We start from the raw sequence: 55,635 nt of genomic DNA, 5'->3' as shown, positions 1-55,635 counted from the left end.
AGGCGGTGGAGCTCGCCCGCGCCCAGGGTCCTCACCATGCCCGAGGAGCGGGCCGGGCCGTTCGCGGAAACCGACCGGCGGGCGGCCTGGCGCTGGAACCCGGCCTGGCCCTTCTACCGAGTCGGCGCGACGCTGAGCGTCCGGGGCACGCCGGACCGGATACCGGGGGGCCGAGCTCGGGTGCATGTCCCTGCCGGAGGCGTGGGGTGGCGGTACACCGTCGAGGCGTGTGCAGCGGCACGCGACTGGTTCGCCGACACATTCCCCCAGCGCGCCGGTGGTGCTCTGCACTCAGACCGCCAACTACCGCTCGATGCGCCTCGCGGCGAAGCTGGGGCTCACCGAGGTGGAGCGGTTCGAGGAGTGCGACGCCGAGCAGTGGTTCGGCGTGTGGCCCTCGGCCACGCCGTCAGGTTGCGCTCGTACTGGGTAGCTTCGTCAATCGCAGTCCGAGACGGGAAAAGGGGCATGATGGCGCTGAACCAGAAGGGGTCCCGGCGTATAACCGTTGACGGGATCGAGTACCGCTGGCGGATCCGCAGGAAGCCCTCCTATATGCAGGGACTCTGCTGGACACCAATGACCTACGCGGTCGAGGCCATCAACGCCGACCAGCCGGGCACCGTCCTGAACGTCACCAACGGGCAGGCCCATTCCAGTAACTGGTTGGGCCTTGAAGCAGAGCCCATTCGCCCGGCTCACGTTGCTGCGAGCATTCGGGAAGCGCGGAGCCAGGGCTGGGATCCAATACTTGCCGGTTCTCCCTTCCAGCTCGACCGATCCGCGGAACGCACAGCCCAGCCATGAGACAAAGCGGAGAAGGTCGGTGCATCTCGGTTGAACTGCCGCAGAGGCTCCACGTGTGGTTCGCCGAGCACGAGGAGCGCCTGCAGTCTTGTGGGATCACGGGTGATGTCCAGCGGTCGCCTGAGGATGGCCGCACCAAGACCAGTGCGTGGCTGACGCTCGAGTGGGATGACCACGTCGGTGTGCTCATCGTCTGGAGCAGCGGTGAAGCTGAACTTGAGTACGGGGACTTGGCGACTGGCCAGGTCCGACGACAGCATCGTGATCTCCGCACCTTCGAGGAGCTTCTCGACGCCATCGAGACCATCCGCGAGTGGATCCAAATGAAGGGCGAAGCAACTACCGGATAGGCAACCTGATTATCCGGGTTGTGGAGCCTCTCCGCTTTCGAACTGCGAGCCGACGTTGTTCCACGTGCAAGCGTCCCGCCAGACTCCCTGCCGACAGCCCAACCGAGCATCGTTGTCAAGACCTTCTTCTGGGAGATCGTCCGCGTGTGGTAGTGCTCGGCGGCAACACCGTCCCGACATTCGAGTTGGTACGTGTTGTCGTCGCTCAGCAGTACCCGGACGTACCAGTTGCCCTCCACGCCACTCGCTACGCGCTCCGGAATCAGAAGCGCGTTGTTGCAACGGAAATTGGCCGGCGTCGTGTCCATCACCGGCTTCAAGGGCTCCTTCACCACGCGCCCAGCCTCAGGCGTTGCGATCAGCATGGCCTCACGAGCCCGCACACGAGACAACTCACCACGCGACCGCCGTACCCCACGCCGCGCCATGAACGCTCACCCCCAGCCCTCAGCCTGCCGCGAGGACGAGCACGGTGAGCAGGAAACATCCGCATCCGGAACCGACCGGCTCAGGCGACCCCACTCAAAGCGCGCCGACGAGTTCGACGTCACCCGTCCCTCTGCCTACCCGAACCCGCCATCGCAGCAAAGGCCTTCAATCTCGTGACCGCCGAGAAACCGAGCTGTCCGCCGAGTCAGTACTGCGGCCAGTGAACATGGTCAGGTCCTGTCTTCTTCGGGAGCCGCCTGTCGCCCCTTCAGCCTGCGTGGCGTCTACGCCTCGCGACCCACACGGCCACGGCCGTGACAACCAGGACGGCGGCCGCCCCGCCCCCAACGAGCACCGGCACGTTCGGTGGCGAATCGTCCGCGGCCGCGGTGTGTGTCGGTGACGGCTTCGGGGTCTTGGGAGGCTTCGGTGATGGCGAGGTGGATCGGTAGCCGACCGGTTCCACGTTCTCCGGCATCTCATTGCGGTCCGCGGGGCCCGGATCGCCGAGGCCCCGGTTGATGTGCGCGCCGGGGCGTATCACCCCGTAGCCCAGGTAGTTGCTGACCGTTCCGGGCTTCCAGTCGTCGCTGCGGCCGGCTGTGTCGAGCATGACGCGCAGGACCTGCGCCGCCGTCCAGTCGGGGTGCTGGGCCCAGATGAGGGCCGCGGAGGCCGAGGCGAGGGCGCTGGCGGCGTGGGCACCGCCGCCGTCGGGACAGTAGCGCCGGAAGGTCGCGTCGCACCAGCGGGGGATGTTCACTCCCGGCGCCGCGAGGGTCACGTCTTCGCCGTGCTGGGAGAAGTCGGCGACCCGCGCGTTCTCGTCGATGGAGGCCACCCCGACGACTTCCGAGAAACGCGCCGGAGCCAGCGGCTTGTTGCCCTCCTTGGCGTTGTCACCGGTGCCTGCGAACACCAGCACCTCCTTGGCGAGGGCGTCCCGCAGGGCGTATCGCTGCCCGGTCATGCCGGAACCGATGACGTACTCGCTGCCGATTGAGATGCTGATGATCTTCGCGTCGCGCTCCAGTGCCATCCTGATGGCCCGGTCGACGTGGTCGTCGATGCTCGGCAGTTCGTCGTGCTCGAGCGGCGGCACGCGGATCGGGATGATCTTGGCTCCGGGGGCGAGGCCCTGGATGCCGCCGCCCGCGCCGGTCCCGGCGATCAGCTCGGCCGTCGTCGTTCCCCGGCCGTCGCGGTCGGCGCTGTCGGGGCCTCCTTCGGGGACGGACGCGTCTCCGCCGGGCAGCACTTGGCCCTTGAGCGAGGGCGTCGAGGGGTTCACTCCGGAGTCGATGACGGCAATCTTGATTCCTTCGCCCGTCGTCTTCTTCCAGATCTGGTCGACGTTCATCCGGTCCAGGTACCACTGCCGATCCCTGGCTCCGGCCGCGTACGCGGAAGATCCCTGGCCGGTCAGTCCCGCGGTGAGCACCAGCACGACGGCCAGGGCGCGCATGCCCGTGTCGTATTGGGCGGCGACGGTCGGCCGTCGCCGCCCCGTCATCCTGCGGAAGGTCCTTGAGAAGAGGGATGTCATGCACCTAATTGGATCATGCCATCGGCACCGCCTCACTTACGGGCCGGTGAGGATGTCGTGGGCGCCAATGCGGCGCCCAGCCCTGGGGGTTGAGGATTTCGTTGTCAGGTGCCTCGGTCCCGGTCTCTGTCTCGAGTGACCAGTCCAATGACCGGATGATCGATTGCACACGGGTATGGCCGTGCGCAGCTCCTGCGACGCCCGGCAGGCACGCTCGCTGCGTTGTCGGCGTCGTCTGAGGACGTCCCGTACGAGGACGATCTCCGCCGTGTGATCGCCGCTCGGCATCCGGAGGAGGAATCAGGGCGCCGAGACGGAGAGAGCGCAGCGAACGTAGTGCACCGGACGCCGCGAACCCCGCCCTGCGGGCGGACCGCGCTACTTTACGGACAGCGCCTAGGGCTCTTCGGTATCGGCGCGCTCCTGGGCGAGGAGGAGAGCCTGTCCTCCGAGACCCTGATCGCGATGGAACGCCGGCTCGCTCTGATGATCGAAGCGTGCCTGGGCGACTGACGCTCCGTGAGCCGCAGGACTGACCAGGAAGGAGTGGGCGTCCCCGCTGGTCTCCGCGCGAGCGGGGTGCTGCTCACGGTGTCAGGGTGGGGTTGACGTTCAAGGGTGGCGTCAACGTGCACAGAGCGCGCTGATCATTGAAGGACCGGAACTGCCCCTGAACAGGCAGGCCCAGGATGAGCGGCCTTGCTCGTACAAGCTGAGCGGCCCGGGGCACCGGCTGCCGCATTCACCCGGCACCGAGGGGCTCGACGGCACCGGATCATCCAGTGCCGTCGAGCCCCGGACAGCGTCGGCCCCGTACGCCGCGGGGGCAAGGGGGCGTGCCGGCGTCCGCTACCCGATCCGAGGCCGGCCTCGCCCGCGGCCACGACGGCCGTCATCCTGCCGCCCAGGAGAAGGCCGCAGTCAGGATCCGGTGACGACGCCCGACAGCTCGTTGGTGCTCTGCGGCAGAGTGACCGAGGTGATCTTCTTGCCGGTCTCCAGGTCGATGGCGTGCAGGGCCCTCCCGCTGGGGTCGGAGACGTAGGCGGTGTCGTCGCGGACGAACAGCGTGGGCCGGGCCTGCTGCCAGGCCAGCGGCTCCTGCCACTTGCCCACGGCGGGGATCTTCCTCTCGACCTCGCCGCTGTTCTGGTCGATGACGTGGATGGCGCCGTCGGTGCCGAGGACGAGGGCCTCACCCTCCGGGCCGCGGGCCAGTGAGCGGAAGGAGTAGCTGGTGCCCAGGTCCACCAGACGCAGCTTCTTCTTCTCGGTGTCGATGAGGGAGATGCGGGTGGGCCGTTCCAGCTCGGCCTCCTTGTCGGTCTTGTAGTCGCCGAGGAGGATGGGGGAGGCGTCGCTGCCGGCCTGGTTGCCGATGCGGCCGTAGTCGTCGGGGGCGTCGACCTTGGTGAACTTCCCGTCCTGGTAGATCAGGACACCGTCCTCGCAGCCGACGGCGATGGCCTCGTTCCGGGCAGCCGCCTCACCATGCACGCCGGGGCACTTCTCGTTACGCGTGATCTCCTTGTTCTTCTCGTCGAGAACCAGCGCGCCGGTCCGCCGTTCCTCGGTGCCCAGGGTGCTGAGGAGCTCGCCGTTGGCCAGCTCGATGGCGACACCGTGATGCGCCTCGGCGGAGGTGTAGGTGCGCCCTTCCGGCTTCTTGCCACCGCTCAGGTCCGCAGGGTCGAAGACGTTGACCGCCCCCGTGCCGTCGGTGAAGAGCACGGTCTTTCCCGCGTGTCGTACGACGTGTCCGGGCTTGGCACCCTTGTACTCGATGTCGGTAAGGGCCTGCCCGGTGGCGTCCAGCACCCGGAAGCCGGTGTCGGTGGAGACGACGACGTGGTCCTCGTCACCGGCGGGGTTGACCCGGTTGAAACCGGACAGCTCGATGGTCCGGGTCAGCTTGAGGCTCTCGCCGTCCAGGATGTACAGGCCGCCGTCGAAGGTGGCGACCAACGGGTCCTTGACCGCGGCGGCGGGCGTGGCGCTCGCGGTGCCCGCGGCCCTGGTGCCGGAGGAGGAGCCCTCCCCTCCGCACGCGGTCAGAACCGTGGACACCGCCAGGGCGAGTGCGGTCCCGGTGAGGGCTCTGCTGCGTATCGATGTGTTCATCGGTGTGTTCCTTTCCGTGCCGCTCGGTGGCGGCGGTGGGTGAATGACGGTGTCGGCACGGTCGGCCGGCGCATGTTGAAGGCTCGGGGAGTCAGCCGCCGGTCAGGCCGTTGGCCATGGCGGTGGTGTTGGCGCGCATCATCCGCAGGTAGGTGTCGGCACCCTCGCCCTCGGCGGTCAGCGACTCCGAATACAGCTCCACGACCTGGACCCGGCCGCCCAGTTCCGTGCGCAGGACCTCGGCGAGCCGTGTCGGCTGTGAGGAGTCGGCGAACACGGTGCGCACGCCGGCCTCCTCCATCGCCTCGGTGAGCGAGCGCAGGTCGGAGGAGCTGGGGGAGGCCAGCGTGGTGCCGCTGGGGATGACCGCGCCGATCACCCGGAAGCCGAAGCGGTCGGCGAGGTAGCCGAAAACGTGGTGGTTGGTCACCAGGGCGCGCTGGTCCTCGGGGATGCCGTCGAAGGACTTCTCCATCCAGGCGGTGAGGTCCGTGAGTTCTTCGCCGTAGCGGTCGGCATGTGCACGTATCGCGCTGACGTCCACACCGTCGACGTGCTCGATCACCTGGTCGGCCAGCAGGCCGGTGGCCTTGCGCACCCGGTCGGGATCGGTCCAGAAGTGTGGGTCGGGTTGTCCTTCCTCTTCCTCGGGGCCGCCGGCGTCGGACGTCCGGAAGGTGAGCGGGTCGACCGCGTCGCCTACCGCGAAAGTGGCGACGCCGGACTCGCGGGCGGCGTCCACGTGCCGCAGGACGTTCTCCTCCAGCCCCAGGCCGTTGTAGACCACCAGGTCGGCGCGCTCCAGCTCGGCGGCCTGCACCGCCGTCAGGCCGAAGGAGTGGGGATCGGCGTTGGGCTTCATCAGGACGGTGACGTCGGCCTCGTCACCGACGATCTCCCTGGTGATGTCGCCGAGGATGTTGGTCGTGACGACGATACGGGGGTGCTCCTCGCCGGTGGTGCAGGCGGAGACGGCTGCCGCCGTGGCGAGCGCGAGCAGGCCCACGATCAGCTGGCGCAGCCGTGCCGCGCTCACCCTCACGCGCTGCTTCGCCGCGGCTCGGTTCATCGGCCGGTCTCCGCCATGAGCACCGGCTCGATGTCCAGGTCGAAGGAGCGTGCGATGCGCAGGTTGTCGTTGTAGTCGATCTCGAACACCTTCTTGCCCTCGGGGTCGTTGACGTAGGCGCGGCTGCGGTCGACCTCGATGACGGGGGCGCCGTCGTCGGTGCCGGCCGGCGCTTCTCCGGTCAGGAGTGTCCTGGTCCGCGCGGTCTGCTTCCCGGTGGCGATGTCGTAGCCGTGCAGCGAGCCGTCGGTCTCCAGAACGAGCAGCGGGGAGCCCTCTCCGGCGGTGTTGGCGGCGATGACGGGACCGGTGTCCACCCGGGTCCAGGACCGCTCGGTGACGTCCAGGACCCATACGGCGTCATCCCCAGCCGGTGCGGTGAGGGTGTCGCCGCCGGGTCGCTGGCGGAAGGAGGTGGCCCGTCCCTCCGCCGGCACGTCCTCGTCGTAGGGGATCTCCTCGGTGGTGAAGGCGCCGTCCTTCTCGCGGACGAGCAGGGCGCCGTCGGCGCAGCCCAGGACCAGGCCGCGACGGGTGACGGCGTCGCCGCGCGGCTCCTCGCACTCCACGTCCGGGGAGGCGACGCGCTCGCCCTTCCGGTCCAGCACGACGAGCTTCGTGGTACCGCCCTCGCCCGCGAAAGCGAGCAGGTGCTCCTCGTACGGCACGACGGCGCCGCTGTAGGTGCCCGCCAGCGTCCCGGACGAAGCGATCGTGCCCTTCTCCAGCTCGCCGCGGTCGTAGAGGACGGTCTTCCCGTCCTCGTCGGTCACGGCGGTCACGGCGGCGTCGCTGCGTACCTGCGCCTGACGGCCCACGGGAAGCTCGCCGACGCCACGTATCGCCGCGCTGTAGTAGTGGACATGGTCCCCGTGGTCCACCATCCAGGCGCCGCTGTCGAGCACGTGCGTGCCGCCGGAGGTGTGGAGGTAGCCGAACCGTCCGTCCGTGACCAGCCGGACGGCGCCTTCCGTCCGGGCCGTCGTGTGCACCGTGCCGCTGATGAGGTCGAGAACCCGGCTGTTTCCGCTGTCGGGGTCATTGAGGAGCAGGCGGGACCGCTGCTCGGCGGCCTCCTGCGCTCCCGCGACGTACCCGTGCGGAGTGACGGACGAGGAACTCGCCAGGGGGCGTGAGTCGTTGTGTTTCTCCCCAGAGCAGCCCGTGGCGAGCAACGCGGTGAGTACCAGTGCGGCCGAAGCCCACGGAGTGACGTTTCTGCGGACGGTCATGACGTTCGCCTCAAGCTTCTTTCAGTTGACTTCAACGGCGGGAACGGGGGTGAGACGCGCATGGCGGTGACGCACACCGGACGCCACGTGGGAGAGGAAGAACAGGCTCACCGCGAGGGCCGAGACGGTCGCACCGGCGGCGGTGCCCAGGTGCCAGGACAGCAACAGGCCGCCGAACGTGGCGGCGACGCCGAGGAGTGCCGCGAGCGCCATGACCCCGCGGACACTCCGCGCCCACGGCAGGGCCGCTGCCGGCGGAGCGATGAGCAGGCCGAGGACAAGCAGCGTTCCGACGATGTGGAACGAGGCGACGATCGCGAGACCGAGCAGGCCGAGCAGCACGGCGTGGGCCAGGCGAGGGCGAAGCCCCAGGGTCTGCGCCTTGCGTGAGTCGAACGCCAGGGCCAGGAAGGCACGGTGCCCGAGGACCGACACCGCCAGTGCCGCGAACAACGCCACCGCGAGCAGGAAGAGGTCCCGCTGCCGGACGGCGAGGACATCACCGAACAGGAAGCCGGTCAGGTCCACCGCGAAGGACTGCGAGCGCGACACGATGATCACGCCGAGCGACAGCATGCCGACGAAGAGCAGCCCGATACCGGTGTCCTGCGACAACCTCGGCGTACGCCCGAGAACGGTGACACCCGCCGTCATGACGGCGGCGCTGGCCACCGCACCCACCAGCAGGTTCCCCCCGGACAGCGCGGCCAGGGCGACCCCCGGAAGCAGGCCGTGGGACATGGCGTCGCCGAGGAAGGCCATCCCTCTCAGGACAACCCAGGTGCCCGCCAGCGCACAGATCGCGGACACGAGCATCCCGCCCCACAGGGCTCGCTGCACGAAGGTCACCTCGAACGGGGCCGTCAACCATTCCATGGCCAGGACACTACAATGAAAATCATGTTCAAAAAACCAGACCCCTCACCCGCCGCTTCCCGGGAACGAACCCCGCACGTCCGTTTCACCGACTTGTGCGCCGGCTATCCAGGACGACCTGTACTGCGGCAACTCAGCGCGGCAGTACCGAAGTTGTCGAAGACTGCACTCGTCGGCCCGAACGGCAGCGGCAAGTCGACCCTGCTCGGCGTTCTCGCCGGTGTGATCCGTCCGACATCCGGCGAACTGCACCACGACGGAGAACGGCCACCCGCGTTCGTACCCCAGCGCGGAGCCGTAGGCGACACCCTGCCGCTCACCGTCCGGCAGACCGTGGAGATGGGGCGCTGGGGCGAACGCGGACCATTGCGTCGGCTGACCCGCCGGGACCACACGACCGTGGACGCCGCACTCGACCGGCTCGGCATCGGCGACCTCGCTTCACGCCAACTGGGAGAGCTGTCGGGCGGACAGCGCCAACGCGCCCTCGTCGCACAAGGGTTGGCACAGGAATCGGACCTGCTGCTTCTCGACGAACCGACCACGGGCCTGGACCCGGACGCGAGGGAGCGGATCGGGGCCCTGCTGACGGCGCTCGTCGCCGACGGCGTGACAGTCGTCCACGCCACACACGACCTGGAGGTCGCACGTGCGGCGGACTGCTGCCTCCTTCTCCAGGACGGCCGCCTCGCCGGACGAGGGCACCCCGACCAGGTGCTCACCACGTCGGCGCTGGCCCGAATCTGGCAACCACTCTGACACTGACACGTTCGGCCGAGAAGTGGTCGCGCATCTCAACGAGGACAATCTCTGCTTCCCGGTGTCCAATCTGGCCGAGTTGCACGCGATCAGCAGCTACTGCGGGCGGGCCCGTATCAAGATCTCCGGAGAGTTCACCACTGCCGAATTCATCAACGGGTGCCGTACCGAGCGCCTGACCCACCTTTGGGTTGCCACGGACATCGGCAAGTGCTGGAGATGGCTGCGCGAATTCCCCCAACCGCGCTTCTTCACCATCGAGACCCCGCTGCCCCCGTGGATGTGACCGCGCTAGGCCGTTTCGTTCGGATCATCTGATCGTTGGTCCGGGTGTGCCGTTGACCGACGTGCAGTGGGCGCGGATTGAGCCGTTGCTGCCGGAGCGGACGCCCCGGCGGGGTGGCCGGTGGCGGGATCATCGGGAGGTGATCGATGCGATCGCGTGGACGTTCCGGACCGGATCGCAGTGGGTGCACCTGCCGGAGAAGTACGGCAACTGGCGGGGGGTCTGCGACCGGTTGAGGATGTGGGCCGTCGACGGCACCTGGGAGCGGCTCTTCACCGCGCTGATGGCCCAGGCCGACGCCGATGAGGACCTGAACCGGGCGGTCTCGGTGGACTCCACGATCGTGCGCGCACATCAGCACGCAGCCGGGGCCCGTAAAAAAAGGGGCCCCGGCCGGCGAGCCGCACGATCATGCCATCGGCCGGTCCCGCGGCGGACTGAGCACGAAGGCCCACCTCGCGGCCGACGACCGATACCAGGCCCCTGGCCTTCGTGCTGACCGCCGGGCAGGCGGGCGACGCGCGCGCCTGCACCCACGTGATGGCCCGCCTGCGCGTTCCCCGACCACGGGGACGGCCCCGCACCCATCTACCTCGCCGGACTCCACCTCGCAGGCATCTTCATCTGGTCCGCCCGATGATCCAAACGACAGGCCCTAGGCCTGGAGCCAGTGGCGGCCGGCGTGTGACCAGCCGACGAGTCGGCGTGCGCCGCCGTGCGTCGGGGCGCCGTTGGAGTCGAGGGCGCCACCCTCGTGGACGAGGCGCACGCCGGCCAGAACGGGCGCGAGACGTGCACGAGCGTGGTCGGGATACCGCGCCGCGTCGTCGTCGAACTGCGCCAGGGCCGCGGTCTGTTCGTCCGGGGTGAGCATCGACAGGTAGAACAGGGCCTGGCGCCAGGCGTAGGCCATGTCCTTGATGGTCGTCAGTGGCCGTGGGTTGCCGTGGATCCGTGCGGCCAGGCGGCAGGTGGTGGCGAACGCGCCGCGGGCCGGCGCTGCCCAGCCGGACGGTGGAGTCACGCCGACCGGTCCAGCGAGCAGGGCGAGGTTGTGCGTGGTGAGGATCTGGGCCTGCTCGATCACCGCGCCCCCCTGGGCGACCGACAGCCACGTCGTCCCGTCGACGCCGGCGCGTTCGTGGCACAGCGCCGCGAACTGCGGGGCGCCGTGGCGTCCGCTGCCCCGCGAGGTGGGCTCGTCGATGCCAGCGACGGTCGCGTAGTCGATGCCGTAGTAGGCCGCGTACAGGGTGCCGTCGAGGAGTTCGGCCGCCGCTCGGGCGGCGCGGGGGAACTTGGGCGTGAAGGTGCCCATGAAGATGTCGGCCGCCAGCTCCTCCGTCCACGGCAGCATCAGCCCCGCGGTTCGGGCGAGCGTGGCGAGCTCGCTCACCAGCGGGTTGGGCAGGACGGTGCCGGGCCAGCCCTGGAGGGCGAGTTCACCGAGGCCGGCGAGGGTGCGTGCTGCCGTCGTGCGCACGGGGTCGGTGGTCTGGCGGTGCTGTTCGACGGCTCGCACCCAGGGCAGTTCCTCGAAGCGGACCTGGTGCTGGAGGTCGACCAGGAGCAGCGAGCGCCGGTTGCGGAATGCCCCGTAGGCGGCGGCCATCAAACGGCGCAGTTGGGGGTCGGGGTAGGCCGCGGCGCTCGCTGTTGCGACGAGCTGAGGTACGAGGGCGGCCAGCACCTCAGCGGACGGCACGACACCGGCCCCGATGAGGGTGGGGACGTCGGCGGCCAGCGCGCGGAGTACCAGGCGGGCGATGGGCTCGGGCACGTCGGCGCCGATGGGCAGCCCTGTGGCCTCGTGCTCGGCGGGGGCGACCGGAACCGTGAAGGCGCGGGCCTGTGGTGTGCCGGTGTCCGGCGGCAGGTCCGCGAGGCGCGCGGTGACCAGTTGGGCCATGGCGTGGTGCGTCGGGCGGGCGGCGTCCGCGGCCTGGCGGGCGCGCAGTGCGGCGTGCTCGGGCGTGCCGGGTGCCCCGCGGCGACGCACCATCGCATCGACAGCGTGCTGCACCATTCCGCGGCGCCGTGCGCCCAGGTCGCGTCCGCGGACCAGTTCCTCCAGCGCGGTCCGGAGGATGAACGCGTTCTCCTTCGGGCGGCGGTGCTTTCCGCAGGAGGTGTGCTCGGCGGCGAGTGTGCGGTAGCGCTCCAGCAGCGCGGCGGCCTGCTCCCTCCACGCCGACTCGGGGGTCCTGGCCAGGACGCGGCCGTGCCGTACGGTCTTCAGCCAGTGGTCCAGCAGTTCGTCGGCGAAGGGGTTCCAGACGGCCAGGGCCTCGTTCATGGCCTCGACATCGGTGCGGGGGCGCCGTTGCCCCAGCCGTCGGCGCACTTCTCCCACTGTCCAGCGGAAGACAATGCCGCTGTCGGACCCGGGCGGCGGGGCCGGAATTCGGCGCGGCAGGAATCGCAGGCGCTCGGCGAACGGTTCCAGGACGTCGAGGAGTTCCAGCGCGGTCGCGGTCTCCCCGTGGTCGGCGAGCCAGGCAACGGTCAGCAGCGCTGCCTCTTCGGGCAGTTCGACAGCGTAGGCGCCCGATGCCAGCAGGTCCGTCAGCTCGGTGAGACCCGTCGTCGTCAGGGCGTGCGCGAACAGGGCGCGGCGCTCGGCCGGCAGTCCGGCGCGGTGTGCGGCGTGGGTTTCGTACGGAAGCAGCGGCCCGCCCGCGGCCGGTGTGCCGGTGGCGAAGCCGCCGCGGACCACCTGCGGGGTGGCCCAAGCAGGCAGTCCGGCCACAGGAGTGCGTGATCCCACAGCCAGCGTGCCGTCGGCCATGCCGGCCAGGACCCTGCGCCAGCGGTCCACACGGTCCTCGGCGCGGGCGCGCACCTGTCGGTCGTGGTGGGTCACAGCCGTGGTGAAGGCCTTGGCCAACTGGCCCATCGGGTAAGCGCGGTGAACTTCCGCGGGTCCCCGACCGGGTGTGATCGCGTCGTGGCCGTCGTTGCGGCCGGAGTCGTTCCTGTCCATAGCCAGCGTGGCGGGCTCTGCCCCCGCGCCCTCCGGGTCCAGAGCCCGGTGCTCTTCTGACTGAGCTACACGCCGATGTGCCCGCTCAGGCTACCGGCCCGGCACCATGCCTGGCCAGCGGTTTATCCGCGACCAACGCCAAGGGACGGCCCAGCCGCCACAACCCGGCCCGACCAGCGCCGCATCACACCGGCCGTTCGTATCCGTGCGCGTCCCAGAATCCACGAACCTGAGCGCTTCGCTACCGGACTTGCCGGCCCTCTCAAGGACGGGATCGGGTGGCGGAGCCGCGGTCGGTCTCGCTCAAACGCCCTGAGAGCTCATCTCGTCTGGGGTAGCCGCTCCTTGTCGGTGGCCACCGACAAGAATGCGCATCCGGGTGCCGTTCACCTCGACGTACGATGCCGGGATGCACACGGACAGCCCCCGGGGCGGTCGGGCCCTCCTGATCAACGGCACCGTCGGTGTGGGAAAAACCACCGTTGCCAACGCAGTCGGTGACCTTCTCGCTGAGGCCGGAATCCCTCATGCCGTGCTCGACCTTGACCGGCTGAGGCAGTCGTGGCCCACTCCTCCCGGTGATCGTTTCAACTTCGGCATGCTGTTGCGGAACCTGCGGAGCATCGCCGGCAACTACCTCGATGCGGGAGCGACGCGCCTCGTACTCGCCGGTGTGATCGAGCAACACGATGAGCGGAAGCGACTGTCCGACGCTGTAGGCGTTGATCTCACGGTGTGCCGGCTGCGGGCTGACCTGTCAGTCATCCACAAACGTCTGGTCCACCGCCACGACGGCGAGCCCGAAACACTGCGATGGCACCTGGACCGGTCCGCTGAACTGGACGCGATCCTCAGCCGGGTCGCAGTCGACGACTTCACCATCGATACCACCACACGCTCCGTCCCTGACGTCGCCGCATCCGTGATCAGCGCAGCCGACTGGCAGTGACCACCGGACTGCTGGACCGTTCCATCAGATGATCCCCTTCCCTGAGCGGGACGCTGCTTCTCGCTTTCTCGCTGCCCTGGTGATGGCGGGGGCAGCTCTGTCCGCGGCGGGCACCGCTCACGCGGATCGCGCTCGGCCGGTGCCGGGCCGGCGGCGATCACCCTGACGCGGCGCAGCAGGAACTCACGCGGCCGGAAGATCTCGTCGGCGGTCCCGGTCGACGCCCGTGGTACGTCGCGCTGTTGACCCCTCCGCCGGGAGGGTGTGCGGGGCTGCCGTCGTGACGGCCCGGGTCAGGGAAGCGGTTGTTCGGTCCAGATGCACTTCCCCGTGGTGGTGTAGCGGCTACCCCAACGCTGGGAGAAGGCCGCGACCAACTGCAGCCCGCGCCCGCCTTCGTCGGTGTCCGAGGCATGGCGGATACGCGGCGTGGTCGCACTGGCGTCGGAGACCTCGCAGATCAGCACCTCACTGCGCAGCAGACGCAGTCCGATGGGGGTCTTGCCGTGCCGGACGGCGTTCCCGACCAGCTCGCTGACCAGCAGCTCTGTGGTCGTCGCGAGTGGGCTGAGACCCCAGAGGAGCAGCTGCTTCTGGACGTGATCGCGCGCCTCGCCCGCAGCGATGGGCCCGTCGGGGAGCGACCAGGCGACCACGTCGCCGGGAGCCGCCGCGCGGGTACGGGCGATGAGCAGCGCGGCGTCGTCGGTGAGCGGCTCTTTTGCCAGCAGTGAGGCCAGTACGTCGTCGCACACGCGCTCCAGTGACGCGCTCTCGCCTTCCGCCGCGCCGCGCCGGGCGGTCGCACCGTGGCCGCGTCCGGGGTTCGAGGCCGCGGTGCGCAACGCGCTCGCCAGGTGAGCCATGCCGCGGTCGAGGTCCTGGGCGGCGGATTCGACCAACCCGTCCGTGTACAGGACCAGTAGGCTGCCCTCAGGGACGGGGACATCGATGGCCTCGAACGGCAAACGCGCGGAGCCGAGCGGCGGGCCGGGAACCAGGTCGATGAACCGCGCGGTGCCTCCCGGGTGCACCAACGCCGGCGGGGGATGCCCAGCGCAAGCGATGGTGCAGATGGAGAGGACCGGGTCGTACACGGCGTACAGGCATGTGGCGTAGAAGTCGTCTCCCATGCCGCTCACCAGGTCATTCAGGCGGGTGAGGAGCTCGGCGGGCGGGTACTCCAGATCGGCGAGCGTGCGCACGGCGGTGCGCAGCTGCCCCATGGTGGCGGCCTCGGGCAAACCATGCCCCATCACATCGCCGATGACCAGCGCCACCCGGGTCCCGGACAAGGGAATGACGTCGTACCAGTCACCACCGACGTTTGTGCCTTCGGCGGCCGGCAGGTAGCGCGCGACGGCGCTGACGGCTCGGGTCGATGGCAGTGCGTGCGGCAGCAGTCCCCGTTGCAGTTCCTGTGCCTGGGTATGTTCGGTGTCGTAAAGGCGGGCGCGCTCGATGGACTGCGCGATAAGCCCGCTGAGCGCGGTGAGGAGAGCGAGTTCCTCGCCCAGCAGGTGGCGTGACTCGGCGAAGGAGATGACGCAGCATCCGATGGCGCGGCCGGAGACAATCAGCGGCAGGAAAGCCCAGGCGCGCTTGTCCCCTGCACCCGGAAGCGCGGCCATCTTGGGGTAGCGCGCGATGTATTCCTCGACCGAGTCGATGACGACCGGCGTCCTGCTGTGAAAAACCTCGTCAACCGGTGAGATGTCTTCGACGGGGGTACCGTCGAGGCGCTTGAGGAAGGCCTGCGGGTATCCAACGGCCCCTGCGACTCGTATGGTCTCCCCCTCGATGAACTGGACGACGAGGCCCGTGGCGTTGAAGGGCGGCAGAATCCGTTCGGCGGCGGCGTTCACGACGTCTCGCACCGTCAGAGCCTCGGCGAGTGCGCTGGTCAGCTCGGTGATCCGGACGCTGCGCTCGGCGGCGGCGTGCTCGGCGGCGGCGCGATCCGCCTCCCGCGCCCGTTTCTCGGTTACGTCGGTGGCATAGACCGTCAGCCCGTCCGGCACCGGGACAAGCCGCATGTGGTACAGGCGCTGGTTGGCGGGCCATTGCACATCGAACTCGACGGGTGTGCCTCTTTCGGCGGCATGCCGGTAGCGCGATTCCAGACCGAGTGCCGCGGCGTCGACACCTATGCCCGTCAATGCCTCCCACAGAGTCCGGCCGAGCACCGCGTTCGAGGTTCCGAACAGCCGTTCCGCCTCCACATTCACAAAGGTGATGTGCCACTCACTGTCGACCGCGAAGAACGCGTCGCTCATATGCCGCAGAGCGCGGCCGACCCAGTCCCGGGTGATGCGGCTTTCGGTGATATCCCACACCGTGCCCACCATGCGTTCGGGTTCTCCGTCCTTGCCGGGCATAACCCGGGCCCGCGCGCTGATCCAGACCACAGTCCCGTCCGGTCGGCAGACCCGGTACTCCAGGCTCAATACCCTGCGGTTACGGATCGCCTGCTCGACCTCGACCAGAACCCACGGCAGATCATCGCGGTGGACCAAACTGGTCCAGGTCTCGAAGCGTGGCTTGCGGGGCGCCGGGTCCATTCCGAGGATCGCGCCGGTTCGCTCGTCCCAGACCTGCTCCCCGGTGGCCAGGTCCCACTCCCAGGAACCCACCCTGACGGCCTCCATCGCCTGCCGTAGCGGCGTGGCGGGCGGACGCTCCCACAGCCCACCGGACTCGACCTGCCCCAACGTCGCCGATTGCGCCCGCAGGCGTACGGCCACCCAGGCGGCGAGCGCTTCCACCGCGGCCACCTGCCGCCGCGAAGGTTCCTCGCCGGCGACAGTCAACACGGAGAGCGCGCCCGCCACTCCGCCCGGCGTGAGAAGCGGAACTGCCAGCAGACCGTAGCCACACTGGAGCGCCCGAACCCTTGCCTGCGGTGCCGCGTCCTCGCCCGACACCCAGATCCGCACCCCGCCGTCCACCGCACGGGCCGGGGCCGTGGGCCCGCTCTCCTCGATTTCTTCCCAATCGCGGAGGGCGGTTCGTGCCAGCCCGTTCACGGCCATGAGGAGCAGTCCCCGACCGCCGGGACCGCGAAGATGCACCATGCCGCCCAGCCCACCGGCCACCGTCACCGCATGGTCGAGCGCGTAGCCCACGAGATCCATACCCCGTAGCTCTTCACCTGCGTCGGCAATCATGCGAAACCGCGCGTCACCGGTCTCGTCCGCCGGATTCCGCTCGGCCATGTGCACCTCCTGGCCGCGAGAGCCGGGCAAGCCAAAGCGCGACGGAAGCCTTATCGGCCCGGATGAATGAATATATCAACTACGAAGATCCCCTCCTTGATCGAGGGCAACGGGTGATAACCCTTTTCTCCCGGATGGCCGCGCTTCAATTCGACCTCGATGAAAGGGAGGGCGTAAACTCGGGCGCCCCATAGAAATCCCGGACGATAGTCCAGATTTCCGCTTTCAGTCGCCCGAGGATGCTCCCGGCCGGGCGCTATCGTGACAGGAGCCCGTTCCGCCCTTGCTCCGCCGCACTTTCTCACTTTGTTACTGTATTCTACTGCGGTATTTATTCGCGGGCCCGCCACCGTAGGCCGAAGCCGCCCTCACCCACCGTGCCCGCACCCTGGAATCCTCGCACCCTGGACCGGGACGATCCCCCGAGCGCCCACGCGACGTGGTCCGCATGGCCCGCTACACCTTCCCGGCTCCGGCCCTCGGTTCACACCGTCAACGGCGACGCCTGGGACCTGTACGGCCACCACGAACCCCAGGCCCGCAGCCGCACGCAGTGGCTACGCAGCACAGGCACGCATCTGTTCGGCCAGCCGTTCGAGTTCGGCCGCCTCCGCGGGCGAGGCGTTGCTGAGGCCGCTATGTGTGGCCGTCGGGCTCTTCAGGAAGCGCCGGAGCAGGGCCACGAGCAGTCCTTCCGGCAGAGTCCTCAGCGCGGCGAATCCGCGAGGGACGGGTGGCGTCGGCATGGCGGCCAGGTTCTTCCGCATGAGGTGGAGCATGCCGCGGACCGCGTCAGGATCGTCGGCCAGCGACACCGGGCCGCCCGCCGCGTACACCGCTTGCCCGAGTGGCACCGCGAACGCGGCGTGCGTCTTGAGCCAGGCATCCATCCGCGGCTCGGGCTTGGCGTTGATCCCGGCGGTGCGGAACGCCTCCACGATCCGTTCCAGTCGCGGGGTGGTACGGCCGTCGGGCTCGCCGATCGGCATCGCGACCCGGCGGGTGATGAGATTGCTCTTGCGGTAGCGGACCACGTCGCCGTCCATCGTGCCGCCGGCCGCGGGGAAGCCGAGCAGTACCCGCTCGTGGCCGATCACCGTGCCCAGCGGCCGCGCACCAGCCGCCCAGCCGTGCAGGAACAGCACGTCGCCCTCGACGCCGGCGAGTGACTCCAGCACCGCGTCCACCTGATGGGTGCGGACGAGGACGGCGATCAGGTCGTACCGGTCGGCCGGGTGCTCGACCACCGGTACCGGCACCCGCCTGACGGCCGGGCTGTCTTCCTCGGCGAGCAGCACGCCGTTCCGGCGCAGGTCGGCCAGGCGCTGGCCCCGGGCGAGGAGCGAGACGTCGTGCCCGGCCTCATGCAGGCGGACGGAGAACTGGCTGCCGATGACCCCGGCGCCGTACACGAGCACTTTCATGGCAACCCTGCCTACTTCATTCATACGTTCGTTTGATTCAAACGAACGTATCGTACGCACATATGGCCCGATCCGACACCCCCACCCAGATCCTCGACGCGGCCGAGCACCTCTTCGCCGAGCGCGGCTACCGCAGCACCTCGGTCCGCGCGATCACAGACCTCGCCGGAGCGAACCCGGCCGGCGTCGGATACCGCGAAGCGTTCGCGGGGCCGTTGTTCGACGAAATGCCGGGCGGCGACGAGGGTGGCGCCCGGACGTCGCGGCTGATCGTGACGATCGTCAGCGACCCCGGCCGAGGAGATGCGCGACTGGACTGGTCCGGCCGAGGACACGGTCCGCGATCGCTACCTGGCGGCCTTCGCGCGCACTGCCCGGCCTTTCCCTGGAGGAACTGTGGTTCCGGATGCGGGGGATCCTGGCCGTGACGGCCGTGGATCGTGCCGAGGTCTGCAACGGATACCCGTCTACAACCGATACCCCCGGCGTGCCTGTCCTCGGTAGCGTGCGCCGAACACGAAAGCCGCTATCCCCACACGAGAATGTGCCCCATGCTGGAGGTGTCATATTCCATTCCGGCAGGAATGGAGGTGGCAACGTTCATTCCCGCAGGAACGGTGGGGTTCATGCCTTGAATGGATAGTATGCGACTACGCCGAATGCCAAAATAATACGCACGGCGACGCAAACGGGATTGTCCCAATTCCCCGCAACGGGGCCCACGAGACCAAGTGGCAAAACCGCCCCGAGAGACACGGTCACCGGAACAATGCGAGCACACGTAAACCGTGAGATTTCTCTTCCCCGTTCAGCGAGTGAGTCCGAGTCGCAGGGCCGCTGGGCCGCCCGGCATCCGCGGGCGGCCCTTCACTCGTGACGTCAGCGTGTCTGTGGGAGTCACATCAAGGGGGTCAGCCAGCCTTCGAGCACGGCCTCCCGGTCCCGGGAATGCAGGACCCCGGCCGGTCTGCTCTCTCCCCACCACTGGGTCAGCAGGGAAGGCGAGGCGCTGCCCCGCACGAAGTGGGAGAGCAGCCCGAGCGAGAGATCGACCTCCCGCTGGGTGTACGCGGTGGCGGCGGCGGAGAAGACTGGTGTCTCGACACGCTCGTCCTGGGCGTGCACCACCGCGGTCATCATCGACGGACCTCCTGGCCCCCAGGCGTTCAGGGCCGCGGCAACAAGGGTCGTCACCCGCGTCGCCCACCGTACGGCCGCCGAACGGACCGGAACATCCAGCACCTGAAGATCCGTCACATCCTTCCAGCACCAAATCTGTTCGCCGATTGCAACTCCGGTTGGGGAAAGGAACACGCCAGGATCCTCCTCGACTGGCGGCGCGCCCAGGCACACCTTGTCCTGCTCTATCCAGAACAGGCCGACCATGCTTCCCGGACGCTCGGGGCCGCCGTCGTGAGGGGAGGGGGTTACCAATTCCAGCTCCGTTCCTCGATCACAGACATGGAAGCCTTCGTCCGCCGGGCGGCGGAACTCCCACTTTCGCCGTACCGCGTCAGGCCGACCGGACACCCGCGGATCGCCGACCGAGGGCCGCCACAACGCTGGTGGCCTCGTTCTTCGCCGACATGCGCCCGATCATGCCAGGACGGATCCCAGCACGGGGAACCTTCCGGCCACGCAGGGATGTGCCGCGCCGCACCGGCCACGTCGGGGGAGTGTCGACCACCCCAACTTCCGGTGCTGAGACGTCTCTGCGCCGTCGGCCCGACCCACACACGCGTCACCATCTGGCCGAAACGGGCCCCCTCGCCGAACTCATTGACAGCGAACTGCCCTCCTGTCACTGTCTCGTCTGACAGCGGCAGTTCCCGGAGAGAGCCCCGAGGACGCCGCCGCTCGATCCTCCCCCCCCACCCGCGTCTCCCTCGCAGCTGAGTCACCGCCGATGTGGGAGCGCTCCCAGAGAGGGTTGCACTCATGAGAAAGATGATGCGCACGCTCGTCACGTCGGCAGTCGCGTGCCTGCTTCTGCCCCTCGGCACCGGGCAGGCCGACGCCGGCGCCCTGGCCGATCCGATCGGCATGACCAGCGGGTTCTACGCGGATCCGAACTCGACTCCGGCCGCATGGGTCGCGTCGAACCCCGGCGACGGACGGGCATCGGCGATCCGGGACAACATCGCCTCGCGCCCCATGGCCCGGTGGTTCGGTTCCTGGAGCGGTGACATCGGGGCCGCGGTGGGCTCCTACGTGGGAGCCGCGGACGCCGCCGACAAGCTTCCCGTCCTGATCGCCTACAACATCCCCGGCCGCGATGCCTGTGGCGGCCACTCCGGCGGCGGGGCGGGTTCTCCGGCGGCGTACCGCACCTGGATCTCCGCCTTCGCCTCGGCCATCGGCGGGCGACCGGCGCTGGTGGTGATCGAGCCCGACTCCCTCGGTGATTACAGCTGTCTGACGCAGCAGCAGATCGATGAGCGCAACGGCATGCTCAAAGACGCCCTGGGGCAGTTCTCCGCGCACGCGCCCAACACGTGGACGTACCTGGATGCCGGAAACCCCGCCTGGATCGACGCGGCCACCATGGCCCGGCATCTCGACGGCGCCGGGGCCCGACAGGCGCACGGCTTCTCGTCGAACGTCTCGAACTACTACGGGACCAGCCGGAACATCGGCTACGGCAACGCCATCAACTCGGCGCTGTCGGCGTCCTACGGCTACACGAAGCCTTTCGTCATCGACACCAGCCGCAACGGCAACGATTCCAACGGCGAGTGGTGCAACCCCGCCGGGCGGAGGATCGGGGCCGTCAGCCAGACGGGCGGCGGAGCCGAGATGCTGCTGTGGCTGAAGACCCCCGGCGAGTCCGACGGCAACTGCGGAGTCGGCGCCGGCTCCGTGGCCGGTCAGTTCCTCCCGGAAGTCGCGTACAAGATGATCTACGGATACTGAGCCCGCCCGATGCGTCACTGTGGGCTGCTTCCTCCCGGTCGCAGCCCACAGCCACAGCCCGCAGTCAGCGGTGAGGGTGACGGTGCCGTTCTGGCGGTGGACGCCTCCCACCGCCAGGGCCTTGTCGGCGGTGACCGGAGTGCTGGTCAGGGTGACCGCGGGAGATCGGCGACCCGCGCCTTCAGTGGCGTGGCCGGCTCGGCGGGCACCTCCGCCCGGCGTCCCCGGGGCCGGGTCACTTCTCTACGCCCGCGGCGCCCCCGGGGTCCGGCTCGCTTCCCTACGCCCTCGCCCTCACCTCCGTACCCAGTTCGCGTCGGGCGCGGGCCGCGGCGCCGACCGCGACGGCGTCGGAGGCCAGGGCGGCCCGGACCAGGCGGACGGGGTGGCCGCTGACCGGCGGGTCGACGGCGAGAGCGGACAGGATGGCGGGCTCCAGCAGGGGCCAGGCGCGGCTGACGCCGCCGCCGACGACCACCGTGGTGATGTCGACGACGCCCGCCGTGATGACGATCGCGTGGGCGATGCCCGCTCCCGCGGCGCGGTACACCGCGAGCGCGTCCTCGTCGCCCTGGGCGGCGGCCTCGGCGACTTCACGGGCGGTGAGACGGCGGCCGGTGCGGTCGGCGTAACGAGCCCCGATGGAGCGGCCGGAGGCCAATGTCTCCAAGTGGCCCCGGCCGCCGCAGGAGCAGGGCAGGTCACCGAAGCCGGGGATGTGCCCGATCTCGCCGGCCGCGCCGTGCGGACCCACGAACAGCGCGCCGTTGGTCCACAGAGCGCCGCCGACGCCGGTCCCCAGGGTCATGCCGAGGACGTCGGCCTCGCCACGCACCGCTCCGGCATAGACCTCCCCGTAGAGGAAGGCGTTGACGTCGTTGTCCAGGAAGGCCGGGACGCCCAGGGCCTCCTCGACGGCGGCGGTGACGGCGAAGCCGGCCCAGCCGTGGAAGGAGTCGCTCGCGACCAGGATGCGGCCGTTCGCGGAGTCCACCACCCCGGCGGCGCCGATCCCCGCGCCCACCAGGCGGCCCGGGGTGCGGGCCAGCAGCGGGGCGAGTGTGTCGAGCGCGGCGCCGACCATGGCCCGGCCGCCCTCGAGCGCCGGGGTGGCGGCCTCCGCGCTGTCGAGGACGGTCAGGTCGTCCGAGCAGACCACCACCTGGGTGGTGGTGCCGCCGATGTCGATGCCGGCGATCAGCGGCCGGAGGGTGGTGGGCATGGCCGGGTCCTGCGGGGTGTGGGGGGAGAGAAGTGGTCCGGTCACGCCTGGGCCTCCGTACGGCCGGCCGCGAGGGTGGCCAGGCGTTCGGCCCTGCGGCCCCGCTGTATCACCGGGTCGGGCACCGGCACCGCGGCCAGCAAACGCCGTGTGTAGTCGGTTTCCGGACGCAGCAGGGTCGTCCCGGTGGAGCCCTGCTCCTCGATACGGCCGGCGCGCATCACGACGACGCGCTGCGCGAAGTGCTGTACGACGGCGAGGTCATGGGAGACGAACAGGCAGGCGAAGCCGAGCTCGTCCTGGAGTTCGGTGATGACCTCCAGGACCGCTTCCTGCACGCTCACGTCGAGCGCGCTGGTGGGTTCGTCGGCGACCAGCAGCCGGGGTTCCAGGATCAGGGCTCGGGCCAGGCTGACCCGTTGGCGTTGTCCGCCGGAGAGTTCGCGGGGCGCGCGCCGGGCGAGTTCGCGTGACAGCCGGACCCGGTCGAGGACGGCGGCGACCTTGGCCTGCCGGTCTCTGGCGGACAGGTCGCGACGGTGCACCCGGAGGGGCTCGGCGACGCACTCGCCGACGGTCATCCGAGCGTCGAGGGAGGCCACCGGGTCCTGGAGGACGACACCGATGCCTGCCCGCAGGGCGCGGCGGGCCCGGGAGCGGGTGCGGCCGAGGTCGGTGCCGAACAGGGAGACGGTGCCGGAGGTGGGCGGGATCAGGCCGAGCGCGACCCGGGCGGCGGTGGACTTGCCGGAACCGGACTCGCCGACCAGGCCCAGGGTCTCCGCGGGCCCGACCCGGAACGACACGCCGTCGAGGGCGCGTACGGCGGCCTTGCCGCGGCCGAACACCACGTCGACGTCACGCAGTTCGACCACCGTTTCGCCCGCGGGGCCGCCGGGCCCGGCAGGCGAGACCGACGGCTCGGCCGCGGACCGGTTCGTCCGGGCCGGCACGGATACGGCCGGCCGGCCGGTGCCGTCCGCGGCCTCGGTGACGGCCAGCCGGGGCACGGCCGCCAGCAGGCGCCGGGTGTAGTCGTGGGCGGGGCGCAGCAGGACGTCCTCGACCGGTCCGGTCTCCACGATCTCGCCGCGGTACATGACGGCGACCCGGTCCGCGAAGTCGGCGACGACGCCCATGTTGTGGGTGACGAGCAGCACGCCGGTGCCGGTGTCGGCGGCCAGTCGGCGCAGCAGGTCGAGGATCTCGGCCTGCACGGTCACGTCGAGGGCGGTGGTCGGCTCGTCGGCGATGAGCAGGCCGGGCTCGTTGGCGATGGCCATGGCGATCACGACCCGCTGGCGCTGTCCGCCGGAGAGCTGGAACGGGTAGGTGTGGGCGCGCTTCTCCGGTTCGGGGATGCCGACCCGGCGCAGCAGTTCGACGGCCTCGGCGGCGGCGTCCTTGGCGGACACCTCGCGGTGGTTGCGGATCACCTCGGTGATCTGCTTCCCGATCCGGGTGAGCGGGTCGAGTGCGGTGGCCGGCTCCTGGAACACCATGGAGACGGTCTTGCCGCGCAGCGTCGCGAGGCCGCTCTCCGAGGCGCCGACGATCTGGGTGCCGGCGATGACGGCGCTGCCGGTGGCGCGGGCGTTCCCGGCGAGCAGGCCCATCGCGGCGAGCGCGATGGTCGACTTGCCGGAGCCGGACTCGCCGACCAGAGCCAGCGTCTCGCCCGGCCGGACCCGGAGGGACACGCCCTTGACCGCGGGTACGTCGCCGGTCTCGGTGGTGAAGACGACGCCGAGGTCGTCGAGTTCGAGTATCGGGCCGGATGCCGCAATGCCGGCGGCGGGGCCCTTGGTGGTGGCGGTCATCCGCGTCCCCTCACATCGAATGCGTCGCGGAGCCCGTCCCCGATCGCGTTGAACGCCCACACCACGAGGATGATGGCCAGGCCGGGCGGCAGGATGAGCCACCAGTAACCGGAGTATGCGGCGGTGAGACCGGCCGAGAGCATGCCGCCCCAGTCGGTCTGCGGCGGCCGGACGCCCATGCCCAGGTAGGAGACGTAGGCGACCAGCAGGATGGCGTCGGCGACCTGGAAGGTCGCGGCGACGATGATGGTGGAGACCGAGTTCGGCAGGATGTGACGCAGGATCGCCCGTGCGTGCGTGCCGCCGGTGGCACGCAGGGTCAGGACGTAGTCCCGGTTCTTCAGGGTCAGCGTCTCGGCGCGGACCAGCCGCGACGGCACCAGCCAGGACACCAGGCCCAGGATGACGACGAGACCGGTCAGGCCCGGCGTGGCGATGGCCGAGACCACCAGCAGGATGAACAGCGCGGGGATGGCGATGCCGGCGTCGACGATCCGCATCATCACGGCGTCGATCCAGCCGCCCGCGTAACCGGCGGCGGCGCCCCACAGCGTGCCGATGACGGTGGCGAGGACGCCCGCGGCGACGCCGACGATCAGGGAGACTTTGCCGCCGTACATCAGCCGGCCCAGCTCGTCGTGCCCGACGGCGTCGGTGCCGAGCCAGTGCGCGCCGCTGGGGGCGAGGTTGACCTGCTGGAGCATGGTGTGGGTCTGGTCGGTGGAGTACACCAGCGGACCGGCGAAGCAGAACAGGAAGAAGAAGACCACGACGGCGAGTCCGACGACGGCCAGCTTGTTGCGCAGGAAGCGGCGGACGGCGAGCCGTGCGCCGGAGGCCTCACGTGGCGGGGCGGTTTTCGCCCGGCCCATGTCCGGCTGGATGACGGCGCTCATGCCCTGCCTGCCTTCACTCGGGGGTCGATGATCCGCTGGACGATGTCGGCGAGCAGGGTGCCGACGACGGTGGCGACGGCGATCACCAGGACGCAGCCCAGCAGGACCGGGTAGTCGGAGGACTGCGCCGCGGTCCAGAACAGCAGCCCCATGCCGGGGTAGTTGAAGAGTTGCTCGACGACCAGGGCACCGCCGAAGAGCACCGGCACGTAGTAGCCGAGCATGGCGACCACGGGTGTCAGCGAGTTGCGGAACACGTGCCGCCACAGGATGGCGCGGGCGCGGGAGCCGCCGGCCCTGGCCGTGCGGACGTAGTCCTCGGAGAGGTTCTCCAGGGTGGCCGCCCGCATGTAGCGGCTGAACACCGCGACCATGGAGGCCGCGCCCGCGACCACCGGCAGTACCAGGGCCTGTGGTTCGGAGATCACCTGGCCCAGCGTCTCGCCCTGCGGAGCCTGCGACGGGAACCACGCCAGCCCCTGGCTGAAGACCAGCACCAGGATCAGCCCGAGGAAGTACACGGGCGTGGAGTACGCGATGAAGCTCAGCGTGGTGATGACGTAGTCCACCGGCTTGTTGCGGCGCACGGCCTGCCACATGCCCATCGGGATGGCGAGGAGGAGGCCGACGAGTGCCGACAGCATGGTGAGGACCAGGGTCTTCGGCAGCCGCTCGGTGATGAGCTGGGAGACCGGCTCGTTGAGGGTGTACGAGGTCCCGAGGTCCCCGTGCAGCAGTTGGCCGAGGTAGTAGAAGTACTGCACGGGCAGGGGTTTGTCGAGGCCCTGTTCGTGGTTGAAGTGGGCGATCTGCTGTGCGGTGGCCTGCGGCCCGAGGATCCCGCGCGCGGGGCCTCCGGGCAGGGCGTGCAGCAGGCCGAAGACGACAATCGTCACGATGACGATCACCGCGACGGCCTGCAGGACGCGTCTGATCAGATACGAGGAAGTACTCATGTGTTTTCCGGTCGCTTCGTCTCTGTGGTGCGCGCGGGCGTCACTGCGACGTGGGGTGTCGGCGTGGCGGGTGCCGGTGTGGCGGGGGCGCGAGGGGTGCGCGCGGGTCCCGGGGAGGCCCGGCCGGGGTGGACGGGCGACTCCGCAGGCCCGCGCGGGCACCGACCGGGCTTACTTGGTCCACTTCCACATGGCGGGGTGGAAGTTGGCGAGGGAGTCCTGGGCGAAGCCGCCGAGGCCGTCCTTGACCACGGAGATCTGGTAATCGGGCTCGGGCAGCCAGATCACGGGGAGATCCTTGGCGAGCGCGGCGCTGTACTTCCGCACCGCCTCGTTCGAGGAGGACGTGGTGGTCTCGGTGATCAGCTTGTCGACCTCGGCGTTGGAGTAGCTGCCGAAGTTGGAGCCGCCGCCGGTGGCGAAGAGGGAGTCACCGCTCGGGTAGGCGGGGAAGTACCAGCTGCCCGCGGTGCCGAAGAAGGAGAGCTGCCATGTGCAGCCCGGCTCGTCGGCGGTGCACTGGCCGGACTGCGACAGGACGGAGTTGACCGGGGCGGTCTTGATGCTGAACGTGATGCCGGTCTTCGCGAACGACGACTGCAGCGCGCTCATCATGTTGTCGGTCACGGTCGAGCCGGACTGGGACAGCACCTGCATCTCGAACTTGGTGCCCTTGTCGACTCCCGCGCCGCACTGGTTGTCGCCGGTGCCGGGGCTGGTGCACACCATGGTGCCGCCCTGTTCGGTCCAACCGTGGTCGGTGAGCAGCTTCTTCGCCTTGGCCGTGTCGAACGGGTACGGGTTGGTCTTCTGCTCCGGGGAGACGAAGGACGATTCCTGGCCCTGCGGGATCGGGCCGTAGGTGGGGACGGCGGTGCCGTTGAAGACCACCTTGGAGAGGGTGGTCTGGTCCACCGACATCTGGATCGCCTGGCGGGCGTACAACTGCTTGAACACCGGGCCCATGGCGGGGTTGTTGAAGTTGTAGGGCATGTAGGTGATCGCCCAGCCGGTCCACGGCTTCACCGAGTAGCCCTTGGCCTTGAAGGACGACTCCTGGCTCAGGTCGGTGGCGTTGATGTAGCCGTAGTCGACGGTGCCGGCGCGCAGCGCGTTCGCCTCGGCGTCGGCCGTGGTGAACGGCAGCAGGTTGACGTTCTTGATGTTGGCCTTGCCACCGCCGTCGTACTTCGCGTTGGCGGTCAGCTCGACCTTCCCCGCGGTGGAGAACGACTTGATGGTGTATGGGCCGCTGACCGTCTTCCACAACGGGTCGGTCGCGTAGCCGGAGATCTTCTTGGCGGCGTTGTTGAGATACGTCCAGACCTTCTTGGCACCGGCGGCGGTGCGGTCCAGGTCGGACACGGCGCCGGAGTCGCTGGTCTTGTCCCAGACGTGCTGCGGCATCGGGCGGATCATGCTCAGCTCGTTGGCGAGCATCCACTCCTGGTTGTACGCCTTGTCGAAGGTGATCGTGAAGTGCGTGTCGTCGATCGTCTTGAAGGAGGTCCAGTTGTCCGGCGCCTTGCCCGGACTGAAGCTTGCCCAGTCCGCCTTGTTGGCCTTGACCAGGGAGAACCAGAACTCCACGTCGCGTGAGGTGAGCTGCTTGCCGTCGCTCCAGTGACGATCGCCGAGGGTGATCGTCACGCTCTTGCTGTCCGCGGCGAACTTCGCGTCGGTGGCCAGCGAGTTGTCCTTGTTCCATCCGACCTTGCCGGTGGAGCCGTCGTACGCGATCAGCGGCTCCCAGACGGCCTGGGATATGGAGGAGTTGTTGGTGTTGAGGTGCGAGGCGGTGCCGACCGGGAGGATCCAGTTCGGCGTGAAGTTCGCCGGGAGGGCGTAGTTGATGGTGTCCGACGACGCCGAGCCGGAGGACGACGAGGTACCGCCTCCGGAACAGCCGGTGAGCAGCGCGCCGGTGGTGACGGCGGCACCCGCGACGAGGGCCCAGCGGCGGCCTGCGGCCGTGTAAGCAAGGGACATTACTCTCCTCAGAGTGAAAGGACCCGCATACGTCCCGGGAGACCGGGTCGGCGCCGCGGGGTCGGCGCTGTGTACGGCGACAGTCAACGACGGACGTGCCGAACAAACAAACAAGAATTAGTAAAAAGTAAGTTTCTGTGATCTCGAAAAGGTCACGTCCCTCCGCTCCGGGCGTCCAGAGAGGTGTCTATGTGTCAATTTGAGCCGATTTGAATCGTGTCGGCGCTCTCCGCTTTCTTCGTAAAGCTGTTCCCCGCCCGCCTGGACGGGGCGTACTGTCTCCGTCACACACACCGTTGCGGAAGTTACTTCGTACATGACTGAAATAAGTGCACGGGACAAGACCACCAAGGGCGCGTCCCAGAAGGGCACGACCACCCTCGCCGTGCGGGTCCTCGAACTCGTCGCCTCGGGCCAGGCGTCGTCCCGCGCCGAACTCGCGGAACTCCTCGGCACGGCCGCCTCCACCATCTCCCTCACCGTGGCCCAGTTGGTCGAGCGCGGGCTCATCGCCGAGGAGGGCACCCAGTCCTCCACCGGCGGCCGCCCCCGCAGGGTCCTCAGGGCGGGCAGCAACGACGAGTACGCCGTCGCCGCCGATGTCGGCGGCCGCCATGCCCGGATCGGTGTGGTGCTCCCGGGCGGCGCTGTACGTGACGTCGCCAACGTCCCGTTCGAGGTCGCCGACGGTCCCGAGGCCGCGCTGCCGAGACTCGTCGAACACCTGGAGTCCCTCGCCGAGCGGCGTGGACGCGACCGGCTCCGGGGCGTCGGGCTCTCCCTTCCCGGTCCGGTGGACGTCGCCTCGGGCGCCGTCGTCATGCCGTCCCGGATGCTCGGCTGGAACCGCTTCCCGGTCGCCGCCTGGCTGGAGGAGCGGTTCGGGGTCCCGGTCGCCGTCGACAACGACGCCAACTGCATGGTGGTCGGTGAGCAGAGTGTCAGGCCCGCCGAGCACCGGCAGTCGATCATGGTGAAGATCGGCTCGGCGATCGGTGCCGGAGTCATAGCCGACGGCCGCCTCTACCGGGGCGCCACCGGAGCCGCCGGCGACATCACCCACATCCGCATCGACGGCGGCGCCGACATCCCCTGCTCCTGTGGCAACACCGGCTGCCTGGAGACCGTGGCGTCCGGTGCCGCGCTCGTCCGCATCCTGCGCGAACGCGGTCTCGACGTCGCCAGCCCCGAGGACGTGGTACGGCTCGCCACCGACGCCGACCCGGAAGCCACCCGCGCCGTCCGCAGGGCCGGTGACCACCTCGGCCAGGTGCTCGCCGCGAACGTCAACTTCTTCAACCCGGACGCCGTCTACCTCGGCGGCATCCTCTCCACCCTCGAACCGTTCGTCGCCGCGGTGCGCAGCAAGCTCTACGAGAGCTGCCACCCGCTGGTGACCGAACACCTCACCATCGAGCGGGCCAGTCTCGGCGCCGACGCCGGCCTGGTCGGCGCCGGACTCTTCGCCCTCCAGCGCGCCCTGACCCGCGCCCTCGGCGACATCGGCCGCGCTGCCCCCGCCGACGACCGGCAGCACACCGCCACGAGCCGCGGAAGGACCTGACGCCGCTGCAAAAAGCCTGGCAGTCCCGGAAATTACTCCGTACCCGCGGCGACGTACCCGTCCGGGAGCCGCGGTCCGTACGCCGGCTCCCGGACGATCCACCGGTTCCGGCCCCCGAACCCTGAGCCCGGGGGCCTTGCCCAGGGGCCACCCCCGAAGTCCCCGCACCCGCCCGGATGGCGAAGTCCGCGGCACGCCCCCGTGGCGGACCGCGGAACCCGCCTCACGCACCACACCCCGTCCGAGGAGCTATGTCGCACACCCGCACCCCCGCCGCCCGCCCGGTCATCGCCGTCGCCGGGCTCGGCATCGAGTCCTCCACCTTCTCCCCGGCCCGCACCGAAGCCCCCGCCTTCCACCCCGCGCGCGGCGCCGGGATCTTCGACCGGTACCCCTTCCTCGCCCCCGGCGAGGAGCTGCGTGAGGCCGCCGAATGGCACGGCGCCCTGGTCGGCAAGTCGCTGCCCGGCGGTACCGTGACCGCCGCCGCCTGGACGGCGCTCACCGACGAGCTCATCGAGCGCCTCGCCGCGCTGCCCCAGTTGGACGGCCTCTGGTACGACATCCACGGCGCCATGACCGTGGAGGGGATCGACGACGCCGAGGCCGTGCTGCTGGAGCGGATCCGCGCCACCGTCGGCCCCGACGTGATCGTCTCCACCTCGATGGACCTGCACGGCAACGTCTCCCGTGAACTCGCCCACCGCAGCGACCTGATCACCTGCTACCGGATGGCCCCGCACGAGGACCACATGGAGACCAAGGAGCGTGCCGTCCGTAACCTGGTCGGCCTGCTGGCGTCCGGCGCCCCCCGGCCGGTCAAGGCGTGGGTGCCGGTCCCGGTGCTGCTGGCCGGCGAGCAGACCTCCACCCGGATCGAACCCGCGAAGAGCGTGTACGCGGCGGTCGACGAGATCGAGGCCGCCGACGGCGTCACGGACGCCGCCATCTGGGTCGGCTACGCCTGGGCCGACGAACCCCGCAACCGCGCCGTCGTGGTCGTCACCGGCGACGACACGGCGGCGGTCTCGGCCGGGGCCGAACGACTCGCCCGGGGTTTCTGGAACGCCCGCCACGACTTCGACTTCGTCGCCCCCACCGGCACCTACGGCGAACTCCTGGACGAGGCCCTCGCCTCCGACCAGCGGCCCTACTTCATCAGCGACACCGGCGACAACCCCACCGCGGGCGGCGCCGGTGACGTCACCTGGGGTCTGACCCGGCTGCTGGAGCGCCCTGAATTCCAGCAGGAGGACGGGCCGACGGTCATCTACGCCTCGGTACCCGGCCCCGCCGCGATCGAGACCGCCGTCGCCGCCGGGGTCGGCGCCACCGTCACCGTCACCGCCGGCGCCGAGGTCGACGACCGGCACGCCGGCCCCGTCACCCTCACCGGCGTGGTCCACGCGATCCGGCACGGCGACCGGGACGCCGGGACCGAGGTCGTCATCCGGACCGGCAGCGTGTACGCGATCCTCACCGGGCTGCGCAAGCCGTACCACCACGAGCACGACTTCACCGACCTCGGCCTCGACCCGCGCTCCGCCGACATCGTGATCGTCAAGATCGGCTACCTGGAGCCCGAGCTGTTCGACATGTCGGTCGGCTGGAAGATGGCCCTCACTCCCGGCGGTGTCGACCAGGACCTGGTGCGCCTCGGCCACCGCCGCATCCGCCGCCCGATGTTCCCCTTCGACCGCGACATGGCCGACCCGGACCTGACAGCCCGTATCATCCCGGCCTCCGACCAGCCGCTCACCGGGGACGACGCATGACCGACCACACCACCGGGCCCGTCGGCCTGCCCCGGGCCGGCGGTTCGGGCCACCCTCCGGCAGCGGTGGCGGCCGACGGGGCCGCCGGACCCGGGCGGCCCGGACCGGCCGGACCGGTCCGCAGGCCCGCACTGGAGATCGCCGTCACCTCGCCGGCCGGTGCCCGTGTCGCCCTCGGCCACGGAGCCGATCGCGTCGAACTCTGCACCGGCCTGGAACTGGGCGGTCTGACCCCGTCGGCCGCCCTCGTCGAGGCGGTCGCCGCCGTGGGCCTGCCGGTGCAGGTCCTGGTCCGCTGCCGGCCGGGTGACTTCGTCCACGACGCCGAGGAGATCGCGCTGATGGCCGCCGAGGTGCGGTCCGTGATCGCCTCCGGTGCCTCCGGCGTGGTCGTCGGCGCGCTCACCGCCGACGGCACCCTCGACACCGACGCCGTCAGCCGCCTCGCCGCGGCGGCTCATGACGCGGGCCGCCCCGTCGAGGTGACCCTGCACCGCGCGATCGACCTGTCCACGGACCCGGTCGCCACCGCCGCGCTGTTGCCCGCCCTGGGCCTCACCCGGGTGCTGACCTCCGGCGGCGCCCCGGCCGCCGGAGAGGGACTCGCCGCGCTCGCCGCCATGGTCGACGCCGCGCCCGGAGTGCAGGTGATGGCGGGCGGCGGGGTGCGCCCCGCCGACATCCCGGCCCTGACCGCCGCCGGTGTCGCCGCCGTTCACCTCTCCGCGAAGCGCCGCGCCGAACCCCGGCGCGGGGGCGCGTGGATCCCCCTCGGCGCCTCCAGCGCCTCCGCCGAGCAGGACACGTACTTCGTCACCGACCCGACGGTGGTCGCCGAGGCCAGGAGAATGCTGGATTCGCGGGCCACCGGCTGACCGTGATCGGGCGGCCGGCCCGCGGGGTCGGTCTCGTCAAGGTCGGGCGGACGGCGCGCCCGCGTCAGTGGGTGAGGCCGTCCAGGAGCAGATCGACGAGCCTGCCGGTGAGGTGGCGATCGTTGGGCCGGCGGGTGAGCAGGGCCCGGAAGTGAAGCGGTGCGATAAGGATTTCGAGGATGAACGCCGGGTCGGTGCCCTCGGGGAGTTCTCCGCGGGCGACGGCCCGGTCGATCATGATCCTGGCCAGGCCGAAGCGCGACGTCCAGAACTCTTCGCGGCTTCCGGCCAGGTCCTCGCCGTCCTCCGCGGCCGACATGGAGCGGGCGAGGGCCTTGCCGAACGGGGTGTCCAGGTAGGCGGCCAGCGAGTCCGCGAAGGCGATGAGGTCCTCACGCAGGTTTCCGGTGTCGGGGATGGGGATCTGTTCCTGGCTGTAGGCCAGGAGCGCGTCGATGACGAGGTGTTCGCGGGTGCCCCACCGCCGGTAGATCGAGGTTTCGTGGACGCCGGACCGGCGGGCGATCTCGGGAACCTTGACCGCGTCCGGGCCGTGCTCGGCCATGGCCTGCTGGGTCGCGTGCAGGACGGCCTGGCGGACCCGCGCGGATCGGCCGCCGGTCCTGCGGCGGACGTGCTCTTCACTCACCCCCGCACTCTATCGCAGGAAACTTGCGTTACTGGCCAGGTGCGGACTACCTTCGACCATCGTTAACGCGGTATCTCTGCGTTAACGATGGTCGAAGGAGGGCGCGATGTCGTACCAGTGGCCGTTGGCGGCGAAGGATCTGTTCGCCGAGCGGTACCCGCAGATGGTCAATGCCGGCCTGCCGGTACCGGACGTGGACGCGGTGCGCGCCGCGATCACCGACATGTGGGCGGACGAACCCGGCGGGTGGGTGCACGAGTGGTCGGCACTCGCGGCGCGGTACGCCTCGGCCGGATCGCATGACCTTTCGGCGCTCGCCTACGGATGGGCGCGGTTCCCGACCCTGGCCGACGGGGCCAAGCGGGCTGCTCTGGCCCGTCAGACCGAGCAGTACCTGCTCGCGGCGTCCGGGTTCGCACTGCCCTTTCACAGGGACGTTCTGGACCTGCCCTACCGGGGCGACCTCACGCAGGTGCCGGTGCACGTCTTCACCCCGCCCGCTGCCGTGGAGAAGGGGCCGGTGCTGCTGGCCAGCGGCGGTGTCGACAGCTGGAAGATGGATGTGCACGGTCTGCTGACGACTCTCTGCGCGCACTCCGGCCTGCCGGTCGTCGCCTTCGACATCCCCGGGACCGGCGACTCGCAGGTGCCGATGAGACCGGACGGCGCGGAGATCGTCCGCGGCCTGATCGGGCACGCCCGGACCCTGGGCAACGGCACCGTCGTGCACGTGGGCATCTCGATGGGCGGCCACTACTCCGCCCGCTCCGGACTGGCCGGTGAGGCGGACGCGGCCGTCGTACTGGGCGGACCGGTCGAGGCGGCGTTCGCCGACGGCCGCCTCGCCCGTTTCGGGATGGACGGCATCGTCGGCAACGCCCTGGGCTTCGACCGGCAGCCGAGCCGCGACGGCCTGTTCGCGGCGCTGGCGGACTTCTCACTGCGACCGCTCCTGGACGCGGAAGGCCAGGCGCCGATGCTCGTCGTCAACGGCGCCGACGACGTCCATGTCCCGCAGGAAGACACCCTGGTATTCGAAGAGCGCCGCGACACCGAGGTCCACCTGCTGCCCGACACCGGGCACTGCGCGGTCACCAAGCTCCCCGAAGTCCTGCGGATCATCTCCGAGTGGCTTCCGCGCACCCTGTCCACCCTCCAGGCGGGCCCCGGCACCGTAGCGCCGGCGAAGTGAGCGGCGCCGAGATCCTCGGCGACGTCGTCGCCACGTACCCGCGGTGGGGCGTAGGCGCCACGGACGGCACGGTGTGCACCGGCTGCCGACGGCCGGGGGTATGCCCGTTGTCAGGACGCCTCCCGGCCGGGCGGTCGATGGGCGTTACGCCTGATAGGCCGCGGAGATCTGGCCGACCAGAACGGCGAACGGCATGTCGAGGGCGGTGTAGAGAGCACCGGATTCGGGGGCGGCGTTGTCCGCCAGCGCCTCGACCATGAGGGTGGCGTAGTCGGAGACGATGACACCTGCCTGCTGCATACGGAGCAGTCCGGCCTCCCGCTTGGCCTGGCTGAAGGTGCCGGAGGCGTCCAGGGTGACGTAGGCGTCGTACCCGGCTCCTGTGGCGGAGATCGCGGGCAGGGCCGCGCAGACCTCGAGCGACACCCCGGCGAAGATCAGTTTCTGTCGGCCGGTGGCCTCGATGGCTTCACGGACCCGGTCGTCGTGCCAGGCGTTGACGCTGTTGCGGTCGATGATCTTCTGTCCGGCCGGCAGTGCCTGGACCAGTTCGGGAGTGGTCGGCCCCCACATGCTGTCGGCCGCGGTGGTGGTGACGACCAGGGGGATGCCCAACACGGTCGCCGCTCGGGCCAGCGCCACCACGTTGTGCTTCAGTTCGGCGACCTGGATGTCCCGGACGCCGGAGAGGAGGCCCACCTGATGGTCGACCAGCACCACGGCGGCGTTCTCCCGGGTGATCGACTCCTGGAACTTGCTGCGCTCACTCATTTTTCGCTCCTTCGAGGAGGGGACCTTGGGTGTCACGGATCAATTGGTCACTAATCTTGATAGTCAGTAATGGTGACTACTTTGAGGTTACGCCCCTGCCACCCGGAGGGCAAGCAGCGGCGGGAGGAGGCATCGCGCATCAGGGCGATGCCCGGCCCCTCGGACGGGCTAAAATCGCAGGCCGGGGCAGAGTGGCGGGCATGCGTAGAGAGCAGAGAGTGGAGGGGCGTTGACCGGACGCCAGGCCAAGGAACCGGACCTCGGCGTACTCGCCGCCCGGGTCCTCTTCTCCGTGCAGCGTGAGCTGTTCACCATGCTCGCCGAGCAGGGCTTCGACGACATCCAGCCCCGCGCCGGCGCCGTCCTCGCCCATCTGCGATCCGACGGCATCCGTGCGAGCGAACTCGCCCGCACCTCGGGACAGCACAAGCAGGTCATCGGCACTCTGATCGACGACCTCGAACGTCTGGGCTACGTCGAACGCAGACCCGACCCCGCGGACCGCCGGGCCAAACTCATCCATCCCACCGAACGCGGCCTGCTCCAGATGGAGGCCGCCACCTCCATCATGCGAACGATCGAGGAGCGCCATGCGAGGGCGCTGGGCACGCAGGAGTACAGCGCCTTCAAGGCCACGCTCCGTCGCGTGGCCGCACTCCAGCCCGAGACCGAGCGCGGCGGCCGAGGCGCCGGGACATAGTCGGCCCGGCCCGGCCGGTGAGGCCGGTTGAGCAGGGCGGCGTACGCGGGTACCGGGCCGGAGGTGGGACGGACGGCTAGTCGGACGGGCTTCCCTGGTTGTCCGTGCCGCGGCGCCGGGCTGTGAGTTCTTCCTCGATGCGCCGGAGAGTGGCGTTGGCGGCGTCGATTGTGGCGGGGTCGTCGACGATGCCCTGGAGGGTCCTGTCCCAGTGGTCGCGTAGATACTGCAGATTCTGGCGGGCTTTCTCCGTGGGGTACAGGCATACGCTCCGGGCACTGCGGTCGTCCACGACGCGGTCCACGAGGCCCCTTTTCTCCAGTCCGCGCAGAACGCGGCTGAAGTTGCTCGTGGGCAGGAAAGTCGCCTCCGACGCGGCTCGCGCGGAGGTCCCGGGGTTGTGGTTGATGAACCGCATGACGCTGATCTCGATCGGCGTGCACGGTTCGAACGAGGGGTCGCTCGGGGGCCGCAGATGTCGCCCCACGGCGACGATCAGGTCGGCCAACTCGTGGAGGCTGGAGGCTTTGACATCGCTCATACCGCGAGAATACATTCCTGTCACACGATAGCTATCGTTTGATAGCATTAGCTGGCGCGTGGGCGGTCGGCCCAGCCACTCGGGCCGTGCCGCTGCCGGTGCGGAGCCAACCCTGATTCGAAGCCAACCCTGATTCACAGATGAGGAAACCTGCTATGGACATCGACGGAGCCACAGTGCTCGTGACCGGAGCGTCGTCGGGCATCGGAGCGGCCACTGCGCGAGCTGCCTCCCGAGCCGGCGCGCGAGTGGTGCTCCTCGCTCGCCGCGAGGAACGCATCCGGCGGCTCGCCGAGGAGCTAGGTGAGGGGGCCCTGGCTGTGCCCTGCGACGTGACGGACCGGATTCAGGTCGAGAAGGCCGTACGTGGCGCGGTCGAGAAGTTCGGACGGATCGACGTCCTGGTGAACAACGCGGGCCAGGGACTACAGGCCACTGTCGACGCCATCGACCCTGACGACTTCCGGGCCCTCCTGGAGCTCAACCTCGTCGCGCCTCTGGTCGCGATGCAGACAGTCCTCCCCGTGATGCGTCAGCAGGGGGCCGGAGCCATCATCAATGTGAGCTCCGGAATCACCTGGTCGACGCTGCCCGGGTCCGGCGCGTACGCCGCCTCCAAGGCGGCTCTTCAGAAACTCTCGGCCATCGCCCGCGCCGAGGTCGCCGACGCCGGCATCGTCGTGTCGTTGATGTACCCGTCGATCACCGAGACCGAGTTCGTCGGGGCGCTCCGCGGCAGCGTCGAGGACGCGCTGAAGATGGAGGCCTCCAGCGGGCTGCGGCCTCAGCCGCCCGAGGACGTCGCCGACGCGATCCTCGGCCTGATCAGGAGCGGCGCGGAGCAGGCCGACCTGGTCCCTGAAGAGTTCGGCGGCACGGTCAAGAGCTGACGCACCGGGAGCCGAACGCCCCCGGCGCACGCTGCACGGCCCACGGACATCCCCTGGCCACGGCCGGGATACAGAAGGAGCCGAGATGGCGAACGAGTTGAACCACATCATTGTCCACTGCCGCGACCGGCGAGAGTCCGCCGCGTTTCTGGCCGGCCTGATGGCGGCCCCCAGCCCACTCGACTGGGGCCGATTCACCCAAGTGACCACATCGAACAACGTCGGCATCGACTTCGCCGACGACCTGGTCCCTCATGACCGCATCAACGAAAGCCATGTCGCCTTCCTCGTGACCGACGAGGAGTTCGACGCGATCCTGGCGCGCCTGAAGAAGAACTCCGTCCCTTTCTGGCCGGACCCGGGCAAGTCGCTCGAAGGCGAGATCAACCACGGCTACGGCGGTCGCGGACTCTACACACTCGACCCTGGTGGCACGGTCCTGGCCGAGTTCATCACCACGCCCTACGACCAGAGCTGATGTCGGAGGTGGCCGGATCGTTTCACGGCTGCTGATCCCGGGCGGCCCGGCCGAGGGGCCGCGCCGCGTCTGTGGGCGGCGGACGTGGCGGTGGATGTGGCGGTGGATGTGGCGGTGGATGTGCCCCGGATCGGACGGCTCAGCGGAAGGCGGAGACGTTCTCCGAGGCCCACTGCCGGAACGTCCTGCCCGGGGCGCCGGTGATCCGGGAAACGGTGTCGCGCACCATGGTCAGTTCCTCGTTGACATCGCCGCCCGTCAGGTCGAGCACCGCGTCAGCGGCCTCGTCGCCGAGGAAGCCGGCCATCCGGCCGTGGGCCTCCTGCCGGCTGATCCCGGCGAACGGCACTTCCCGCCCCAGTGCTGCCGAGATGGCCCCGACCTGCCGCCGGGCCGTGACGGTCTCCGGGCCGGTCAGCGCATACGTACGCGCTCGGTGGCCGGACCCGGTCAGCGCGGTCCGGGCCACCGACGCGATGTCCGCGGGATGGATCGTGGGGAGGCCGACGTCCGGCGGTTCCGGCCGCAGCCGCTCACCTTGTCGCGGCCGACGCCCGCTGGGACGGACTCGTAACCCGGCGGATCTTGACCCCAATCGGTGGCATGGCCTCCGCCAGGTCTCTGCCCGCCGGTCGTACAGGTCCCGTGGACACGCGGGAGAGTGCCGGGTTCTCGTCGGTCATCCGGGAGTGCTCCGGGCCGGTCAGGTCCTGTCCGGTCGGTCTTCGTGGGTGTGGGCGACGGCGCGTCCGGTGAGGTCCCTGGCCCTGCGTACCGTCGCCGCGTCGACCATCGCGCCCCGCCCGTCGCGGAACGCGCCGCTGCCGTCGCGCTCGTGCCGCTCGAAGAGATCGAGCAGCGCGTGCGCGTCGGCCAGCTCGGTGGGGTCGGTGCCGAACACCTCGTTGGCGACCGTGACCTGGTGGGGGTGGATACAGGCGCGGCCCTGGAACCCGAGAGCGCGCAGTCGCAGGCTGGAGGCGCGGAACGCCGCGCTGTCGGACGTATGGACGGAGACGGGCGCGACGGCGCACTCCAGCCCGTGCGCGACGGTGTGCGCGACGACCGGTCCACGGGCCCAGTCGAGCAGATCGTCCCCGCGGGCGGAGTCGGGCTCCATCCGCAGATCCGCGCGCAGATCCACCTCGCCGAGCTGGATCCGGCGCACGGCGGGGTGCCGGGCGGCCGTACCGAGACTCAGCACCCCCGCCGCGCTCTCGACGAGCAGCCCCAGGGCGACGGATCCGCCGGTCGAGGTGACGGCCGCGCCGACGGTGGCGGCCAGGGTGTCCAGTTCGGCCCCGGCGCTCGCCTTGGGCATCCAGAGGCCGTCGACCCGGCCCGTGGCGAGCAGCGCGCGGGCGTCGTCGAGACCACGGGCGCCCCCGTTGACCCGTACCCACAGCTCCGGTCCGCCGTCCTGGCGGCCGAGAGCGAAACCGACGGCGGCGGCGCGTGCCGCGTCCTTGTGCAGGGGTGCGACGGCGTCCTCCAGGTCGAGGATGACCGCGTCCGCCTCCGTACGAGCGGCGCTGCGCAGAAAACGTGGCTGGTCAGCGGGCACATAGAGATGGGAGCGGGGGTGGGGATGAGATGGACGCGGGGGCACCGGGCTACTCCTCACACACAAAGAACAGGATGATGCATTTTCTTGAGTGGTGATGTAGCTTACCAGTCACAATACTTCGGGTCGGCTCGCGCGGTGAGACCGTAGGGGCGGTCCGGATCCGTGACGAGGGGTGGGGCCGTGCCCCGCCGACGAGGAGGGGATCGCGGCGTGTTCCAAGCCGACAGCGTCACGATTACCGTGCTGGTCGAGAACCAGGTGGACATGCTGCTGCCCGACCAGGCCAGCCCCACCGGCGGTGACGGCCTCAGCGATGGGCACGACGGGCACGGTGACGACCACTGCGTCACCCGGTACGGGCTCATCGAGCACTTCGACCCCAAGCGCGTCCCGCCCCAGGCGGAGAACGGCATCAGCTTCCTGGTCGAGGCGGTCCGGGGCCGGCACACCCTGCGAGTGCTGTTCGACGCCGGTCTGACCGGCACGGTCCTCGAACACAACATGCGGGTGCTCGGCGTGGACCCCGCAGCCATCGACCATGTGGTGATCAGTCACGGCCACCCGGACCACTTCGGCGGTATCCACCGCTTTCTCGGCCTGGCGGGACGCCGCATTCCGGTCGCCACACACGCCGACGCGGAACTGCCCCGGTACGCGGTGATGGGCGACGGCCGGACCTCGCCCGTTTACAACGCGGCCTTCGGCTTCGGCGAGGTCGAGAAGTCCGGCGGCATCCCCGTACTGACCAGGGACTCGCTCGATCTCGGCTGGGGGGTGCACACCACCGGGGAGATCCCGCGAGAGGTCGCCTTCGAGGCGGGTGCCGCTCCGGCGTTCAGCCCCGGCGATCCCGGTCTCTACCAGGTCTCGGCGGAGGGCAGGCTGCGCCGGGACGAGGTGACGGACGAGATGGGACTCGTGGTGGATGTGAAGGACGTGGGTCTGGTCGTACTGACCGGCTGCGCGCACGCGGGTGTCATCAATACGATCGCCCAGGCCCGCGCGGTCTGCGGACCCAAACCGATCCGCGCGGTGATGGGCGGATTCCATCTCGGCTTCCCCACCACCCCGGCGGAGAATGTCGGGCTCACCACGAACGCGCTCGCCGAGCTGGAGGTCGCGACCGTCATGCCGATGCATTGCAGTGGGCTGCACACACACGCGCGGTTGGCCCGTGATCTCCCCTCCCACTACGTACAGCCCGCCGTCGGCACCGTGCTGCACTTCGGCCGCTCATGACGACGGACATGCACGACGACATGAACGAGGACATGAGCGGGGACATGAGCGGGGGCGGGGTCGCGGGCGCGGACACGAGCGGGCGTACGGGCATGGGCGGGGACATGGCCGCGGATCTGCGGGGCGTCCGGGTCATCGCGGTCGAGCAGGCCGTCGCCGCCCCCCTCTGCACCCGGCACCTCGCCGACCTGGGCGCCGAGGTGATCAAGATCGAGCGACCGGGCGGCGGGGACTTCGCCCGTGGCTACGACGAGGCCGTGCATGGCCTGGCCAGCCACTTCGTCTGGCTCAACCGCGGCAAGCGCAGCGTCGTCCTGGATCTGAAGGCCGAGCCGGGACGAGAGGTGCTGCGCCGGCTGCTGCGCGACGCGGACGTCCTCGTCTCCAATCTCGCGCCGGGCGCCCTGGAGCGGATCGTCCCCGACGAGGAACTGGCCCGGCTGAACCCGCGTCTGGTGCGCTGTTACCTCTCCGGGTACGGGGCGACGGGACCGTACGCGACCCGCAAGGCGTACGACGCGCTGGTGCAGGGCGAGGCGGGAACGATCACGGCCACCGGTACGCCGGAGACGCCCGCCAAGCCCGGCGTGTCCCTGGCCGATCTGGCCGGGGGGACGTACGCGCTCACCGCCGTCACCGCCGCCCTGTACGCGCGCGAGCGGACCGGCCTGGGCAAGCGGATCGACGTGGCGCTGTTCGACGTACTGCTGGAGTGGATGAGCCCGCTCCTGCTCGCCGAGTTGCACGCGGGTTCCGCGCCCCCGCCGGCCGGGCTGCGGCACGCGAGCATCGCGCCGTACGGGCCGTACACGACGGCCGAGGGCCAGGACGTACTGATCGCGGTGCAGAACGAGGGCCAGTGGCGGCGGCTGTGCCGGACGGTGCTGGACGAGCCGGGGCTGCTGGACGATCCGGCGTTCGCGTCGAACACCTCCCGGGTACGGCACCGCGAACGCACCGAACGCGCGGTACAGGCACGGCTGAGCGGGCTCTCCACCACCGAGGTCACCGAGCGGCTGGAGCGGGCCGATGTGCCCTACGCGCGGCTCAACCAGATCGGCGAGGTCCTGGACCATCCGCAGGCGGCGGCGACCGGGCGCTGGTCTGAGGCGACGCTGCCGGACGGGCGGGCGGTCCGAGTGGTCACCTCGCCACTGCACCGCACACCGGAGGCGCCGGGAGGGCGCCGGGTGCCGGCCCTGGGCGAGCACACCGCGGACGTGCTGGGTGAACTGGGTCTGTCCCAGGCGGAGATGGACGCACTGCTGACACCGCCCGCGTCCGCGCCGCCGTCGTCCGGTACACCGGCATCGGGTACGGCGACCTCGGGTACGCCGACGTCGGACGCGCCCATATCAGGGACATCCGCGCCGGGGACATCCGCGCCGGGGCCATCCACGCCCACGGCGCCCGCCCTGTAGTCGTCCCGGCAGCCGGACCGGCCGCGGCCCCTCGGGGCGGCGGCCGGCTCGGTGACGGGCGCGATGGCGGACTCCGCGACGGATGGCGGACCCGCGGTGAAGGACTCGGTGACAGGCGTGGGGGAGAGGCCCGGGTCAGTCGTTGTCGACGTCGAACGGGTCGACGACCTGCTGCCCCGTCAGATGCCGTGCCAGCGCGAGGAAGCTGCGGGCCAGATGCCATTCCGTCGCCCTGGCCAGCGCGTCGCCGTCGCCGAGCCGGGCCGCGGCCAGCATCGCCCGGTGTTCGTTGGAGGTCTCCTCGGCCCGGTCGTGCAGGACCTGGAGCACATCCCACGGGAACTTCTGCCAGAGCTGGTCGATCTCGTCGGTGAGCCCCTCGTTGCCGCAGTTCGCGTAGAAGAGGAAGTGGAACTCACGGTTCGTCGCGTTCAGCCGCGCCCGGTCCCCCTCGGCGGCGGCTTCCTCCATCTCCGTCACCAGCCGCTCCGCGAGGTCGATGTCGCGCGGGGAGAGCCGCCGGGCGGCCCGCTGCATGGCGTACGGCTCCACCAGGCGGCGCAGCAGATAGACGGTCTTGACCTGCTCGTAGTCGGCGTCGGCGACCCGGACCCCCTTGTGCGGCTCACCGACGAGTACGCCCTCGGCCTCCAGCAGCCGCAGCGCCTCGCGGACCGGGGTGATGCTGGTGTCGAACATCGCGGCGAGCACGTCCTGCTGGATACGGCTGCCCCGGGGCAGTTCGCCCTCGCTGATCATCCGCCGCAGCTCGGTGGCGATACGGTCGCGCTTCGTCAGCGGTTTCGCCCCCTTCGGCGCGCCACTGTCGGTCGCTGTGGAGGGACGTCGGCGGGCCGGCGGCAGCATGGGTGTGTCCTTCATGGCTCAGCGCTCGGGGAGCGTCGGGGTCGGCGGGCCTGATGAGTGTCGCATCGGCGGAACGTGTTCCGTGCCGTATCGACCGGCCGGACCGCCCGCAGCGCGGTCGAGGCCGTGGTGGAAGTCCCCGAGGACCGCGGCGAAGGCCTCCGGCTCGTCCAGGTACGCGACATGGCCCGCGCCGGGTACGACGGCGTAGGTGCCGCCGAGTTGCCCGGCCAGGGTCCGCGCCGCCTCGGCGCCGACGCGTTCGTCGTGGGCGCCGCGCAGCACCAGACAGGGCGGGCCGGGCGGCCGGGGCGGTTCGTCGTCGGCCCAACCGAGCGTGGCGCGCAGGGAGTCGAGCAGCGTCCGCGGGCGGGTAGCCGTCATCGCCCGGCGCAGCAGTTCACGCCGGGCGGGATCGGGGCCGCGCAGGGTGCCGTCCACATATCCCCGGGCGAACGCGGCGGTCCCGGCGCGGCGCAGTCGTTCCTCGGTCTCCGCCAGCCGTCCCGCCGCCGCGGGCCCCCCGGCCGGGGGGAACCCGACGAGGGTCAGCGACCGTACGGCGCCGGGCCGTTGGCGGGCGAGGGCGAGCGCGACGAGGGCCCCGAGACCGGAGCCGACGACATCCACGGGACGGTCCACAGGACGGTTCACGGGGCGGTTCACGGGGCGGTCCTCAGGAACGTCCACGAGGCGGTCCGCGGGGTTGTCCGCCGGACCGTCCCGGACCGCGCTGGCGCGCGCCGCGGCCGTCTCCACCGCACCGGCCAGGGTGAACGGTTCGGCGGCCCGCTCGCCGTGCCCCGGCAGATCGGGCGCCTCGGCGGCCCGCCCCCCGGCGCACAGAAACCGGAGCGCGGGCGCCCAGGTGCGCGCGTCCCCGCCCCAGGTGTGCAGCAGAAGCAGAGACGTGGCCGACGTGGCCGGAGACGTCGCCGTCGCAGTCATAGGCACCTCATACCAGGATCATGCATTCTTCGGTTTCTTGAGTATAGCTATTGCATGTCAGGCATCCTAGTGCCCAGAATCCCCGGTATGACCACGACCCACTCCGTGCACCACAGCGAGGGCGACGCACACCGCGACCCCCGGACCGGCGCGCCAGGGCCAGCAGGGACGGCCGCACCGGCCGGCGCGCACGGTGGCGCCACGGTGGCGATCGACGGGCTGACCATGCGCTTCGGCGAACGCACCGTGTCCCAGGACATCGATCTGACCATCGGCGCCGGGGAGGTGCTCTCGATCGTCGGACCCTCCGGCTGCGGCAAGACCACCCTGCTGCGGGCGGTGGCCGGACTGATCCCGCCCGCCGAGGGCGAGGTCCGTATCGACGGACAGACCACGGCCGGCACCCCGGACGGGGTGGCGATGGTCTTCCAGCATTTCGGCCTCTTCCCGTGGAAGACGGTCGAGGCGAACGTCGCCTACGCCCTGCGCGTGCGCGGCGTCGCCAAGAAGGAGGCGCTGGAACGGGCCCGGGAGCTGATCACCCTCGTCGGCCTGTCCGGCTTCGAGAAGTCGTATCCGCACCAGCTCTCCGGCGGCATGCAGCAGCGCACCGGGCTCGCCCGCGCACTGGCCGTACGCCCCCGGCTGCTGCTCATGGACGAACCCTTCGGCGCGCTGGACGCCCAGACCCGCGAAGTGCTCCAGTTCGAGCTGCTGCGCATCTGGCAGGACCATCCCGTGACGATGCTGTTCGTCACCCACTCGATAGACGAGGCCGTTCTGTTCGGGGACCGGATCGCCGTGCTCAACGGGCGGCCCAGTGGCGTCGCCGAGCTGATCGACGTGACGCTTCCGCACCCCCGCGACCGGTCCGTACTGGCCGCCCCGGAGTTCCTCGCCATCCGCGAGCGGGTCTGGTCACTGATCATGAACGCCGACGCGCGGCCCTGACCGCCCGGTCCGTGTCCGGCGGGGACCGCGCCTGACTCCCCCTCGGCCACCGCCTCTTCCCACCGCTCTTCGCCCACCGCCCCTCACTTACCGCCCCTCACCACCCGTCACCACCACCCGCACCGCCTCCCCGTCGCGCACCCTCACTCGCACTCGGCACGGCGGCAGAAGGAGCAGTTCGCATGAGAATCCCCCGGCGCAGACGCGCACTGGCCGCACTGGCCGCACTCGTCTCTCTCGGTGCAGCCGCTGCCGGCTGCGGCTCGAACGACTCGTCCTCCGACTCCGCGGGCGGCGCCGCGGCCGATGGGAAGACGAAGATCACCATCGGGGTGCCCGGTATCCCGCCGATCTATCTGAACACCATCCTGTACGTGGGGGAGAAGCAGGGCTTCTTCTCCGCACGCGGTGTGGACGTCACCCTCCGCCCGCTGACCACCGGAGCCGATGTCGGCCGCGCGGTGCAGAGCGGCGAGATCCAGGGCGGCATCATAGGCACCCCGGGCGCGGTCGCCCTCGGCGCGAGCGGCGGCTCGATCGTCTCGGTGATGGGCTTCCCCAAGCCGACCTATCTGCTGGCCAGTACCGACGGAAGCGTCACCGACTGCGCCTCGGTCAAGGGCAAGACCGTCGCGGTCGACGCGGTGGGCGCGCCCAAGGCCCTGGGGCTGGGCGCCATGCTCGCGAGCTGCGGCCTCGGCGCGAAGGACGTCAGCACCATCAACGTGGGCGGCCCGCCCACCGTCGACGCGCTGGTGGCCGGTCAGGTCAAGCTCGCCGTCCTGCACCCCGACGAACTGGCCACCGTACGGGAGAAGATCGACCCCGGCACCAAGGTCAACGAGGTCATGACGCTCGCCGATGTCGACCCGCTCCAGCACTACACCGTGCTCGTCGCCCGCAAGGACCAGCTCAGCGGCGCCGCCCGGGACAGCTGGGTCAAGGTCGTCGCGGCACTCCGCGAGACGGTCGCCTTCATGTACGAGCCGGCCAACGCCAAGCAGGTCGCGGCCGAGGCGGCAGCCGTCACCAAGGAACCGGAGACCGTGACCGAGGCGGCGCTGCCGCAGTTCCTCGCGCTCGGCGTCTGGCCCAAGGACGGCGACGGACTTGACAAGGCCGCCGTCCAGCACACCATCGACGAGGCGGTCAAGGCGGGCAACGTGCCCAAGGCCAAGGCTCCCGCGTACGAGTCGCTGGTGGACCCGTCGGTCTTCGCCGACGCGGCGGGCAAGTGATGCGGGCCCCGGAGCAGCGGACCACCCCAGGCGCCGACTCCCGGCCGCCTGCCGCCGCCCGCACTCGGCGTACCGGACCGCGCGGGGTACGTACGACATCGCCGCGTACGACATCCCCGCGTGCGGCATCGCCGCGTACGGCACCCCTGGCTCCCCTGGCGGCGCGTCTGCGACCGCTCGCCCTCTCGGCGGCGGGGCTGCTGGCCGGGCTCGGCCTGTGGCAGCTCGCCGGGCAGCGGGACCCCGTCCTCTTCGCCACACCCGGCCGCTCGGCCTCGGCGCTGGTCGACATGGTCCGGGACGGCTCACTGCCGAGCGCGCTGCTCTCCTCGGGAAAGCTGCTGGTGATCGGCCTCGCCCTGGCGATCGTCGTCGGTGTCGGGTTCGGCCTGCTGCTCTCCCGGGCCCGGCTGTTGCGGGCGAGCACGGACTGGCTGCTCTTCGCGCTCCAGTCGGTCCCGATCGTGGCGCTCGCCCCGCTGATCCTGTCGGCGTTCGGCTTCGGTCTGTCCGCCAAGACGCTGGTGGTCTTTCTGACCGCGGTGTTCCCCGTCGTCGTGAACACGGCGGAGGGGGCACACCGGGTGCCGACGACCCTGCTGGAGGTCGCCCGTACCTTCCGCAGCAGCGAGTGGCGCATCTGGAAGGACGTACTGCTGCCGCACACCGTGCCGTACGCCATGACCGGGGTACGGCAGGGGATCGCGATGGCGTTCGTCGGGACCCTGGCCGCGGAGTTCTTCCTCAACGCCAGCGGAGTCGGCGGACTGCTGCTCGCCGCCGGCACCCGGTTCGACACGGCCACGGTGCTCGGTCTGACCGTGCTGGTGTCGGTGCTGGCCGTCGCCCTGATGGGCCTCGGCCGGGCGGTCGAGCGGCACTTCGCACGGTGGCGGACGGTGAAGGCATGACGACACATCAGGACACCTCGGCATCGGCCCGTACGCAGGGGTCCCGTACCCCGGACGGACCGGAGGGACGCCCGGCCGGCCGGGCGAAGGGACGGCCGGGCCCCCGCGGCTCCGGGCTGAGCCCCCGTACGGCCGGCCTGCTCGGCAAACTGACCGTGGCCCTTGTGGTCGTCGTGGTCTGGGAGACCTCGGTACGACTGTGGCTGCCCGCCTATCTGCCCACGCCGTCCGGTGTGGCCGGGGCGCTCTGGCCGACGCTGACCTCCGAGGCGTTCGGCACCGCGCTCGGCGAGACGCTCGGCGGGGTGGCACTCGGTCTGCTCCTCGGCTGCGCCGCCGGTACGGCGCTCGGTCTGGGCCTGGGCCGGGTGCCGTGGCTGCGGCATCTGTCGTCCCCGTACATCAGCGGTCTGTACGCGATGCCGATGCTGGCCATCGTGCCGATGGCGACGATCTGGCTCGGCTACTCCGGACAGACCCGGCTGGCCGTGATCGCCCTGTCGGCGTTCCTGCCGTGCGCGGTGAGCACCGGCGACGGTGCCCGTGAGATCCCCGCCCAACTGGGCGAACTCTCCCAGGTGCTGCGGCTGTCACGGCCGCGGGTGGTCCTCGACGTCCTGCTGCCCTCGACACTGCCGTTCATCATCGCCGGAGTCCAGGTGGCGGTGGGCCGGGCCCTGGTCGGCGCGGTGGCGGTGGAGTTCCTCGCGAGCCTGCCGGGACTGGGCACCTACATCCTCAGCAACGCGCACTCGTTCGAACAGGATGCCGCGTTCGTCGCGGTCCTCGTCCTGGCCACGCTCGGCATCGTCGCGCGGGCGGGCACGGAGACGGCGCTGCGCCGACTGGCCCCCTGGCATCTGCACGTCAACCGCTGACGTACCGACACTCAATACCCACCGATCACTCAGTAGCGATCACTGAGGCAAGGAGCGAGGAAATGCCCGACGACGGCGGCCCGGAGCCGTTCCGTACGCAGCTCATCGACGGAATGCGCGTCGAGTGGGACGTACCGGTCGAGATGGACGACGGGATCGTGCTGCGCGCGGACGTGTTCCGGCCGGTGACCGACGAGCCGGTGCCGGTGATCATGACCTACGGTCCGTACGCCAAGGGGCTGCCCTTCCAGCGCGGTTATCCCAGCGCGTGGGAGGCGATGTCCCGGGACCACCCCGACGCGGTGGCGGGCACCTCGAACAAGTACCAGAACTGGGAGGTCGTCGACCCAGAGAAGTGGGTGCCGCACGGATACGCCTGTGTACGGGTCGACTCACGCGGCACCGGCCGCTCGCCGGGCCGGGTGGATCCCTTCTCACCGCGTGAGACCCGTGACTTCCACGACTGTGTCGAGTGGGCGGGCACCCGGGAGTGGAGCAATGGCCGGGTGGGCCTCAACGGCATCTCGTACTACGCGATGAACCAGTGGCACGTCGCCTCCCTGCGCCCGCCGCACCTGGCCGCGATCTGCCCCTGGGAGGGCGCCGCGGACTTCTACCGGGACGGTGCGTACCAGGGCGGTATCCGCTCCACCTTCTGGGACAACTGGTACGACATGCAGGTCAAGACGGTCCAGTACGGGGTCGGCGAGGTCGGCGGCCTCGATCCGAACACCGGTCAGCGGATCTGCGGTGACGATGTCCTCCAGCCGGCGGAGCTGGCCGCGAACCGTACCGACCTCGGCGCGGACATCAGGGCGCACGCCTTCGACGACGCGTACCACCGGGACCGCTCGGCGCACTGGGACGCGATCGACGTCCCCGTACTGAGCTGCGGCAACTGGGGCGGCCAGGGGCTCCACCTGCGCGGCAATGTGGAGGGGTTCGTACGGGCGGCGTCCACCCGCAAGTGGCTGGAGATGCACGGCCACGCGCACTGGCCGCTGTTCTACACCGACTACGGCGTCGACCTCCAGATGCGCTTCTTCGACCGGTATCTGAAGGACGAGCGCAACGGCTGGGAGGACCGGCCCGCGGTGCAGTTGCAGATCCGGCAGGTCGACGGGACCTTCACCGAACGAGGCGAGGACGCCTGGCCGCTGCCGTCGACGCGATGGACCCGGCTGTATCCGACCGTGGACGGCTCGCTCGCGGAGGAGGCGCCGGCGGCCGGGGGGACGGCCCGGTTCGTGGCGTCCGGCGACGGAGTGGAGTTCAGCACCCCGCCGCTGCCGGAGCGCACCGAGATCACCGGTCCGCTGGCGGCGAAGCTGTTCGTCTCCTCCTTCACCACCGACGCCGATCTGTTCCTGGTCGTACGGGTCTACTCGCCGAGTGGCGAGGAGGTCGTCTTCCAGGGCGCGCTGGATCCGCACACCCCCGTCGGCCAGGGCTGGCTGCGTGCCTCCCATCGCCGTCTCGACCCCGAGCTGTCGACCCCGTACCGCCCCTTCCACCCGCACGACCGCGCCGAGCCGCTGGAGCCGGGAGCCGTCTACGAACTGGACATCGAGATCCTCCCGACGTCCCTGGTCATCCCCGCGGGCTACCGTCTCGGCCTCCAGGTGCGCGGCCGGGACTATGTCTACCCGGGGCCCAGCGCCCGTCTCTCCAACCTCAAGAACGACCTCACGGGCTGCGGTCCCTTCCTGCACAACGACCCCGCCGACCGCCCGCCCCAGGCATACACCGCCGAAACCACCCTCCATCTGGGCGGTTCCCACGCCTCGTATCTCCTGCTCCCGGTGATCCCGACGGCCTGAGAGACAGTTTCGCCGGACGGCCCCGGCAGACCGTGGACCGCTTCGCCGCGGCCCGCGGAGCCGGGGCCGTCACGCGGGTGAAAAAAGACGACACAAGATGTCGGGTTTCGGGGCGAGCATGGTGTCACCGGTCGGCGTCGACGACGGACGTGGACCAGGCCGTGCGAAGAGACAAGGAACCCCATGCCCTTCACGCCCGACACATCGGCACCCGACCTCCACGGAAAGATCGCGCTGGTCGCGGGGGCCACACGGGGGGCCGGTCGCGGCATCGCCGTCCAGCTCGGCGCGGCGGGTGCGACGGTCTACGTCACCGGCCGCACGACCCGGGAACGGCGCTCGGAGTACGACCGGTCCGAGACGATCGAGGAGACCGCGGAGCTTGTCACCGCGGCGGGCGGGACCGGCATCGCGGTGCCGACCGACCACCTGGTGCCCGAGCAGGTCCGTGCGCTGGCCGGGCGCATCGACACCGAGCAGGGGCGGCTCGACGTGCTGGTCAACGATGTCTGGGGCGGAGAGCGGCTGTTCGCGTTCGACAAGCCGGTGTGGGAACACGACCTCGACGACGGACTGCGGCTGCTCCGGCTGGGCGTGGAGACCCACGCGATCACCAGCCACTTCGTATTGCCGCTGCTGGTGGGCCGGCCGGGCGGGCTCGTGGTCGAGATGACCGACGGGACGTCCGCGTACAACGGAACGCATTACCGCAACTCGTACTTCTACGACCTGGTGAAGAACAGCGTGTTGCGCATGGCGTTCGTGCTCGCACACGAGCTGAAGCCGCATGGCGGGACGGCGGTGGCGCTCACTCCGGGCTGGATGCGTTCGGAGATGATGCTCGACGCGTTCGGCGTGACGGAGGAGAGCTGGCGCGACGCACTGACCGCGGTGCCGCAATTCTGCATTTCGGAGAGCCCGTCCTACGTCGGACGCGCGGTCGCGGCGTTGGCCGGCGACGCCGACGTGGCGCGCTGGACCGGTCAGTCGCTGTCCAGCGGGCAACTGGCCCAGGAATACGGCTTCACCGACCTCGACGGCTCGCGCCCCGACTGCTGGCGTTACCTGGCCGAAGTCGACTCCGCCGACAAATCGGCGGACGCGACCGGGTATCGGTGACGGGCACCGCTCACGGGCCTGTCGGACCACGCTCCGGTCGGCGAGCGCGGCCAGCTCGGTGAAGTGCGCGGAACAACGGCTCGTCACCGGGGGCATGTGGAACGCGGGCGGCACCCGGAGCCCGGAACCACGCGCGCCGAACAGTGGGAATACCCCCCGGGTCCGCGCGTGGATGCACGTCCTCGTAGCCGAACGTGAACGGATCCATGGCGGGAAGATCGCCCGGCTCCCGTGTCACAGTGCGACCACCACCCCCACCACGGCCGCCGCTGCCACGACCAGAACCCCCACGACGTTGACGGCCATGTCCCGCTTCCAGGACCGGCATTCGGCCTCGACGTCCAGAGTGAAGACGGCCGGGTCGTCGGGGGCGTAGTGGATCGCGACGTCGAGGCCCTGCGATCCGGCGGGGTCCGGCAGCCCTGACTCGCAGTAGGCCGTGACGGCCCTGCCGTCGAGGGTGGTGAAGGTGACGACCGGTACCAGACGGGTGGAGGTGTGGCCGTCGTCGTCGGTGCTGACGCTCTTGAGTACGGCGACGACACGGCCGGGTACGGCGGCCATGGCGGCGAGCTCGTCGAGACGGCGGCGCCTGTCGCGTATGTTCCCGGGCAGGTGGTACACCCCGGAGAGGGCCCACGGCCCGCAGAAGCCGAACAGAGCCCACGGCCAGCCCCAGTCGATCGCGGCGACGACGACCAGACCGGCGTAGACGAGGAAGAGCGAGAAGGTCGGCCAGCCGAGTCCGCGCCCGCCTTCGGAGAGGTCGTTGGTGAACCGGAAGGCGTGGGGCCTGCCGGGCGGGTAGTGGACGCCGATCTCCCGGCCCGTCCAGGCCGCGCTGATCCTCTCGCCTTGCTCACCGTCGTTGGTGACAGTGAACTCCTGCCCGGTGGGCGGGTCTTGGAAGGAGACGACCACGGCTATCCCGTCGTTCGGGGAGCTTTCGTGCCGAGGCTGCCCCACTCGCTCGATCCGCCCCGTCGCCCGGACCGCCCGCTGGGCCCGGGTCACCCCGGCCAGCGACCTCCCGTAGCCGACCAGCGCGACCGTGCCGAACACACCACACCACAGCGCCACATATCCGTGCCAGCCCATCCGTGTTTCCTCCTGCCACTCCGGGGACGGCCACCGAGCACACCCTTGCCGTCCGGAACACCGCGGTCCCAGGGCACCCGCACCTCACCGTGCGGGCGCGCGCCGCACCACCTTGCCCTGTCCGTTCGCCTCCAGTGACGCCATGCCCTCGGCCCCGGTCACAACGACCCTGATGGTGAGGGAGCCGGTGAGACGGTCGGCAATGATCTGCCAGGTCCGCGGGGAGTGGACGCCGAGTGTGGTCGTGGCCTCCTCGACCAGCGCGGGGAAACGGTCGTAGGGCAGCGCACGGGGGTCGAACCCCGGGGTCTGCGTGCCGGTCGGCGAGAACACCACCGACAGCAGGCGTTCCCGCACGACGACGGTGAGCGCCTGGCGTGCGTCCCCACCCCTGGTGAGCGAGCCGACAGCCCGGTCCAGCTCACCCTTGCCGAGAAACGACCGGTCCGGGCCCAGTGCGACCGTTCCGGACGCCGACGACACCACCGTGGTCGACGACGTGGAGGAGGCGGACGGCCGCGCGGCCGAAGGCGACTTCGCGGTGTCGTCCCGGCCGAAGAGGTCCGCGCGGAACAGCAGCACCACGGCGACCGCACCGAGCAGCAGGCCGAGGAGCACGACGAAGCCGAAGACGCAGCCCTCCGGGGGCGCGGCCACCCTGGCCGTCCCGGGCGCCGAGTCGAGTCGGGCCGAGGCCACCCGGCCCTCCCACTCCGGTGTCGGCCGCTTGACGATGCGCACCCGCCACGGCCGGTCCGGCGGGTACTGGACCACCACGACGCCGCGCGGCCGGTAGTCGGACAGGTCCACGAGGTTGATGTCCTGTGTGATCTCAACCCGGTAGGCCGGCCCGTCGTCCGGTGCGACGGTGAGATCGAACCGCACCGGTATGTCGCTCGACTCGCCCCCGACGGCCTCCAGGCTCTCGATCATCGCGAGCGCCGTGCGGGGCGCGACCGCTGCCTCCCGGGCACGCCTCGGCATACCGGCGAGGAAGAACAGCAGTCCGTGGACCGCGGGCAGGACCAGCCCGGTGACGAACAGTGGCACGCTCTCGACGATCCCGCCCACGACGAGCGCGGCGAGCGCCGTGCCGACCACGCCACCGGTCAGGAACCCCCGTGCGAGCGCGACGGGCGTGTGGTGCGTGGGCAGCGGCGGGCCCGCGGCGATCGTCATACGGGCGATTGTGCTGGGCCCGGCTGATGTCCGGTAGACCTCAGTATGATCTTCCGGCCGCTCTCTATAGGGCCAAGGCCCCATCTTCCGCCGACCGTTGCTCGCGGCGGTCAGCAGTAGGGGTGCTGGTTGGTCAAGGACGCGGCCACTCGCATCCACACGCCGAACAGCCGGTAGAGGCTGGGCACAGTGCCCTCCGCCTGGACGGTCCGGGCATCTGCCGAGCTGACGCCCGGGATTCCCAGGAGCGTCGAGGCGACGGAAGCCGACTGCCAGCGGACCGTGAGGGTGGAGTGGGCCGCCGCCGGGGCGGCCGGCGGCTTCGGCGGTACGGAGAGACGCGCGGCGACCGCTTTCTCGATGGCCGTACGTGCTTCGTCCGACGGCCGCAGATCTGCCGAGAACCGGTCCCGCGCATACTTCACGGCCACGGTCGTCACCGAGGCGTCCCATTCCGTCATCTCCGCACAGGCACAGTCGTCACCGGTGAGGACCGGCACCGGCACGCCGATGGCGGTCGCGGCGGCATGGGCCAGGCCGATCTCGCCCACAGGCCGCCCGTCCAGCCACATGTCCTCGATCTCGTGCCCCATGAAGCTGTGGCTCAGCACACCGAGCGCACCGGCCCGCGAGTGGTAGCCGACGAAGACCGCGGCGTCGTGCTCGGGGGCGAGTCCTTCGAGCATGCCCATCTGTTTCGGCTTGCCGCGGATGAGACGCGCCACCGGGTGCAGTGACTCGGGCAGGATGTTGCGCATCGGGCCGTGTGCGTCGTTGACGGTGATGCCGGTGGCACCGGCCGCGACAGCGCCGCGGACGGCAGCGTTGACGTCCTCCGCCATCATCAGCCGTCCACGCTCGTAGTCCCGGCCGCCAGGCTGGACATCGTCGGCGTCCACCAGCCCGGTGACGCCCTCCATGTCCGCACTGATGTAGATCCGCACCGCGCAGTCTCCTCAAGCTTGATCGTTCGAGGAGACGCCCGCCGCCCTCGCTCCGGTTCCGTCACCGGCTCACATTCATCCGGTTTCCGCCCGGACCGGCACCGCTCAACCGGACGGTGTGACCGAGGACCGCACGCCGAACCACTGCTCGGCGCCGTACTCCTCGAACCGCCCCACCTCGGTGAACCCCAGCTTGGCCGCGAGGCTCATCGAGCGGATGTTCGCGGTCTGAGTGCAGAGCACCACCGGCTCGCCGGGAAACGCGTCGGCGAACCAGTCGAGCGCCGCTGCGCCCGCCTCGGCGGCGTACCCGTATCCCCACGCCTCCGGCAGGAACACGTAGCCGAGCTCGGCCTCTCCGGCATCCGGACGGACGTGCCCCGGACGCTCCGCGTCGCGCCGGTCGAGCGTGATCGTGCCGATCATCGCTCCGTCGAGATCGATCACGAAAACGCCAGGGCGCCGACCGGGCACCTCGGGCACCGCGCGTTCGAGCTCATCACGCGGTCGAGGACCACCGAGGTAGGCACGCACCTCCGGCGATGCGAACAACTCGATGAACCCCGTACGGTCCCGGGCCTCGGACTCGCGGAGCACAAGCCGTTCGGTCCTTATCGGGGCGGGTGGCCAGGCAACGGGTCCGAGTTCAGTCATGGGGGCAACCTACTTCCCGCTGTTCTCGGCAAGGGTGTGCGCGACAAGGGCGTTGGCGTGACCATGCCCCAGCCCGTGTTCGGTCTTGAGCCAGGAAACGAGTTCCCCGTGCCTGGTCAACGGCGAGGAGCGGATGGTCTCCTTCCACTCGGCTATCGGGCGGCCGTACTTCTTCTCGATCGAGGGGAAGTAGCTGGCAGGGCCCTTCACGGTGTCCGTCATGCCGGTGGTGTCCCATCCCTAGGCGCAGAACGATCTCGGCGCGTTGACGCGCTTTTGCTTGTATGACCGGAGGGGGCGGGCGAAGTGATCGGTCGAATGAAGGTGACCTGCGCCACTTCGCTGTGCGGTACAGGCCCCGCGGTTGATCACCGCGTACGCGAAGGCCACCCACAAGCCTCAACCCGAGCCGCCCGCCTGACGCCACGACGGCCTCGTAGCCGGTGGTGCTGAGTGGTGCTGAGCGGAAAGGCGAAGCGGGAAACGCGAAGCGATCACGACCGTCACGAAGCGAGGGATCGACGATGGGGCCAACAATCGATTATCTATCGGATCATCTATGATGACGGCATGAAGCAGACGATCCACACCTCCGCCTCGTCGGGAAAGCAGATGCTCTCCGAGCGGGTCTACGCCCATCTGCGGGACGCGATCATGCGGGGGGACCACGCCCCCGGTGACGCCCTCAAGCCACAGGACCTCGCCAAGGAACAGGGCGTGAGCCTGGCCGTTGTGCGCGAGGCGCTCGTGCGAGTGGTCGGGGAGGGCCTCGCCGACCGGCTGCCCAACCGCGGCTTCGCCGTCCCGGCCTTCTCCGACCGCCGCTGGCAGGAGATCGCGGAGGCCCGCCGGACCATCGAACCGGTCGTGCTGCGTATGTCGGTCGAGCGCGGCGACGTCGACTGGGAGGCCCGCGTGCGAGCCGCCCACCACCGTCTGACCCGCACACCGGCGTACGTGCCGGACGAGGGCGAGTACTACAGCGCCGCATGGTCCGAGGCCCACCGGGCCTTCCACCGCACCCTGTTGGAGGGGTGCGGCAACCCCGTCCTGCTGGAGACCTTCGACCGGATGTGGACCGCGAGCGAGCTGGCTCGCCGCTGGTCGGCGCATCGCAACCCCGACCGGGACGGCGTCGCCGAACACCGCCGGCTGGAGGAGGCGGCGCTGGCCCGCGACGCCGACGCCGCGGTCGAGGTACTGACCCGGCACCTCACCCGGACCGCGGCCGGACTGACCGGCTGCATCCACCCCGAACCCGCGAAGGAAGCCTGATGCGCCTCGCCGAACCCGACCGGACAACCGCACCCGGCCACCCACACCCGACCACTCACACCGGAGCCGCAGCATGACGTCATTCGAGGCGAGCGCCGGCCGCCACTGCCACAACGCCGTCAACCCCCTGCACGTGGCCATGTACTTCGCACCGGAGCCGGCGGACGAACTCGCGGCGCTCGGACTGGAGCGCGGAGCCATGGTCTACCTCGCGGGCCGCGCGGCTCCGCTCGGGGCTGTCGGCGCGGG

50 protein-coding genes, 1 tRNA gene and 2 pseudogenes (1 of these 53 cut by a window edge) are annotated in these 55,635 nt (G+C 70.3%); 26 read left to right on the top strand and 27 right to left on the bottom strand.

The annotated features are described in order from the left end of the window. The first annotated feature begins 280 nt into the window (after positions 1-280). The 3 genes from ACIOGX_RS00890 to ACIOGX_RS00880 are packed head-to-tail and all read left to right on the top strand — an operon-like array spanning position 281 to position 1,157. A complete protein-coding gene (locus ACIOGX_RS00890; protein WP_401909038.1) occupies positions 281-433 on the top strand; it encodes a hypothetical protein in 153 nt (50 codons plus the stop codon). A 35-nt stretch (positions 434-468) separates the two neighbouring features. Then, on the top strand, positions 469-807 hold the full coding sequence (locus tag ACIOGX_RS00885) for a hypothetical protein (RefSeq protein ID WP_401909035.1): 339 nt from the start codon (positions 469-471) through the stop codon (positions 805-807). Beyond that, a complete protein-coding gene (locus tag ACIOGX_RS00880) occupies positions 804-1,157 on the top strand; it encodes a hypothetical protein (protein WP_401909032.1) in 354 nt (117 codons plus the stop codon). The genes ACIOGX_RS00885 and ACIOGX_RS00880 overlap by 4 nt, the downstream gene beginning before the upstream one ends. 697 nt (positions 1,158-1,854) lie before the next feature. Here ACIOGX_RS00880 and ACIOGX_RS00875 read toward each other — a convergent pair. From ACIOGX_RS00875 to aztB, 5 genes are all read right to left on the bottom strand, one after another. Next, positions 1,855-3,099, bottom strand: coding sequence for a S8 family serine peptidase (locus ACIOGX_RS00875; protein ID WP_401909030.1), 1,245 nt, complete (start codon positions 3,097-3,099; stop codon positions 1,855-1,857). 954 nt (positions 3,100-4,053) lie between these two features. After that, positions 4,054-5,253: a zinc metallochaperone AztD gene (gene aztD / locus ACIOGX_RS00870; protein WP_401909027.1), complete on the bottom strand. Its 1,200-nt coding sequence runs from the start codon at positions 5,251-5,253 to the stop codon at positions 4,054-4,056. A 91-nt stretch (positions 5,254-5,344) separates the two neighbouring features. After that, positions 5,345-6,322, bottom strand: a complete 978-nt coding sequence (aztC, locus tag ACIOGX_RS00865) for a zinc ABC transporter substrate-binding protein AztC (protein ID WP_401909024.1) — start codon at positions 6,320-6,322, stop codon at positions 5,345-5,347. Continuing rightward, the gene (locus ACIOGX_RS00860) at positions 6,319-7,554 is read right to left on the bottom strand and encodes a hypothetical protein (RefSeq protein WP_401909022.1); all 1,236 of its coding nucleotides are present in this window, start codon (positions 7,552-7,554) and stop codon (positions 6,319-6,321) included. Before ACIOGX_RS00860 ends, aztC begins: the two co-directional genes overlap by 4 nt. 21 nt (positions 7,555-7,575) lie before the next feature. Then, on the bottom strand, positions 7,576-8,430 hold the full coding sequence (aztB, locus tag ACIOGX_RS00855; RefSeq protein ID WP_401909019.1) for a zinc ABC transporter permease AztB: 855 nt from the start codon (positions 8,428-8,430) through the stop codon (positions 7,576-7,578). Positions 8,431-8,445: 15 nt separating this feature from the next. Here aztB and aztA point away from each other — a divergent pair, with 15 nt between their 5' ends. The 3 genes from aztA to ACIOGX_RS00840 are packed head-to-tail and all read left to right on the top strand — an operon-like array spanning position 8,446 to position 9,974. Then, positions 8,446-9,189 (top strand): zinc ABC transporter ATP-binding protein AztA, encoded by a 744-nt coding sequence (gene aztA / locus ACIOGX_RS00850; protein ID WP_401909016.1) that lies wholly within the window; start codon positions 8,446-8,448, stop codon positions 9,187-9,189. Between the two features lie 22 nt (positions 9,190-9,211). After that, the gene (locus ACIOGX_RS00845; RefSeq protein WP_401909014.1) at positions 9,212-9,475 is read left to right on the top strand and encodes a hypothetical protein; all 264 of its coding nucleotides are present in this window, start codon (positions 9,212-9,214) and stop codon (positions 9,473-9,475) included. Positions 9,476-9,521: 46 nt separating this feature from the next. Further along, positions 9,522-9,974, top strand: a complete 453-nt coding sequence (locus tag ACIOGX_RS00840) for an IS5 family transposase (RefSeq protein WP_401909011.1) — start codon at positions 9,522-9,524, stop codon at positions 9,972-9,974. Between the two features lie 156 nt (positions 9,975-10,130). Here the strand turns inward: ACIOGX_RS00840 and ACIOGX_RS00835 are convergent, their stop codons facing one another. Together ACIOGX_RS00835 and ACIOGX_RS00830 are read right to left on the bottom strand one after the other, a co-directional pair. Beyond that, entirely contained in the window at positions 10,131-12,371 is a 2,241-nt protein-coding gene (locus ACIOGX_RS00835; RefSeq protein ID WP_401909008.1) for a hypothetical protein, read from the bottom strand. An 89-nt stretch (positions 12,372-12,460) separates the two neighbouring features. Beyond that, a tRNA-Gln gene (locus tag ACIOGX_RS00830) sits at positions 12,461-12,533 on the bottom strand. 334 nt (positions 12,534-12,867) lie between these two features. Here ACIOGX_RS00830 and ACIOGX_RS00825 point away from each other — a divergent pair. Further along, positions 12,868-13,407 (top strand): adenylyl-sulfate kinase, encoded by a 540-nt coding sequence (locus ACIOGX_RS00825; protein ID WP_401909005.1) that lies wholly within the window; start codon positions 12,868-12,870, stop codon positions 13,405-13,407. A 293-nt stretch (positions 13,408-13,700) separates the two neighbouring features. On the opposite strand, the gene ACIOGX_RS00820 is transcribed toward ACIOGX_RS00825, so the two are convergent. After that, a complete protein-coding gene (locus ACIOGX_RS00820; protein ID WP_401909002.1) occupies positions 13,701-16,622 on the bottom strand; it encodes a SpoIIE family protein phosphatase in 2,922 nt (973 codons plus the stop codon). A 557-nt stretch (positions 16,623-17,179) separates the two neighbouring features. Continuing rightward, the gene (locus ACIOGX_RS00815) at positions 17,180-18,046 is read right to left on the bottom strand and encodes a ketopantoate reductase family protein (RefSeq protein WP_401908999.1); all 867 of its coding nucleotides are present in this window, start codon (positions 18,044-18,046) and stop codon (positions 17,180-17,182) included. A 62-nt stretch (positions 18,047-18,108) separates the two neighbouring features. Here ACIOGX_RS00815 and ACIOGX_RS00810 point away from each other — a divergent pair. Then, positions 18,109-18,689 (top strand): annotated as a pseudogene (locus ACIOGX_RS00810) (TetR/AcrR family transcriptional regulator). 254 nt (positions 18,690-18,943) lie between these two features. Here the strand turns inward: ACIOGX_RS00810 and ACIOGX_RS00805 are convergent. Further along, positions 18,944-19,303, bottom strand: a complete 360-nt coding sequence (locus tag ACIOGX_RS00805; protein WP_401908997.1) for a hypothetical protein — start codon at positions 19,301-19,303, stop codon at positions 18,944-18,946. A gap of 681 nt (positions 19,304-19,984) precedes the next feature. Between ACIOGX_RS00805 and ACIOGX_RS00800 the strand changes: the two genes are divergently transcribed. Then, positions 19,985-20,959 (top strand): glycoside hydrolase family 6 protein, encoded by a 975-nt coding sequence (locus ACIOGX_RS00800; RefSeq protein ID WP_401908994.1) that lies wholly within the window; start codon positions 19,985-19,987, stop codon positions 20,957-20,959. A gap of 280 nt (positions 20,960-21,239) precedes the next feature. On the opposite strand, the gene ACIOGX_RS00795 is transcribed toward ACIOGX_RS00800, so the two are convergent. The 5 genes from ACIOGX_RS00795 to ACIOGX_RS00775 all read right to left on the bottom strand — a co-directional run bounded on the left by ACIOGX_RS00795 (position 21,240) and on the right by ACIOGX_RS00775 (position 27,842). Then, complete coding sequence (locus tag ACIOGX_RS00795) at positions 21,240-22,181, bottom strand: ROK family protein (protein WP_356513274.1); 942 nt, start codon at positions 22,179-22,181, stop codon at positions 21,240-21,242. A 41-nt stretch (positions 22,182-22,222) separates the two neighbouring features. Beyond that, positions 22,223-24,001, bottom strand: a complete 1,779-nt coding sequence (locus tag ACIOGX_RS00790) for a dipeptide ABC transporter ATP-binding protein (protein ID WP_401908991.1) — start codon at positions 23,999-24,001, stop codon at positions 22,223-22,225. Continuing rightward, entirely contained in the window at positions 23,998-24,897 is a 900-nt protein-coding gene (locus tag ACIOGX_RS00785) for an ABC transporter permease (RefSeq protein WP_356512973.1), read from the bottom strand. Before ACIOGX_RS00785 ends, ACIOGX_RS00790 begins: the two co-directional genes overlap by 4 nt. Continuing rightward, entirely contained in the window at positions 24,894-25,853 is a 960-nt protein-coding gene (locus tag ACIOGX_RS00780; protein WP_356512971.1) for an ABC transporter permease, read from the bottom strand. The genes ACIOGX_RS00785 and ACIOGX_RS00780 overlap by 4 nt, the downstream gene beginning before the upstream one ends. A gap of 171 nt (positions 25,854-26,024) precedes the next feature. Next, positions 26,025-27,842 (bottom strand): peptide ABC transporter substrate-binding protein, encoded by a 1,818-nt coding sequence (locus tag ACIOGX_RS00775; RefSeq protein ID WP_401908987.1) that lies wholly within the window; start codon positions 27,840-27,842, stop codon positions 26,025-26,027. A 316-nt stretch (positions 27,843-28,158) separates the two neighbouring features. Here ACIOGX_RS00775 and ACIOGX_RS00770 point away from each other — a divergent pair, with 316 nt between their 5' ends. From ACIOGX_RS00770 to ACIOGX_RS00760, 3 genes are all read left to right on the top strand, one after another. Beyond that, on the top strand, positions 28,159-29,406 hold the full coding sequence (locus ACIOGX_RS00770; RefSeq protein WP_356512967.1) for an ROK family transcriptional regulator: 1,248 nt from the start codon (positions 28,159-28,161) through the stop codon (positions 29,404-29,406). Positions 29,407-29,657: 251 nt separating this feature from the next. Continuing rightward, a complete protein-coding gene (locus ACIOGX_RS00765) occupies positions 29,658-31,181 on the top strand; it encodes a M81 family metallopeptidase (RefSeq protein WP_401908985.1) in 1,524 nt (507 codons plus the stop codon). Then, complete coding sequence (locus ACIOGX_RS00760) at positions 31,178-32,056, top strand: copper homeostasis protein CutC (RefSeq protein WP_387378170.1); 879 nt, start codon at positions 31,178-31,180, stop codon at positions 32,054-32,056. The genes ACIOGX_RS00765 and ACIOGX_RS00760 overlap by 4 nt, the downstream gene beginning before the upstream one ends. 64 nt (positions 32,057-32,120) lie before the next feature. Here ACIOGX_RS00760 and ACIOGX_RS00755 read toward each other — a convergent pair whose 3' ends face one another. Next, positions 32,121-32,705, bottom strand: coding sequence for a TetR/AcrR family transcriptional regulator (locus ACIOGX_RS00755; RefSeq protein ID WP_401908981.1), 585 nt, complete (start codon positions 32,703-32,705; stop codon positions 32,121-32,123). Positions 32,706-32,811: 106 nt separating this feature from the next. Here ACIOGX_RS00755 and ACIOGX_RS00750 point away from each other — a divergent pair, with 106 nt between their 5' ends. After that, complete coding sequence (locus ACIOGX_RS00750; RefSeq protein ID WP_401908978.1) at positions 32,812-33,897, top strand: alpha/beta fold hydrolase; 1,086 nt, start codon at positions 32,812-32,814, stop codon at positions 33,895-33,897. Positions 33,898-34,041: 144 nt separating this feature from the next. On the opposite strand, the gene ACIOGX_RS00745 is transcribed toward ACIOGX_RS00750, so the two are convergent. After that, positions 34,042-34,668 carry an isochorismatase family protein gene (locus tag ACIOGX_RS00745; protein ID WP_356512957.1) on the bottom strand — a complete coding sequence of 209 codons (627 nt, stop codon included), beginning with the start codon at positions 34,666-34,668 and terminating at the stop codon, positions 34,042-34,044. A 229-nt stretch (positions 34,669-34,897) separates the two neighbouring features. Between ACIOGX_RS00745 and ACIOGX_RS00740 the strand changes: the two genes are divergently transcribed. Next, positions 34,898-35,368 (top strand): MarR family transcriptional regulator, encoded by a 471-nt coding sequence (locus tag ACIOGX_RS00740; RefSeq protein ID WP_356512955.1) that lies wholly within the window; start codon positions 34,898-34,900, stop codon positions 35,366-35,368. Positions 35,369-35,444: 76 nt separating this feature from the next. On the opposite strand, the gene ACIOGX_RS00735 is transcribed toward ACIOGX_RS00740, so the two are convergent. Beyond that, positions 35,445-35,909 (bottom strand): MarR family winged helix-turn-helix transcriptional regulator, encoded by a 465-nt coding sequence (locus tag ACIOGX_RS00735; RefSeq protein WP_401758365.1) that lies wholly within the window; start codon positions 35,907-35,909, stop codon positions 35,445-35,447. Positions 35,910-36,064: 155 nt separating this feature from the next. On the opposite strand from ACIOGX_RS00735, the gene ACIOGX_RS00730 reads away from it, so the two are divergent. Both ACIOGX_RS00730 and ACIOGX_RS00725 read left to right on the top strand, forming a co-directional pair. Beyond that, positions 36,065-36,799 (top strand): SDR family oxidoreductase, encoded by a 735-nt coding sequence (locus ACIOGX_RS00730; protein ID WP_401758362.1) that lies wholly within the window; start codon positions 36,065-36,067, stop codon positions 36,797-36,799. A gap of 85 nt (positions 36,800-36,884) precedes the next feature. Then, on the top strand, positions 36,885-37,277 hold the full coding sequence (locus ACIOGX_RS00725; protein WP_356512949.1) for a VOC family protein: 393 nt from the start codon (positions 36,885-36,887) through the stop codon (positions 37,275-37,277). A 139-nt stretch (positions 37,278-37,416) separates the two neighbouring features. On the opposite strand, the pseudogene ACIOGX_RS00720 reads toward ACIOGX_RS00725, so the two are convergent. Next, a pseudogene (locus tag ACIOGX_RS00720) lies at positions 37,417-37,788 on the bottom strand (capsule biosynthesis protein CapD); the annotation flags it as partial. 192 nt (positions 37,789-37,980) lie between these two features. Beyond that, complete coding sequence (locus ACIOGX_RS00715; protein ID WP_401908973.1) at positions 37,981-38,886, bottom strand: HpcH/HpaI aldolase/citrate lyase family protein; 906 nt, start codon at positions 38,884-38,886, stop codon at positions 37,981-37,983. Between the two features lie 168 nt (positions 38,887-39,054). Between ACIOGX_RS00715 and ACIOGX_RS00710 the strand changes: the two genes are divergently transcribed. Further along, complete coding sequence (locus ACIOGX_RS00710) at positions 39,055-40,083, top strand: MBL fold metallo-hydrolase (RefSeq protein WP_383974600.1); 1,029 nt, start codon at positions 39,055-39,057, stop codon at positions 40,081-40,083. 8 nt (positions 40,084-40,091) lie between these two features. Continuing rightward, positions 40,092-41,504 carry a CoA transferase gene (locus ACIOGX_RS00705; RefSeq protein WP_401908969.1) on the top strand — a complete coding sequence of 471 codons (1,413 nt, stop codon included), beginning with the start codon at positions 40,092-40,094 and terminating at the stop codon, positions 41,502-41,504. Positions 41,505-41,639: 135 nt separating this feature from the next. Here the strand turns inward: ACIOGX_RS00705 and ACIOGX_RS00700 are convergent, their stop codons facing one another. Further along, the gene (locus ACIOGX_RS00700; RefSeq protein ID WP_401908966.1) at positions 41,640-42,386 is read right to left on the bottom strand and encodes a GntR family transcriptional regulator; all 747 of its coding nucleotides are present in this window, start codon (positions 42,384-42,386) and stop codon (positions 41,640-41,642) included. A 3-nt stretch (positions 42,387-42,389) separates the two neighbouring features. Next, positions 42,390-43,319: an alpha/beta fold hydrolase gene (locus ACIOGX_RS00695; protein ID WP_401908963.1), complete on the bottom strand. Its 930-nt coding sequence runs from the start codon at positions 43,317-43,319 to the stop codon at positions 42,390-42,392. An 87-nt stretch (positions 43,320-43,406) separates the two neighbouring features. On the opposite strand from ACIOGX_RS00695, the gene ACIOGX_RS00690 reads away from it, so the two are divergent. From ACIOGX_RS00690 to ACIOGX_RS00665, 6 genes are all read left to right on the top strand, one after another. Further along, complete coding sequence (locus ACIOGX_RS00690; protein WP_383974589.1) at positions 43,407-44,270, top strand: ABC transporter ATP-binding protein; 864 nt, start codon at positions 43,407-43,409, stop codon at positions 44,268-44,270. Between the two features lie 182 nt (positions 44,271-44,452). Then, entirely contained in the window at positions 44,453-45,508 is a 1,056-nt protein-coding gene (locus tag ACIOGX_RS00685; RefSeq protein ID WP_401758343.1) for an ABC transporter substrate-binding protein, read from the top strand. After that, complete coding sequence (locus ACIOGX_RS00680) at positions 45,508-46,419, top strand: ABC transporter permease (protein WP_401758340.1); 912 nt, start codon at positions 45,508-45,510, stop codon at positions 46,417-46,419. Before ACIOGX_RS00685 ends, ACIOGX_RS00680 begins: the two co-directional genes overlap by 1 nt. Then, complete coding sequence (locus ACIOGX_RS00675; RefSeq protein WP_383974581.1) at positions 46,416-47,297, top strand: ABC transporter permease; 882 nt, start codon at positions 46,416-46,418, stop codon at positions 47,295-47,297. The genes ACIOGX_RS00680 and ACIOGX_RS00675 overlap by 4 nt, the downstream gene beginning before the upstream one ends. Positions 47,298-47,359: 62 nt before the next feature. After that, a complete protein-coding gene (locus ACIOGX_RS00670; RefSeq protein WP_401908959.1) occupies positions 47,360-49,117 on the top strand; it encodes a CocE/NonD family hydrolase in 1,758 nt (585 codons plus the stop codon). A 183-nt stretch (positions 49,118-49,300) separates the two neighbouring features. Beyond that, entirely contained in the window at positions 49,301-50,236 is a 936-nt protein-coding gene (locus ACIOGX_RS00665) for an SDR family oxidoreductase (RefSeq protein ID WP_401758334.1), read from the top strand. Between the two features lie 234 nt (positions 50,237-50,470). Here the strand turns inward: ACIOGX_RS00665 and ACIOGX_RS00660 are convergent, their stop codons facing one another. The 5 genes from ACIOGX_RS00660 to ACIOGX_RS00640 form a co-directional block, all read right to left on the bottom strand. Further along, the gene (locus ACIOGX_RS00660; RefSeq protein WP_401908956.1) at positions 50,471-51,334 is read right to left on the bottom strand and encodes a DUF3592 domain-containing protein; all 864 of its coding nucleotides are present in this window, start codon (positions 51,332-51,334) and stop codon (positions 50,471-50,473) included. Positions 51,335-51,418: 84 nt separating this feature from the next. Next, a complete protein-coding gene (locus tag ACIOGX_RS00655; RefSeq protein WP_401908953.1) occupies positions 51,419-52,513 on the bottom strand; it encodes a hypothetical protein in 1,095 nt (364 codons plus the stop codon). Positions 52,514-52,623: 110 nt separating this feature from the next. Then, positions 52,624-53,457, bottom strand: a complete 834-nt coding sequence (locus ACIOGX_RS00650) for a M55 family metallopeptidase (protein ID WP_401908951.1) — start codon at positions 53,455-53,457, stop codon at positions 52,624-52,626. Between the two features lie 105 nt (positions 53,458-53,562). After that, entirely contained in the window at positions 53,563-54,111 is a 549-nt protein-coding gene (locus ACIOGX_RS00645) for a GNAT family N-acetyltransferase (protein ID WP_401908949.1), read from the bottom strand. Between the two features lie 9 nt (positions 54,112-54,120). After that, positions 54,121-54,333, bottom strand: a complete 213-nt coding sequence (locus tag ACIOGX_RS00640) for a DUF4287 domain-containing protein (RefSeq protein WP_401758319.1) — start codon at positions 54,331-54,333, stop codon at positions 54,121-54,123. Between the two features lie 348 nt (positions 54,334-54,681). Here ACIOGX_RS00640 and ACIOGX_RS00635 point away from each other — a divergent pair, with 348 nt between their 5' ends. Further along, the gene (locus tag ACIOGX_RS00635) at positions 54,682-55,386 is read left to right on the top strand and encodes a GntR family transcriptional regulator (RefSeq protein ID WP_401908945.1); all 705 of its coding nucleotides are present in this window, start codon (positions 54,682-54,684) and stop codon (positions 55,384-55,386) included. Positions 55,387-55,459: 73 nt separating this feature from the next. Continuing rightward, a protein-coding gene (locus tag ACIOGX_RS00630; RefSeq protein ID WP_401908943.1) for a hypothetical protein crosses the window boundary here: on the top strand, positions 55,460-55,635 show its start. 688 nt of this gene lie beyond the right edge of the window; only the first 176 of its 864 coding nucleotides appear in the window; it begins with the start codon at positions 55,460-55,462; the stop codon falls past the right edge of the window.

The sequence above is a fragment of the Streptomyces sp. NPDC088147 genome, from assembly GCF_044741565.1.
Taxonomy (GTDB): domain Bacteria; phylum Actinomycetota; class Actinomycetes; order Streptomycetales; family Streptomycetaceae; genus Streptomyces.
The sequence above is the reverse complement of the archived record's forward strand: the minus strand, read 5'-3'. Positions and strand labels throughout refer to the sequence as shown.

What these genes read in the sequence shown, in the direction of transcription:
- aztD (WP_401909027.1), bottom strand. Translation starts at nt 5,253, where the DNA reads ATGAACACATCGATACGCAGCAGAGCCCTCACCGGGACCGCACTCGCC.
- ACIOGX_RS00680 (WP_401758340.1), top strand. Translation starts at nt 45,508, where the DNA reads ATGCGGGCCCCGGAGCAGCGGACCACCCCAGGCGCCGACTCCCGGCCG.
- ACIOGX_RS00860 (WP_401909022.1), bottom strand. Translation starts at nt 7,554, where the DNA reads ATGACCGTCCGCAGAAACGTCACTCCGTGGGCTTCGGCCGCACTGGTA.
- aztA (WP_401909016.1), top strand. Translation starts at nt 8,446, where the DNA reads ATGAAAATCATGTTCAAAAAACCAGACCCCTCACCCGCCGCTTCCCGG.
- ACIOGX_RS00750 (WP_401908978.1), top strand. Translation starts at nt 32,812, where the DNA reads ATGTCGTACCAGTGGCCGTTGGCGGCGAAGGATCTGTTCGCCGAGCGG.
- ACIOGX_RS00815 (WP_401908999.1), bottom strand. Translation starts at nt 18,046, where the DNA reads ATGAAAGTGCTCGTGTACGGCGCCGGGGTCATCGGCAGCCAGTTCTCC.
- aztB (WP_401909019.1), bottom strand. Translation starts at nt 8,430, where the DNA reads ATGGAATGGTTGACGGCCCCGTTCGAGGTGACCTTCGTGCAGCGAGCC.
- ACIOGX_RS00800 (WP_401908994.1), top strand. Translation starts at nt 19,985, where the DNA reads ATGAGAAAGATGATGCGCACGCTCGTCACGTCGGCAGTCGCGTGCCTG.
- ACIOGX_RS00635 (WP_401908945.1), top strand. Translation starts at nt 54,682, where the DNA reads ATGAAGCAGACGATCCACACCTCCGCCTCGTCGGGAAAGCAGATGCTC.
- ACIOGX_RS00775 (WP_401908987.1), bottom strand. Translation starts at nt 27,842, where the DNA reads ATGTCCCTTGCTTACACGGCCGCAGGCCGCCGCTGGGCCCTCGTCGCG.
- aztC (WP_401909024.1), bottom strand. Translation starts at nt 6,322, where the DNA reads ATGAACCGAGCCGCGGCGAAGCAGCGCGTGAGGGTGAGCGCGGCACGG.
- ACIOGX_RS00825 (WP_401909005.1), top strand. Translation starts at nt 12,868, where the DNA reads ATGCACACGGACAGCCCCCGGGGCGGTCGGGCCCTCCTGATCAACGGC.
- ACIOGX_RS00685 (WP_401758343.1), top strand. Translation starts at nt 44,453, where the DNA reads ATGAGAATCCCCCGGCGCAGACGCGCACTGGCCGCACTGGCCGCACTC.
- ACIOGX_RS00875 (WP_401909030.1), bottom strand. Translation starts at nt 3,099, where the DNA reads ATGACGGGGCGGCGACGGCCGACCGTCGCCGCCCAATACGACACGGGC.
- ACIOGX_RS00690 (WP_383974589.1), top strand. Translation starts at nt 43,407, where the DNA reads ATGACCACGACCCACTCCGTGCACCACAGCGAGGGCGACGCACACCGC.
- ACIOGX_RS00795 (WP_356513274.1), bottom strand. Translation starts at nt 22,181, where the DNA reads ATGCCCACCACCCTCCGGCCGCTGATCGCCGGCATCGACATCGGCGGC.
- ACIOGX_RS00745 (WP_356512957.1), bottom strand. Translation starts at nt 34,668, where the DNA reads ATGAGTGAGCGCAGCAAGTTCCAGGAGTCGATCACCCGGGAGAACGCC.
- ACIOGX_RS00730 (WP_401758362.1), top strand. Translation starts at nt 36,065, where the DNA reads ATGGACATCGACGGAGCCACAGTGCTCGTGACCGGAGCGTCGTCGGGC.
- ACIOGX_RS00695 (WP_401908963.1), bottom strand. Translation starts at nt 43,319, where the DNA reads ATGACTGCGACGGCGACGTCTCCGGCCACGTCGGCCACGTCTCTGCTT.
- ACIOGX_RS00765 (WP_401908985.1), top strand. Translation starts at nt 29,658, where the DNA reads ATGTCGCACACCCGCACCCCCGCCGCCCGCCCGGTCATCGCCGTCGCC.
- ACIOGX_RS00835 (WP_401909008.1), bottom strand. Translation starts at nt 12,371, where the DNA reads ATGGGCCAGTTGGCCAAGGCCTTCACCACGGCTGTGACCCACCACGAC.
- ACIOGX_RS00700 (WP_401908966.1), bottom strand. Translation starts at nt 42,386, where the DNA reads ATGAAGGACACACCCATGCTGCCGCCGGCCCGCCGACGTCCCTCCACA.
- ACIOGX_RS00735 (WP_401758365.1), bottom strand. Translation starts at nt 35,909, where the DNA reads ATGAGCGATGTCAAAGCCTCCAGCCTCCACGAGTTGGCCGACCTGATC.
- ACIOGX_RS00660 (WP_401908956.1), bottom strand. Translation starts at nt 51,334, where the DNA reads ATGGGCTGGCACGGATATGTGGCGCTGTGGTGTGGTGTGTTCGGCACG.
- ACIOGX_RS00655 (WP_401908953.1), bottom strand. Translation starts at nt 52,513, where the DNA reads ATGACGATCGCCGCGGGCCCGCCGCTGCCCACGCACCACACGCCCGTC.
- ACIOGX_RS00885 (WP_401909035.1), top strand. Translation starts at nt 469, where the DNA reads ATGATGGCGCTGAACCAGAAGGGGTCCCGGCGTATAACCGTTGACGGG.
- ACIOGX_RS00640 (WP_401758319.1), bottom strand. Translation starts at nt 54,333, where the DNA reads ATGACGGACACCGTGAAGGGCCCTGCCAGCTACTTCCCCTCGATCGAG.
- ACIOGX_RS00760 (WP_387378170.1), top strand. Translation starts at nt 31,178, where the DNA reads ATGACCGACCACACCACCGGGCCCGTCGGCCTGCCCCGGGCCGGCGGT.
- ACIOGX_RS00665 (WP_401758334.1), top strand. Translation starts at nt 49,301, where the DNA reads ATGCCCTTCACGCCCGACACATCGGCACCCGACCTCCACGGAAAGATC.
- ACIOGX_RS00705 (WP_401908969.1), top strand. Translation starts at nt 40,092, where the DNA reads ATGCACGACGACATGAACGAGGACATGAGCGGGGACATGAGCGGGGGC.
- ACIOGX_RS00790 (WP_401908991.1), bottom strand. Translation starts at nt 24,001, where the DNA reads ATGACCGCCACCACCAAGGGCCCCGCCGCCGGCATTGCGGCATCCGGC.
- ACIOGX_RS00670 (WP_401908959.1), top strand. Translation starts at nt 47,360, where the DNA reads ATGCCCGACGACGGCGGCCCGGAGCCGTTCCGTACGCAGCTCATCGAC.
- ACIOGX_RS00645 (WP_401908949.1), bottom strand. Translation starts at nt 54,111, where the DNA reads ATGACTGAACTCGGACCCGTTGCCTGGCCACCCGCCCCGATAAGGACC.
- ACIOGX_RS00675 (WP_383974581.1), top strand. Translation starts at nt 46,416, where the DNA reads ATGACGACACATCAGGACACCTCGGCATCGGCCCGTACGCAGGGGTCC.
- ACIOGX_RS00880 (WP_401909032.1), top strand. Translation starts at nt 804, where the DNA reads ATGAGACAAAGCGGAGAAGGTCGGTGCATCTCGGTTGAACTGCCGCAG.
- ACIOGX_RS00785 (WP_356512973.1), bottom strand. Translation starts at nt 24,897, where the DNA reads ATGAGCGCCGTCATCCAGCCGGACATGGGCCGGGCGAAAACCGCCCCG.
- ACIOGX_RS00780 (WP_356512971.1), bottom strand. Translation starts at nt 25,853, where the DNA reads ATGAGTACTTCCTCGTATCTGATCAGACGCGTCCTGCAGGCCGTCGCG.
- ACIOGX_RS00770 (WP_356512967.1), top strand. Translation starts at nt 28,159, where the DNA reads ATGACTGAAATAAGTGCACGGGACAAGACCACCAAGGGCGCGTCCCAG.
- ACIOGX_RS00820 (WP_401909002.1), bottom strand. Translation starts at nt 16,622, where the DNA reads ATGGCCGAGCGGAATCCGGCGGACGAGACCGGTGACGCGCGGTTTCGC.
- ACIOGX_RS00725 (WP_356512949.1), top strand. Translation starts at nt 36,885, where the DNA reads ATGGCGAACGAGTTGAACCACATCATTGTCCACTGCCGCGACCGGCGA.